This window comes from Mycobacterium gastri (assembly GCF_002102175.1).
GTDB lineage: Bacteria > Actinomycetota > Actinomycetes > Mycobacteriales > Mycobacteriaceae > Mycobacterium > Mycobacterium gastri.
Genome location: NZ_LQOX01000121.1, coordinates 57,672 through 106,585 on the forward strand (window position 1 = coordinate 57,672; position 48,914 = coordinate 106,585).

The 48,914-nt window shown below is 64.0% G+C and carries 41 protein-coding genes, 1 tRNA gene, 3 rRNA genes and 5 pseudogenes (1 of these 50 only partly in view); 14 read left to right on the forward strand and 36 right to left on the reverse strand.

All coding sequences use genetic code 11. The features are described 5' to 3' along the window. Window positions 1–673, forward strand: partial view of an alpha-1,4-glucan--maltose-1-phosphate maltosyltransferase gene (locus AWC07_RS18095; RefSeq protein WP_036409877.1) — the end only. 1,415 nt of this gene lie to the left of the window's left edge; the window shows 673 of its 2,088 coding nt (coding positions 1,416–2,088); its start codon lies off the left edge, out of view; it ends in the stop codon at window positions 671–673. A 5-nt stretch (window positions 674–678) separates the two neighbouring features. Beyond that, complete coding sequence (gene glgB / locus AWC07_RS18100) at window positions 679–2,886, forward strand: 1,4-alpha-glucan branching protein GlgB (RefSeq protein WP_036409881.1); 2,208 nt, start codon at window positions 679–681, stop codon at window positions 2,884–2,886. A gap of 11 nt (window positions 2,887–2,897) precedes the next feature. Here the strand turns inward: glgB and AWC07_RS18105 are convergent, their stop codons facing one another. Beyond that, complete coding sequence (locus AWC07_RS18105) at window positions 2,898–3,812, reverse strand: thioredoxin family protein (protein WP_085105178.1); 915 nt, start codon at window positions 3,810–3,812, stop codon at window positions 2,898–2,900. 176 nt (window positions 3,813–3,988) lie between these two features. Then, window positions 3,989–5,182, reverse strand: coding sequence for an acetyl-CoA C-acetyltransferase (locus AWC07_RS18110; RefSeq protein ID WP_036415784.1), 1,194 nt, complete (start codon window positions 5,180–5,182; stop codon window positions 3,989–3,991). An 83-nt stretch (window positions 5,183–5,265) separates the two neighbouring features. Between AWC07_RS18110 and mce the strand changes: the two genes are divergently transcribed. After that, the gene (gene mce, locus AWC07_RS18115; RefSeq protein ID WP_036415787.1) at window positions 5,266–5,727 is read left to right on the forward strand and encodes a methylmalonyl-CoA epimerase; all 462 of its coding nucleotides are present in this window, start codon (window positions 5,266–5,268) and stop codon (window positions 5,725–5,727) included. Window positions 5,728–5,741: 14 nt separating this feature from the next. Here the strand turns inward: mce and AWC07_RS18120 are convergent, their stop codons facing one another. Together AWC07_RS18120 and nucS are read right to left on the reverse strand one after the other, a co-directional pair. After that, a complete protein-coding gene (locus AWC07_RS18120; protein ID WP_084293612.1) occupies window positions 5,742–6,035 on the reverse strand; it encodes a hypothetical protein in 294 nt (97 codons plus the stop codon). A 22-nt stretch (window positions 6,036–6,057) separates the two neighbouring features. Beyond that, on the reverse strand, window positions 6,058–6,729 hold the full coding sequence (nucS, locus tag AWC07_RS18125; protein WP_036415790.1) for an endonuclease NucS: 672 nt from the start codon (window positions 6,727–6,729) through the stop codon (window positions 6,058–6,060). A 560-nt stretch (window positions 6,730–7,289) separates the two neighbouring features. On the opposite strand from nucS, the pseudogene AWC07_RS18130 reads away from it, so the two are divergent. The 4 genes and pseudogenes from AWC07_RS18130 to AWC07_RS18145 form a co-directional block, all read left to right on the forward strand. Beyond that, a pseudogene (locus AWC07_RS18130) lies at window positions 7,290–7,502 on the forward strand (HAMP domain-containing protein); the annotation flags it as partial. A 360-nt stretch (window positions 7,503–7,862) separates the two neighbouring features. Beyond that, window positions 7,863–9,488, forward strand: a complete 1,626-nt coding sequence (locus tag AWC07_RS18135; RefSeq protein WP_085105179.1) for an adenylate/guanylate cyclase domain-containing protein — start codon at window positions 7,863–7,865, stop codon at window positions 9,486–9,488. 77 nt (window positions 9,489–9,565) lie between these two features. Further along, on the forward strand, window positions 9,566–11,083 hold the full coding sequence (locus AWC07_RS18140) for a DNA-3-methyladenine glycosylase 2 family protein (protein WP_036410714.1): 1,518 nt from the start codon (window positions 9,566–9,568) through the stop codon (window positions 11,081–11,083). Next, window positions 11,080–11,577 (forward strand): methylated-DNA--[protein]-cysteine S-methyltransferase, encoded by a 498-nt coding sequence (locus AWC07_RS18145; RefSeq protein ID WP_036410713.1) that lies wholly within the window; start codon window positions 11,080–11,082, stop codon window positions 11,575–11,577. Before AWC07_RS18140 ends, AWC07_RS18145 begins: the two co-directional genes overlap by 4 nt. A gap of 52 nt (window positions 11,578–11,629) precedes the next feature. On the opposite strand, the gene rrf is transcribed toward AWC07_RS18145, so the two are convergent. From rrf to murA, 4 genes are all read right to left on the reverse strand, one after another. After that, window positions 11,630–11,743 (reverse strand): 5S ribosomal RNA (gene rrf / locus AWC07_RS18150). 82 nt (window positions 11,744–11,825) lie between these two features. Further along, a 23S ribosomal RNA gene (locus AWC07_RS18155) occupies window positions 11,826–14,930 on the reverse strand. 287 nt (window positions 14,931–15,217) lie between these two features. Next, window positions 15,218–16,748: ribosomal RNA gene (locus AWC07_RS18160) — 16S ribosomal RNA — on the reverse strand. The 16S, 23S and 5S rRNA genes sit together here, the layout of an rRNA operon. Before the next feature lie 293 nt (window positions 16,749–17,041). Continuing rightward, window positions 17,042–18,298: a UDP-N-acetylglucosamine 1-carboxyvinyltransferase gene (gene murA / locus AWC07_RS18165; protein ID WP_036410712.1), complete on the reverse strand. Its 1,257-nt coding sequence runs from the start codon at window positions 18,296–18,298 to the stop codon at window positions 17,042–17,044. Window positions 18,299–18,369: 71 nt separating this feature from the next. Here murA and AWC07_RS18170 point away from each other — a divergent pair, with 71 nt between their 5' ends. Next, a complete protein-coding gene (locus tag AWC07_RS18170; RefSeq protein ID WP_036410711.1) occupies window positions 18,370–18,972 on the forward strand; it encodes a cob(I)yrinic acid a,c-diamide adenosyltransferase in 603 nt (200 codons plus the stop codon). Between the two features lie 85 nt (window positions 18,973–19,057). Here AWC07_RS18170 and AWC07_RS18175 read toward each other — a convergent pair whose 3' ends face one another. The 21 genes and pseudogenes from AWC07_RS18175 to argS all read right to left on the reverse strand — a co-directional run bounded on the left by AWC07_RS18175 (window position 19,058) and on the right by argS (window position 40,861). Further along, complete coding sequence (locus AWC07_RS18175) at window positions 19,058–19,501, reverse strand: DUF2550 domain-containing protein (protein WP_036410710.1); 444 nt, start codon at window positions 19,499–19,501, stop codon at window positions 19,058–19,060. 7 nt (window positions 19,502–19,508) lie between these two features. After that, window positions 19,509–19,874, reverse strand: a complete 366-nt coding sequence (locus AWC07_RS18180; RefSeq protein WP_036410709.1) for a F0F1 ATP synthase subunit epsilon — start codon at window positions 19,872–19,874, stop codon at window positions 19,509–19,511. Window positions 19,875–19,907: 33 nt separating this feature from the next. Further along, on the reverse strand, window positions 19,908–21,359 hold the full coding sequence (gene atpD, locus AWC07_RS18185; RefSeq protein ID WP_036410708.1) for a F0F1 ATP synthase subunit beta: 1,452 nt from the start codon (window positions 21,357–21,359) through the stop codon (window positions 19,908–19,910). A 28-nt stretch (window positions 21,360–21,387) separates the two neighbouring features. After that, complete coding sequence (locus tag AWC07_RS18190) at window positions 21,388–22,305, reverse strand: F0F1 ATP synthase subunit gamma (RefSeq protein ID WP_036413682.1); 918 nt, start codon at window positions 22,303–22,305, stop codon at window positions 21,388–21,390. Between the two features lie 6 nt (window positions 22,306–22,311). Further along, window positions 22,312–23,976, reverse strand: a complete 1,665-nt coding sequence (gene atpA / locus AWC07_RS18195; RefSeq protein ID WP_036413681.1) for a F0F1 ATP synthase subunit alpha — start codon at window positions 23,974–23,976, stop codon at window positions 22,312–22,314. Between the two features lie 71 nt (window positions 23,977–24,047). Next, window positions 24,048–25,388, reverse strand: a complete 1,341-nt coding sequence (locus AWC07_RS18200) for a F0F1 ATP synthase subunit B/delta (RefSeq protein ID WP_036413679.1) — start codon at window positions 25,386–25,388, stop codon at window positions 24,048–24,050. Between the two features lie 6 nt (window positions 25,389–25,394). Then, the gene (locus tag AWC07_RS18205; RefSeq protein ID WP_036413676.1) at window positions 25,395–25,919 is read right to left on the reverse strand and encodes a F0F1 ATP synthase subunit B; all 525 of its coding nucleotides are present in this window, start codon (window positions 25,917–25,919) and stop codon (window positions 25,395–25,397) included. 10 nt (window positions 25,920–25,929) lie between these two features. After that, complete coding sequence (locus AWC07_RS18210) at window positions 25,930–26,175, reverse strand: F0F1 ATP synthase subunit C (RefSeq protein ID WP_003406686.1); 246 nt, start codon at window positions 26,173–26,175, stop codon at window positions 25,930–25,932. Window positions 26,176–26,234: 59 nt separating this feature from the next. Beyond that, window positions 26,235–26,984 carry a F0F1 ATP synthase subunit A gene (gene atpB / locus AWC07_RS18215; protein ID WP_036413673.1) on the reverse strand — a complete coding sequence of 250 codons (750 nt, stop codon included), beginning with the start codon at window positions 26,982–26,984 and terminating at the stop codon, window positions 26,235–26,237. After that, window positions 26,977–27,453, reverse strand: a complete 477-nt coding sequence (locus AWC07_RS18220) for an ATP synthase subunit I (RefSeq protein WP_036413671.1) — start codon at window positions 27,451–27,453, stop codon at window positions 26,977–26,979. Before AWC07_RS18220 ends, atpB begins: the two co-directional genes overlap by 8 nt. A gap of 227 nt (window positions 27,454–27,680) precedes the next feature. Further along, window positions 27,681–28,905, reverse strand: a pseudogene (locus tag AWC07_RS18225) (glycosyltransferase family 4 protein). A 9-nt stretch (window positions 28,906–28,914) separates the two neighbouring features. Beyond that, window positions 28,915–29,574, reverse strand: coding sequence for an L-threonylcarbamoyladenylate synthase (locus AWC07_RS18230; RefSeq protein ID WP_036413666.1), 660 nt, complete (start codon window positions 29,572–29,574; stop codon window positions 28,915–28,917). Then, entirely contained in the window at window positions 29,571–30,419 is an 849-nt protein-coding gene (prmC, locus tag AWC07_RS18235; RefSeq protein ID WP_036413663.1) for a peptide chain release factor N(5)-glutamine methyltransferase, read from the reverse strand. Before prmC ends, AWC07_RS18230 begins: the two co-directional genes overlap by 4 nt. After that, complete coding sequence (prfA, locus tag AWC07_RS18240; RefSeq protein WP_036413661.1) at window positions 30,416–31,489, reverse strand: peptide chain release factor 1; 1,074 nt, start codon at window positions 31,487–31,489, stop codon at window positions 30,416–30,418. The genes prmC and prfA overlap by 4 nt, the downstream gene beginning before the upstream one ends. Before the next feature lie 192 nt (window positions 31,490–31,681). Further along, on the reverse strand, window positions 31,682–31,927 hold the full coding sequence (gene rpmE / locus AWC07_RS18245; RefSeq protein ID WP_036411890.1) for a 50S ribosomal protein L31: 246 nt from the start codon (window positions 31,925–31,927) through the stop codon (window positions 31,682–31,684). 182 nt (window positions 31,928–32,109) lie between these two features. Continuing rightward, window positions 32,110–33,948: a transcription termination factor Rho gene (gene rho, locus AWC07_RS18250; protein WP_036411892.1), complete on the reverse strand. Its 1,839-nt coding sequence runs from the start codon at window positions 33,946–33,948 to the stop codon at window positions 32,110–32,112. 278 nt (window positions 33,949–34,226) lie between these two features. After that, window positions 34,227–35,174 (reverse strand): homoserine kinase, encoded by a 948-nt coding sequence (thrB, locus tag AWC07_RS18255; RefSeq protein WP_085105181.1) that lies wholly within the window; start codon window positions 35,172–35,174, stop codon window positions 34,227–34,229. Between the two features lie 223 nt (window positions 35,175–35,397). After that, entirely contained in the window at window positions 35,398–36,480 is a 1,083-nt protein-coding gene (gene thrC / locus AWC07_RS18260; RefSeq protein ID WP_036411300.1) for a threonine synthase, read from the reverse strand. After that, window positions 36,477–37,802, reverse strand: a complete 1,326-nt coding sequence (locus AWC07_RS18265) for a homoserine dehydrogenase (protein WP_036411299.1) — start codon at window positions 37,800–37,802, stop codon at window positions 36,477–36,479. The genes thrC and AWC07_RS18265 overlap by 4 nt, the downstream gene beginning before the upstream one ends. A gap of 3 nt (window positions 37,803–37,805) precedes the next feature. Then, window positions 37,806–39,140 carry a diaminopimelate decarboxylase gene (lysA, locus tag AWC07_RS18270; protein ID WP_244187628.1) on the reverse strand — a complete coding sequence of 445 codons (1,335 nt, stop codon included), beginning with the start codon at window positions 39,138–39,140 and terminating at the stop codon, window positions 37,806–37,808. A gap of 68 nt (window positions 39,141–39,208) precedes the next feature. Then, window positions 39,209–40,861, reverse strand: a complete 1,653-nt coding sequence (argS, locus tag AWC07_RS18275) for an arginine--tRNA ligase (RefSeq protein ID WP_036411310.1) — start codon at window positions 40,859–40,861, stop codon at window positions 39,209–39,211. 124 nt (window positions 40,862–40,985) lie between these two features. Here argS and AWC07_RS18280 point away from each other — a divergent pair. Further along, window positions 40,986–41,058, forward strand: a tRNA-Arg gene (locus tag AWC07_RS18280). A gap of 81 nt (window positions 41,059–41,139) precedes the next feature. Next, window positions 41,140–41,589 (forward strand): SRPBCC family protein, encoded by a 450-nt coding sequence (locus AWC07_RS18285; protein WP_036411296.1) that lies wholly within the window; start codon window positions 41,140–41,142, stop codon window positions 41,587–41,589. Here the strand turns inward: AWC07_RS18285 and AWC07_RS18290 are convergent. From AWC07_RS18290 to AWC07_RS18300, 3 genes are all read right to left on the reverse strand, one after another. After that, window positions 41,576–42,211: a hypothetical protein gene (locus tag AWC07_RS18290; RefSeq protein WP_036411294.1), complete on the reverse strand. Its 636-nt coding sequence runs from the start codon at window positions 42,209–42,211 to the stop codon at window positions 41,576–41,578. The genes AWC07_RS18285 and AWC07_RS18290 overlap by 14 nt on opposite strands. Window positions 42,212–42,261: 50 nt before the next feature. After that, on the reverse strand, window positions 42,262–42,783 hold the full coding sequence (locus AWC07_RS18295) for an Rv2253 family sensor-like surface protein (RefSeq protein ID WP_244187625.1): 522 nt from the start codon (window positions 42,781–42,783) through the stop codon (window positions 42,262–42,264). A gap of 105 nt (window positions 42,784–42,888) precedes the next feature. Beyond that, window positions 42,889–43,374 (reverse strand): NUDIX domain-containing protein, encoded by a 486-nt coding sequence (locus AWC07_RS18300; protein WP_084293416.1) that lies wholly within the window; start codon window positions 43,372–43,374, stop codon window positions 42,889–42,891. A 202-nt stretch (window positions 43,375–43,576) separates the two neighbouring features. On the opposite strand from AWC07_RS18300, the gene AWC07_RS18305 reads away from it, so the two are divergent. Beyond that, a complete protein-coding gene (locus tag AWC07_RS18305; RefSeq protein WP_167380100.1) occupies window positions 43,577–44,440 on the forward strand; it encodes a DUF2971 domain-containing protein in 864 nt (287 codons plus the stop codon). An 11-nt stretch (window positions 44,441–44,451) separates the two neighbouring features. Here AWC07_RS18305 and AWC07_RS18310 read toward each other — a convergent pair whose 3' ends face one another. Beyond that, entirely contained in the window at window positions 44,452–44,919 is a 468-nt protein-coding gene (locus tag AWC07_RS18310; protein ID WP_036411285.1) for an SRPBCC family protein, read from the reverse strand. A 144-nt stretch (window positions 44,920–45,063) separates the two neighbouring features. Between AWC07_RS18310 and AWC07_RS18315 the strand changes: the two genes are divergently transcribed. Further along, a complete protein-coding gene (locus AWC07_RS18315) occupies window positions 45,064–46,785 on the forward strand; it encodes an NAD-binding protein (protein ID WP_139829766.1) in 1,722 nt (573 codons plus the stop codon). Window position 46,786: 1 nt separating this feature from the next. Here AWC07_RS18315 and AWC07_RS18320 read toward each other — a convergent pair. Beyond that, a pseudogene (locus tag AWC07_RS18320) lies at window positions 46,787–47,002 on the reverse strand (LLM class flavin-dependent oxidoreductase); the annotation flags it as partial. A gap of 83 nt (window positions 47,003–47,085) precedes the next feature. On the opposite strand from AWC07_RS18320, the gene AWC07_RS18325 reads away from it, so the two are divergent. Together AWC07_RS18325 and AWC07_RS18330 are read left to right on the forward strand one after the other, a co-directional pair. Beyond that, window positions 47,086–47,499 (forward strand): VOC family protein, encoded by a 414-nt coding sequence (locus AWC07_RS18325; protein ID WP_036411280.1) that lies wholly within the window; start codon window positions 47,086–47,088, stop codon window positions 47,497–47,499. Between the two features lie 28 nt (window positions 47,500–47,527). Next, entirely contained in the window at window positions 47,528–47,917 is a 390-nt protein-coding gene (locus tag AWC07_RS18330; protein WP_036411305.1) for a VOC family protein, read from the forward strand. Here the strand turns inward: AWC07_RS18330 and AWC07_RS18335 are convergent. Next, window positions 47,914–48,175 (reverse strand): annotated as a pseudogene (locus tag AWC07_RS18335) (transcriptional regulator); the annotation flags it as partial. The gene AWC07_RS18330 and the pseudogene AWC07_RS18335 overlap by 4 nt on opposite strands. Before the next feature lie 56 nt (window positions 48,176–48,231). Further along, window positions 48,232–48,914, reverse strand: a pseudogene (locus AWC07_RS27715) (PE family protein); the annotation flags it as partial.

Sequence of the window (48,914 nt, forward strand, 5' to 3'; positions counted from 1 at the left end):
GCTCACCGAATTCGGTAACGAGATAGCCGAATTCGCCGACTTCCGCCGGCCCAACCTCTTCGTCAACACCCCGGACATCCTGCACGCCGTCCTGCAACACAATGGCCCCGGCATGTTCGCCATCCGCGCGGCGCTGGCGGCCACCATGGGTCCGGCCTGGGGCATGTACTCCGGTTACGAGCTTTTCGAGCACCGGGCGGTGCGGGAAGGCAGCGAGGAATACCTGGACTCGGAAAAATACGAGCTGCGTCCCCGTGACTTCGCGGGTGCGCTCGCCGAAGGCAGGTCATTGGAGCCGTTCATTACCCAGCTCAACGCAATTCGGCGACTGCATCCCGCACTGCAGCAGCTACGCACCATTCATTTCCATCACGTCGACAACGAGGCGTTGCTGGCCTACAGCAAGTTCGACCCGGCATCCGGCGACTGCGTCCTGGTGGTGGTCACGCTCAACGCCCTCGGACCCGAGGAAGCAACCCTGTGGCTGGACATGGCGGCGCTGGGTATGGAGCCCTACGAGCGGTTTTGGGTCCGCGACGAGATAACCGGCCAGGAATTCAATTGGGGGCAAGCAAATTATGTCCGCATCGACCCGGCGCAAGCAGTCGCTCACGTCATCAACATGCCACTTATGCCGGAGGAATCCCGAGTCGCACTGCTGTGTAGGAGGTGAGCGACTTGAGCAGATCCAAGAGCCGAACCGATCAACTGTCCGGGACACATTTGGCGCCTGACCCCGCCGAGCTGGCGCGCCTGGTGGCCGGCTCCCATCACAACCCGCACAGCATCCTGGGCGCCCACGAATACGGCGACCACACGGTTATCCGGGCATTTCGTCCACACGCGGTCAGCGTCGTCGCGCTCGTCGGTGACGACCAGTTGCCGATGCAGCACATCGACGCCGGGCTGTTCGCGGTGGCCCTGCCCTTCGTCAACTTGATCGATTACCGGTTGCAGGTCAGCTACGAGGGTGCTGACCCCTATACGGTCGCCGACGCTTACCGCTTTCTGCCCACCCTGGGTGAAGTCGACCTCCATCTGTTCGCCGAAGGCCGCCACGAGCGACTCTGGGAAGTCCTTGGCGCTCATCCCCGCTCGTTCACCACGGCCGACGGTGTCGTTGGGGGCGTGTCGTTTGCGGTGTGGGCGCCCAACGCCAAGGGCGTCAGCCTGATCGGTGATTTCAACGGCTGGACCGGAAACGACGCCCCCATGCGGGTGCTGGGCTCCTCGGGAGTGTGGGAGTTGTTCTGGCCCGGTTTCCCGGACGACGGCCTCTACAAGTTCCGGGTGCACGGCGCCGACGGCGTCGTGACCGATCGGGCCGACCCGTTCGCGTTCGGCGCCGAAGTGCCGCCGCAGACGGCATCGCGGGTGACGGTGAGCGACTACACCTGGGCCGACGCCGACTGGATGACCCGGCGCGCCCAGCGCAATCCGGTGTTCGAGCCGATGAGCACCTACGAAGTCCACCTGGGCTCCTGGCGTCCCGGACTGAGCTACCGCCAGCTTGCCCGGGAGCTGACCGATTACGTGGTGGCACACGGGTTTACCCATGTGGAACTACTGCCCGTGGCCGAGCACCCCTTCGCCGGATCATGGGGATACCAGGTCACGTCGTATTACGCGCCGACATCGCGCTTCGGCACCCCCGACGATTTCCGGGTGTTGGTCGACGCCCTCCACCAAGCGGGCATCGGCGTCATCGTGGACTGGGTGCCGGCCCACTTCCCCAAGGACGCATGGGCGCTCGGACGGTTCGACGGCACTCCGCTCTACGAGCATTCCGATCCCAAACGTGGCGAGCAACTAGACTGGGGCACTTACGTTTTCGACTTCGGTCGGCCAGAGGTACGAAACTTCCTGGTGGCCAACGCGTTATTTTGGCTCCAGGAATTCCACGTCGACGGCCTGCGGGTGGACGCGGTGGCATCGATGCTCTACCTGGATTACTCGCGCCCCGAGGGCGGCTGGACCCCCAACATCTACGGCGGGCGGGAGAACTTGGAGGCGGTGCAGTTCCTGCAGGAGATGAACGCCACCGCGCACCGGTTGGCACCCGGCATCGTCACCATCGCCGAGGAGTCGACGTCGTGGCCAGGGGTAACGAGGCCGACGAGCCTTGGCGGCCTTGGCTTTTCGATGAAATGGAATATGGGCTGGATGCACGACACTCTCGACTACATCAGTCGAGACCCGGTCTATCGCAGCTTTCATCACCATGAGATGACGTTCTCGATGCTGTATGCGTTCAGTGAGAATTACGTGCTGCCCCTCAGCCACGACGAGGTGGTGCACGGCAAAGGGACGCTGTGGGGACGGATGCCGGGTAGCAATCACGTGAAGGCCGCCGGGCTGCGCAGCCTGCTCGCCTACCAGTGGGCACACCCGGGCAAACAACTGCTGTTCATGGGCCAGGAATTCGGCCAGCGTGCCGAGTGGTCCGAGCAACACGGTCTGGACTGGTTCCAACTCGACGAACAAGGCTTCTCGAACGGCATTTTGCGTCTGGTGCGCGACATCAACGAGATCTACCGCAGCCACCCGGCGCTGTGGAGCCAAGACACCGTTCCGGCAGGCTATTCGTGGATCGACGCCAACGATTCGGCCAACAACGTGTTGAGCTTCCTGCGCTACGGCAACGACGGCTCGGTGATGGCGTGCGTGTTCAATTTCGCCGGCACCGAGCACGGCGGCTACCGCCTGGGTCTGCCTTCGGCCGGCCGGTGGCGCGAAGTCCTCAACACCGACGCGACCTCCTACAACGGGTCCGGGATCGGTAACCTCGGCGGCGTCGACGCCACCGAGGACCCGTGGCACGGCCGCCCCGCATCAGCGGTGCTGGTGCTGCCGCCGACGTCGGCGTTGTGGCTGGAGCCGGCTTAGCGGGAGCAGTTTCAGTACAGGGCGTTGGCGAGATTGCGCCGGCCCGCGATGACCTCGGGATCGGCGGGGTCGAAGAGTTCGAAGAGCTCGATCAGCCTAGTGCGCACCCGGGTGCGCTCATCCCCCGATGTACGGCGCACCAATGCGACCAGACGTTCGAATGCCCCGCTGACATCCTGATTAAGGATTTGAACATCGGCGGCCGCGAACGCAGCCTCGATGTCATCCGGTGCGGCGTCGGCGACCAGGACGGCATCCGGCCGCTGCGCGGTTGCGCGAGTGAGGAAGTCGATCTGCCGGATCGCCGCCTTCGCTTCGACATTGCCCGGCTCGGTATCCAGAATCGATTGGTACGACTTCTTTGCGGCGTCGAAGTCACCGGCCTCGAGTTCCGCACGGGCCTGCGCCACCGCCGGATCGACTTCCGCGAACTCTCCCGAATCCGTTGGGCCCCTGAGCTTTCCCGCAGTCGCCGACAGCAACGAGTCCAGCCAGCGTCGTAGCTCACCGGCAGGCTGGGGGCCCTGGAAGCTCGAGATCGGCTGCGCCGCAGCCAAAGCCACCACGGTCGGGACCGCCTGGACGCCGAATATCTGAGCCACTCTGGGTGCAACGTCGACGTTGACCGTCGCCAGCTGCCAGGTGCCCTGGTCGGTGGCGGCCAGGCCGGACAACGTGTCGAGCAGGTCGACGCACACGTCGCTGCGCGGCGACCACAGCAACACCACCACGGGCACCTCGTCGGAGCGGGCGATCACCTCGTCTTCGAAGTTCGTCTCACTGATCTCGACCACACCCGGCTGAGCAGACGGTGCCCGCCCGGCAGCACCGCCTGTTGCGGCGCTTTGTTGAGCTCGTTGCTTGAGACCGGAAAGGTCGACCGCACCGGCCATGGCAGGCCCGATCGAAGGTCGGGGACGTGTCACGTCATCAAGTCTGTCACGCCGGGCCCGCCCGCCATCCACCCGGTGGCGCCGACCGTCGCATGCTGACGGAAATCGCCGCCGGAAACCCGCGGCAACAGCCGTGAGGGGCGGATATGACGAAAATCACATCAGCATCCGACGGGCCGATCCCAGCAACGTCATCACGCCAGCTGGCGCTAGCCGGCCCGCAAGATCAACGCGTCGCCCTGGCCGCCCGCGCCGCACAGGGCCGCAACCCCGTAACCCGAGCCGCGGCGGGCCAACTCGAGCGCCGCATGCAAAGTGATGCGCGCTCCCGACATCCCGATGGGATGGCCGACGGCGATCGCTCCACCGTTGACATTGACCTTCTCGGGATCCACCCCCAGTTCCCTCGTCGAGGCCAGCCCGACCGCGGCGAATGCCTCGTTGATCTCGATGACATCGAGCTGGTCCACCGAGATGCCCTCACGCTTGAGCGCCTTCTTGATCGCGTTGGCCGGCTGCGACTGCAGTGTCGAATCCGGGCCGGCCACGACTCCATGCGCACCGATCTCGACCAACCACGAAAGTCCCAGCTCCCGGGCTTTTTCTTGGCTCATCACCACGACCGCGCAGGCGCCGTCGGAGATCTGCGACGCCGAGCCGGCGGTAATGGTGCCGTCCTTGCGAAACGCCGGCTTGAGGCCGGCCAATGAATCGGCGGTCGTGTTGGCCCGGATGCCTTCGTCTTCGCTGAACTGCAGCGGATCACCTTTACGCTGCGGAATACTCACCGGCACCACTTCGTCGGCGAACACGCCGTCCTTCCATGCGGCAGCCGCTTTCTGGTGCGACTGAGCCGCGTACTCGTCCTGCTCCTGCCGCGTGAACTGGTCGACGTCGTTGCGTTGCTCGGTGAGTGCGCCCATCGGCTGGTCGGTGAACACGTCGTACAGCCCGTCGTAAGCCATGTGGTCCAGAACCGTGACGTCGCCATACTTGTAGCCGGCCCGGCTGTCCATCAGCAGATGCGGAGCCTTCGTCATGGACTCCTGGCCCCCGGCGACCACCACGTCGAATTCTCCGGCCCGAATCAGCTGGTCAGCCAGCGCAATGGCGTCGATACCCGACAAACACATCTTGTTGATGGTCAGCGAGGGCACATCCCAGCCGATACCGGCCGCGACCGCCGCCTGCCGTGCGGGCATCTGTCCCGCGCCAGCTGTGAGCACCTGGCCCATGATCACGTACCCGACCAGAGATGCCGGGTTTTCTACGTTCGGAAAGGCCTTTTCCAGGGCGCCTCTGATGGCGATGCCGCCCAGGTCACTGGCACTGAAGTCTTTCAGAGAACCCATCAGCTTGCCGATGGGTGTCCGGGCTCCAGCAACGATCACCGACGTCGTCATGGCTACCTCCTAAGAGCACGGGAACGGCCGATCCAGCCAACCCGGAGAAGCAGGTTCTTCTCCACAGAGGTTACCGTTGTGTTATGACCACCGATCAAGTGGACGCCCGTCAGGTTGTAGCCACCTCGTTGGTGACCGGGCTCGATCACGTCGGCATCGCCGTCGCCGACTTGGACGCGGCGATCGAGTGGTACCACGACCACCTCGGCATGATCCTCGTTCACGAGGAGGTCAACGACGACCAGGGGATCCGCGAGGCGATGCTCGCGGCCCCGGGTGCCCCACAGGCGGCCCAGATCCAATTGATGGCCCCGATCGACGGCTCATCGGTGATCGCAAAGTTTCTGGAAAAGCGCGGGCCGGGCATCCAGCAGTTCGCCTGTCGGGTAGCTGATCTCGACGCCCTGAGCCGACGGCTGCGCTCGCAGGGTGTCCGTCTCGTCTACGAGGCTCCCCGGCGTGGCACGGCGAATTCCCGAATCAACTTCATCCACCCCAAGGATGCCGGCGGCGTTCTGATCGAGTTGGTCGAGCCGGCTCGCTAAGCTAAGAGCCGCAGCTACGACCACTTTCGCGTCGGGCCACGAGTCCCCCGGCTGGCCCAACACGGAGTATGCCAGTGGCGCCGGTCCTCGACAGCTTCCGGTCGATCAGCGGGCCACACCACCACATGTGAAGTCCCGGTACGGATTTCGTGATCACACCCTGGACATCGATAGTTCTTGACGGCTCGTGCCGCGGCAATCGCCCGGACTTCGTACTCGTAGCCATCCGGCCCGGCCTCGACCCGGCGCGGCGTCGGCGATGGCGCAACCGGCCGCTGCCGGCTTGGCGGTTTACGACGCCGAGCCACCTGACAAGTTTAGCCGCGACCTTCAGAACAGCCGGTACTCGTCGCTGTCCATGCCGCGCATCCTGTCGTAATCCAGTGTGAGGCAACGGATGCCGCGGTCGGTGGCCAAGGTGCGGGCCTGCGGCTTGATCTGTTGAGCGGCGAACACGCCCTTGACCGGCGCGAGAACGCTGTCGCGATTGAGCAACTCGAGATAGCGGGTGAGCTGCTCGACCCCGTCGATCTCGCCGCGCCGCTTGATCTCCACTGCGACACAGCCACCGTGTTCGTCGCGGCACAGCAGGTCGACCGGCCCGATCGCGGTCATGTACTCCCGACGGATCAGCGTGTACCCCTCACCCAAGACTTGAACGTGTTCGGCGAGCAACGCCTGCAAGTGGGCCTCGACGCCGTCCTTCACCAGTCCGGGGTCAACGCCCAGCTCGTGGCTCGAGTCATGCTCGATCTCTTCGACGGTGATGCGCAATTGTTCGCCGGATTTGTTGGTGACCACCCACACCGGCGATTCGGTGCCGGTCTCCTCGGTCAGCCAGCACGGCGGACTCATCCAGTTCAACGGTTTGTAGGCGCGGTCGTCGGCGTGCACGCTGACCGACCCGTCGGCCTTGAACAACAGCAACCGGCGCGCGGACGGCAGATGCGCGGTAAGCCGGCCGACATAGTCGACCGTGCATTGGGCAATGACGAGACGCACCCGACTCACCTTAGAAAAGACTTAGCCTCGGCCTTGCATCGGGTCACGGATTGACCTGTGTGGATGCTGTTTTCGAAGATGCGACTTGTCTGGTCGGCGTCGGAGGGTTAGACGGGGCCGTCCTGGATGGCGATGGTCCAGCGCAACGTCGCGATCTCGCAGCGGGCGTTTTCGGGGTTGCTCTGCCGGCAAAATGCCGATCCTGCAGGTGCGCAGCGAACCTTAGACAATTCGATCCTGCACCGCGGGACAGGATCTTTCGCCTATCGACAGCCGTTACCAACACACTTCCGCGAAAAAAATTCAGTTAGCGCCGGTCCGACAACTTAGGCTGTTACCCCAATGTCGTCCCAGAAGGCCGTGGCGCAGCGCTTGGATCGGGTGCTTGATAAAGTGACCCGCCGATACCGCTGGCCGTCGGAAACCCCTGCCGCATGGGGATTCGGGATGGCGTTGTGGACCACCCTCTACGGCATTGTCAACCCATTATTTATCCCACGGTTCCTGTTTTCGATGAGCGTGGTCGGCCATCTGGTGGCCACCAGCTGTACGCGGGGCGCCTCAAGCGCGTCGAGCAGGGCGACTTGGCTGGCGATCTGGTGGTGTTCGACGGCACCGAACTCGGTGAGCTGCAGCGTGGATTCAACTCGATGGTCCACGGCCGGCACGTCGGCCGCGACGTCGCCCTTGCCGCCGAACGCCAGCCGCCGAACCCGGGCGGTGAACAGCGTCACGTCGCCGTGGTGTTCATCGATACCGTCGGCTCAACCAGGGCGCCCTTTGGTCCCCAGGCGAGGTCGTGACACTTCGCGGACACGACCAGCACACCCGGCTCGCATCGCCGGTGCAAGCCGGGTAGCAAAGCCCAGTCCACAACCACCGCCCGGAGCGACCACAGTTGCCAACCAACACCGCTAGCGGGCAATTGCCGGATTCGGAGCTTCGAGATCGCCGCCGCGCCCGATCACCACATGCATTGCCGGGAACCGGAACGCCAACGGCTGCACCTGTTTTCGACCCACACCATGAGGCCCTGACCAGGGTCGACACCTCGCCCGTATCCGGGCCGACCCGAACCCAGTCGGGGCAGCACCTCAGCCACGCGAAAGGTGCGAGATTAGACTGACGCCACAATGGTGGCCGAGGAAAGTATGGCGCAACGTTTGGGCCGGGTACTTGAGGCGGTGACCCGTCAGAGCGGCCGGCTATCAGAGACCCCCGCATACGGCTCCTGGCTGCTCGGGCGAGTATCGGAAGACCAACGGCGCCGGCGGATACGCATCCAGGTCATCTTGACGGTGATGGTGGTGGCGGCAAACCTGATCGGGATAGCGGTCTCCATCCTGTTGGTAACAGTCGCGATTCCCGAACCGCGTGTCTTTTCCGATGCGCCGTTGTGGGTGTCGTTCGCCGTCGTACCGGCCTACATCGTGGTCGCCTTGGCGCTCGGAACGTATTGGATCACCCGACGAACGGTGATCGCACTGCGCTGGGCAATCGAGGAGCACCCACCCACCCACAACGACGAGCGCAACACCTTCCTGACTCCCTGGCGGGTCGCCATTGTCGACCTGATTCTCTGGGGAGGCGGCGCGGCGCTGCTGACGACGCTCTACGGCATGGCCAACACCATGTTCATCCCCCGCTTCCTCTTCGCTGTGACCTTTTGCGGACTCCTGGTCGCCACCGGCAGCTACCTGCTCACCGAGTTCGCATTGCGTCCGGTCGCAGCCCAGGCGCTCGAGGCGGGACCGCCGCCCCGGCGACTGGCATCGGGGATCATGGGGCGAACCATGATGGTGTGGCTGCTGGGGTCGGGTGTTCCGATTGTCGGCATTGCCCTGATCGCGATCTTCCAGATCGCGATGCGGAACCTCACGGCGACCCAGTTCGCGGTCGGTGTGCTCATCGTGTCGATGGCGACACTGGTCTTCGGATTTCTCCTGATGTGGATCTTGGCCTGGCTCACGGCGACACCGGTACGCGTTGTCCGAGCGGCACTCCAGCGCGTGGAACGTGGGGATCTCCGCGGCGACCTGGTGGTGTTCGACGGGACCGAGCTCGGTGAGCTGCAGCGTGGTTTCAACGCGATGGTCGACGGCCTGCGGGAGCGCGAGCGGGTGCGCGACCTGTTCGGCCGCCATGTCGGACGTGAGGTCGCCCTTGCCGCCGAGCGGGAGCGGCCGAAACTGGGCGGGGAGGAACGCCACGTCGCCGTGGTGTTCCTTGACATCATCGGCTCGACCAAGTTGGTGACCAGCCAACCCCCGGCCGAGGTCGTGCAGTTGCTCAACCGCTTCTTCGCGATCGTGGTCGAAGAGGTCGATCGCCATTGCGGACTGGTCAACAAGTTCGAGGGCGACGCCTCGCTGGCCATCTTCGGTGCCCCCAACCATCTCGACCGACCCGAAGACCAGGCGTTGGCCTGTGCGCGGATCCTGGCTGAGCGGCTGGCCGAGGAAATGCGGGAGTGCCAGGCAGGCATCGGGGTGGCGTCCGGACAGGTGGTAGCCGGCAATGTGGGCTCCAAGGAGCGGTTCGAATACACCGTGATCGGCGAGCCGGTGAACGAAGCGGCCCGACTGTGCGAACGCGCGAAATCACGCCCGGGCAAGTTACTGGCTTCGGCGCAGACCGTCGAGGCAGCGAGCGAAAGTGAGCATGCCCATTGGACTTTGGGAAGACACGTGAAGCTTCGTGGGCACAAGCAGCCGACTCGATTGGCATTGCCCGTGGAACCGGCCAAGCCGGGGAAGTGAGCTCCGGCCACTCGCCCGGCGACTACGATGTCGCTTTCCCGCCAGCCATGTCGGTGATCAGGTGTAATTGTCGAACTGTGCACGACGATTTCGAACGCTGCTACCGAGCGGTCCAGGCCAAAGACGCCCGGTTCGACGGCTGGTTCGTGATCGCGGTCTTGACGACCCGGATCTACTGTCGGCCCAGTTGCCCGGTACGGCCGCCGTTCACGCGCAACGTGCGGTTCCTGCCGACGGCGGCGGCGGCCCAACAGGAGGGCTTCCGGGCTTGCAAACGGTGCCGTCCTGACGCGTCTCCCGGTTCTCCGGAATGGAACGTCCGCGGTGATGTGGTGGCCCGAGCCATGCGGCTGATCGCCGACGGCACGGTGGACCGCGAAGGCGTCACCGGGCTGTCCGCACGTCTCGGTTACACCACTCGTCAGCTGCAGCGGCTGCTGCGGGCGGAGGTGGGCGCCGGCCCGCTGGCGCTGGCCCGCGCACAACGAATGCAGACGGCCCGGGTGCTGATCGAGACCACCGATCTGCCGTTCAGTGAGGTGGCTTTTGCGGCCGGGTTTTCCAGCATCCGGCAATTCAACGACACCGTGCGCCTGGTCTGCGACAGCACGCCGACAGCGTTGCGCAAGCGCGCGGCCAGCCGGTCGGGATTCGCCGAACCCGGGGCCACCGCGCACCACGGTGGCCCCGGAGCGATATCCCTGCGGCTGCCCGCCCGTACGCCATTCGCCTATGAGGGCGTCTTCGGCCATCTGGCCGCCGGCGCGGTCAACGGTTGCGAGGAGGTGCGCAATGGCGCGTACCGACGCACACTGCGGCTTTCCTCGGGCACCGGACTGGCCACCCTGACACCGGCGCTCGATCATGTTCGCTGTCTGCTGGTGCTCGACGACTTGGGCGATCTCGCGGCCGCCACCGCCCGGTGCCGTCGATTGCTGGACCTTGATGCTGATCCCGAGGCGGTGGTCGAGGCACTCAGCGGGGATCCGGCGTTGGCCGCACTGGTCGCCAAGGCACCCGGACAGCGGATTCCGCGTACCGTCGATGAGACTGAACTCGCCGTGCGGGCGGTGCTGGCTCAACAAGTTTCGACCAAAGCCGCGCGGACCCACGCGGGCCGACTTGTGGCCGCCTACGGGCAACCGGTGCACGATGCCGCGGGCGGCCTGACCCACACCTTCCCGTCGGTGGAGCAGCTGTCGCAGATCGACCCCGTCCATCTGGCCGTCCCCAGGGCGCGTCGGCGAACGCTCAGCGCGCTCGTCAGCGGCCTTGCTGACGGCAGGATCAACCTGGATGCCGGTTGCGACTGGACGGAGGCGCGCAGCCAGTTGCTGGCCTTGCCGGGAGTGGGCCCTTGGACGGCCGAGGTCGTCGCGATGCGCGGCCTGGGTGACCCGGACGCATTTCCTGCCGGTGATCTCGGTGTCCGGTTGGCCGCCAGACAACTGGGCCTGCCCGAACAACGACGCGCACTTTCCGAGCGAAGTGCCCGGTGGCGGCCCTGGCGGTCATATGCCACACAGCATTTGTGGACCACGCTCGAGCACCCGGTAAACCATTGGCCACTAAAGCCGCCCAAGGAAGTCGCATGATTCATTACCGCACCATCGATAGCCCGATCGGACCGTTGACTCTAGCCGGGCGCGGCGCCGTATTAACCAGCCTGCGGATGGTCGATCAAACCCATGAACCGAATCGATCCGGTTGGTCCCCGAATCACTGTGCCTTTCCAGCCGCGGTCGAACAGCTTGACGCCTATTTCGCCGACGGCCTCCGCGATTTCGATGTCGAGCTGGACCTGCACGGCACAGAATTCCAGCAGCGGGTATGGAAGGCTCTGCTGACGATTCCCTACGGGGAAACTCGATCCTATGGAGAAATCGCGGAACAGATCGGTGCCCCGGGCGCGGCGCGTGCCGTCGGCTTGGCCAACGGGCGGAATCCCATCGCCATCATCGTCCCCTGCCATCGGGTCATTGGGGCCAGCGGAAAGCTTACCGGGTACGGCGGCGGGCTTGACCGCAAGCAAACATTGCTCGAATTGGAGAAAGAGCGTGTGCCGGTCAATTTGAGTTTGTTCGACTGACACGGATCCTGTAAATGCAAAAACACCCCCGATGCCGGGGGTGTTTTTGTATGTTCGGCGGTGTCCTACTTTTCCACCCGAGAAGGGCAGTATCATCGGCGCTGACAGGCTTAGCTTCCGGGTTCGGGATGGGACCGGGCGTTTCCCTGTCGCTGTGGCCGCCGTAACTCTATGTAAATTTGTATTGGTGGGGGGTGTGGACCCACGGCTGCCGCCGTGAGAGTGGAAAGTGGTTGCGATTTTTGTGTGTTGGTAAGTTTTCGGCCGGTTAGTGCCAGTTCCCTTCACTCATTACTGAGCTTCCAGGTCTGACCTATCGAACCCGTGTTCTGCGGGGGGCCTTATCCCACCAAGTGGGTGAGAAGCCTGATCTTGGAGAAGGTTTCCCGCTTAGATGCTTTCAGCGGTTATCCTGTCCGAACGTAGCTATCCAGCGGTGCCCCTGGTGGGACAACTGGTGCACTAGAGGTTCGTCCGTCCCGGTCCTCTCGTACTAGGGACAGGTTTCCTCAAGCTTCTGACGCGCGCGGCGGATAGAGACCGAACTGTCTCACGACGTTCTAAACCCAGCTCGCGTGCCGCTTTAATGGGCGAACAGCCCAACCCTTGGGACCTGCTCCAGCCCCAGGATGCGACGAGCCGACATCGAGGTGCCAAACCATCCCGTCGATATGGACTCTTGGGGAAGATCAGCCTGTTATCCCCGGGGTACCTTTTATCCGTTGAGCGACACCCCTTCCACTCAGAGGTGCCGGATCACTAGTCCCGACTTTCGTCCCTGCTTGACTTGTAGGTCTCGCAGTCAAGCTCCCTTGTGCACTTACACTCGCCACCTGATTGCCGTCCAGGTTGAGGGAACCTTTGGGCGCCTCCGTTACATTTTAGGAGGCAACCGCCCCAGTTAAACTACCCGCCAGGCACTGTCCGTGAACCCGATTCAGGGTTCGACGTTAGGTGTCCAATACGATCAGAGTGGTATTTCAACAACGACTCCGCCCCAACTGGCGTTGAGGTTTCACAGTCTCCCACCTATCCTACACAAACCGTACCGAACACCAATACCAAGTTGTAGTGAAGGTCCCGGGGTCTTTTCGTCCTGCCGCGCGTAACGAGCATCTTTACTCGTAGTGCAATTTCGCCGAGTCTATGGTTGAGACAGTTGAGAAGTCGTTACGCCATTCGTGCAGGTCGGAACTTACCCGACAAGGAATTTCGCTACCTTAGGATGGTTATAGTTACCACCGCCGTTTACTGGGGCTTAAATTCTCCGCTTCACCTTACGGTTAACGGGTCCTCTTAACCTTCCAGCACCGGGCAGGCGTCAGTCCGTATACATCGTCTTGCGACTTCGCACGGACCTGTGTTTTTAGTAAACAGTCGCTTCTCACTGGTTTCTGCGACCGAATCCCGCTCCCACCGCAAGGGTGTTCACGGTATTTCGGTCCCCCTTCTCCCGAAGTTACGGGGGCATTTTGCCGAGTTCCTTAACCATAGTTATCTCGTACGCCTTGGTATTCTCTACCTGACCACCTGTGTCGGTTTGGGGTACGGGCCGTGTGTGTGCTCGCTAGAGGCTTTTCTTGGCAGCAGAGGATCACCGAATTCGCCTCAATCGGCTATGCGTCACCTCTCAGGATTTGTGAGCGACGGATTTGCCTATCGCTCTCCCTACTGGCTTGCCCCAGTATTACCACTGACTGGTACGGCTGCCTTCCTGCGTCACCCCATCGCTTGACTACTACCAGCGAAGGCTCCACGCAGCCCCAGACCTCCACTCCCCCGAAGGGGAGTGATCGATCCGGTTTTGGGTGGTTAGTACCGCTGATTCATCACGGGCGCCCACACACGGGTACGGGAATATCAACCCGTTGTCCATCGACTACGCCTGTCGGCCTCGCCTTAGGTCCCGACTCACCCTGGGCGGACTGGCCTGGCCCAGGAACCCTTGGTCTTTCGGCGGGCAAGGTTCTCACTTGCCTTATCGCTACTCATGCCTGCATTCTCACTCCCCCATCCTCCACCACCGGTCACCCGGCGGCTTCGCTGAATGAGGGACGCTCCCCTACCCAACCTTGCGGTTGTCGCGGCTTCGGCGGTGTGCTTGAGCCCCGCTACATTATCGGCGCACAATCACTTGACCAGTGAGCTATTACGCACTCTTTCAAGGGTGGCTGCTTCTAAGCCAACCTCCTGGTTGTCTCTGCGACTGCACATCCTTTCCCACTTAGCACACGCTTTGGGGCCTTAGCCGGCGATCTGGGCTGTTTCCCTTTCGACGTACGGAGCTTATCCCCCGCCGTCTCACTGCCACGCTATACACCACGGCATTCGGAGTTTGGCTGACGTCAGTAACCTAGTGGGGCCCATCGGCCATCCAGTAGCTCTACCTCCGTGGTGAAACACGCAACGCTGCACCTAAATGCATTTCGGGGAGAACCAGCTATCACGGAGTTTGATTGGCCTTTCACCCCTACCCACAGCTCATCCCCTCAGTCTTCAACCTAAGTGGGTTCGGGCCTCCACGCGGTCTTACCCGCGCTTCACCCTGGCCATGGGTAGATCACTCCGCTTCGGGTCCAGAACACGCCACTACACACGCTTACGCGTGATACGCCCTATTCAGACTCGCTTTCGCTGCGGCTACCCCGCTCGGGTTAACCTCGCGACATGTCCCTGACTCGCAGGCTCATTCTTCAAAAGGCACGCCATCACCCCACAAAGGGGCTCTGACGGATTGTAGGCACACGGTTTCAGGTACTCTTTCACTCCCCTCCCGGGGTACTTTTCACCATTCCCTCACGGTACTAATCCGCTATCGGTCATCGAGGAGTATTTAGGCTTACCGGGTGGTCCCGGCAGATTCACAGCAGATTCCACGGGCCCGCTGCTACTCGGGAATTGATACAAGGCAGGTGCCGGGTTTTCACGTACCGGGCTCTCACCGTCTACGGCAGACCATCCCAGGCCACTTCCGTTAACCACGACACTTTCTGACTGCCCCTCAGCCGGGTAGAGCTGAGACGTATCGATCCCACAACCCCGCACACACAACCCCTACCCGGTCACCCATGCGTGCGGTTTAGCCATGTTCCGCGTTCGCTCGCCACTACTGACGGAATCACTTTTGTTTTCTTCTCCTACGGGTACTGAGATGTTTCACTTCCCCGCGTTCCCTCCCGCACCCTATATATTCAGATACGGGTAACACGACATTACTCGTGCTGGGTTTCCCCATTCGGAAATCCTCGGATCCACGCTCGGTTGACAGCTCCCCGAGGCTTATCGCAGCCTCCCACGTCCTTCATCGGCTCTCGATGCCAAGGCATCCACCATGCGCCCTTAGACACTTACAAACACAAAAACCAAAGAATAAAATTGCACAAAAGAACACGCTACCCTGCGGGCAACGCATCCATTTGATGCTCGCAACCACTATCCAATTCTCAAACACCACACCCCACCACCAAGATGGTGGGACAACACTCTTGGACGAGTCCAAGACAAGCCCGAGTGTTGCCTCAGGACCCAATAGTGTGTCTGGCTTGCTTGCTGTTGCGCACCCGGCCCCCGCCCACTACAGACGGGAGCCCCTCACGGCTTACACCCCACCAGTTGGGGTGTTTTTCGTGGTGCTCCTTAGAAAGGAGGTGATCCAGCCGCACCTTCCGGTACGGCTACCTTGTTACGACTTCGTCCCAATCGCCGATCCCACCTTCGACAGCTCCCTCCCGAGGGTTAGGCCACTGGCTTCGGGTGTTACCGACTTTCATGACGTGACGGGCGGTGTGTACAAGGCCCGGGAACGTATTCACCGCAGCGTTGCTGATCTGCGATTACTAGCGACTCCGACTTCACGGGGTCGAGTTGCAGACCCCGATCCGAACTGAGACCGGCTTTAAAAGGATTCGCTTAACCTCGCGGCATCGCAGCCCTTTGTACCGGCCATTGTAGCATGTGTGAAGCCCTGGACATAAGGGGCATGATGACTTGACGTCATCCCCACCTTCCTCCGAGTTGACCCCGGCAGTCTCTCACGAGTCCCCGGCATTACCCGCTGGCAACATGAGACAAGGGTTGCGCTCGTTGCGGGACTTAACCCAACATCTCACGACACGAGCTGACGACAGCCATGCACCACCTGCACACAGGCCACAAGGGAACGCCTATCTCTAGACGCGTCCTGTGCATGTCAAACCCAGGTAAGGTTCTTCGCGTTGCATCGAATTAATCCACATGCTCCGCCGCTTGTGCGGGCCCCCGTCAATTCCTTTGAGTTTTAGCCTTGCGGCCGTACTCCCCAGGCGGGGTACTTAATGCGTTAGCTACGGCACGGATCCCAAGGAAGGAAACCCACACCTAGTACCCACCGTTTACGGCGTGGACTACCAGGGTATCTAATCCTGTTCGCTCCCCACGCTTTCGCTCCTCAGCGTCAGTTACTGCCCAGAGACCCGCCTTCGCCACCGGTGTTCCTCCTGATATCTGCGCATTCCACCGCTACACCAGGAATTCCAGTCTCCCCTGCAGTACTCTAGTCTGCCCGTATCGCCCGCACGCTCACAGTTAAGCCGTGAGATTTCACGAACAACGCGACAAACCACCTACGAGCTCTTTACGCCCAGTAATTCCGGACAACGCTCGCACCCTACGTATTACCGCGGCTGCTGGCACGTAGTTGGCCGGTGCTTCTTCTCCACCTACCGTCAATCCGAGAGAACCCGGACCTTCGTCGATGGTGAAAGAGGTTTACAACCCGAAGGCCGTCATCCCCCACGCGGCGTCGCTGCATCAGGCTTGCGCCCATTGTGCAATATTCCCCACTGCTGCCTCCCGTAGGAGTCTGGGCCGTATCTCAGTCCCAGTGTGGCCGGACACCCTCTCAGGCCGGCTACCCGTCGTCGCCTTGGTAGGCCGTCACCCCACCAACAAGCTGATAGGCCGCGGGCCCATCCCACACCGCAAAAGCTTTCCACCACAAGGCATGCGCCAAGTGGTCCTATCCGGTATTAGACCCAGTTTCCCAGGCTTATCCCGGTGTGCAGGGCAGATTGCCCACGTGTTACTCACCCGTTCGCCACTCGAGTGTCTCCGAAGAGACCTTTCCGTTCGACTTGCATGTGTTAAGCACGCCGCCAGCGTTCGTCCTGAGCCAGGATCAAACTCTCCAAACAAAAACCCCTCGATAACGAGGCGAATTTACAATCAGAGATACCTGACAAGACGCCAATAACTGGCATCTGAATATACGACTACGCCTCACACGGGGAGTGAACGGCGTAGTCAAAAAAACAACAACAAACAATTACACCAAACACACTATTGAGTTCTCAAACAACACGCTCACTTGTCTTCGCCCGCTTCGGGGCAACCCTGCCAGCTTAATACGATTCTGGCGGCCTGGTCAAGCCCCGTTTCCGACCAACTTCGAGAGGTGACCGGGGCTGCCGGGGCTGCCGGGGCGCATCTAGGAGCATACCCTCTCGACCTCAGCTCCCAGACTGACCAGGTTCTCGACGAACAGCGGATAGCCGCGGTCGATGTGGAACACGTCGTGGACCTCGGTATCACCATCTGCGACGAGACCGGCCAGGACCAAGCCGGCCCCCGCCCGGATGTCCGAGCACCAGACGGGTGCGCTGGATAGTTGTGGCAGGCCACGTACAACCGCGTGGTGGCCGTCGGTGCGAGCGTCAGCCCCCAACCGGATCATCTCTTCGACGAACCGGAACCTCGCCTCGAACACATTCTCGGTGATCATGGAGGTGCCGTCGGCGATCGATGCCAACGCGATCGCCATCGGCTGCAGGTCGGTCGGAAAACCGGGGAACGGCAAGGTCGCAACGTTGACGGCCTTAGGGCGCTCGTACTGCACGATGCGGAAGCTGTCATCGGTTTGGGTGACGGTAGCGCCCGCGTCGTGCAACTTGTGGAGTACCAGTTGCAGGTGCGACGGGTCGATGCCGGTCACGGTGATGTCGCCACGTGTCATGGCCGCGGCGATGCCCCAGGTGGCAGCGACGATGCGGTCCCCGATCACGCGATGCTCAGTGGGGTACAGCCGCGGGACGCCGGTGATGGTCATCGTCGGCGAACCGGCACCTTCCACCTGTGCGCCCATCTGATTCAGCATCGTGCACAGGTCGACAACATCGGGTTCACGCGCGGCGTTGTGAATGGTGGTCACACCCTCGGCCAATACGGCGGCCATCAAGATGTTCTCGGTAGCTCCCACCGAGGGAAACTCCAGCTGAATCTCCGCGCCGCGCAACGTTTCTGCCTGGGCCACCACACACCCGTGCTCGATATTGCACCGCGCACCCAGTTGCCGAAGGCCTGCCTGATGCATATCCAGCGGCCTCGAGCCGATCGCATCGCCACCGGGGAGCGCGACCCTGGCCCGTTTGCATCGCCCGACCAAGGGTCCCAGTACGCAGACCGAGGCCCGAAACTGGCGTACGGCAGCGAAGTCGGCGTCGTACTTGGGTTCGTCCGGTGAGGTGATCCGCGCAACGTCGCCGTCGAGCTCGACGGTGGCACCCAGTCCACGCAGTACTTCCGCCATCAGCGGCACATCGAGGATGTCCGGGCAGTTGGTGATTGTGCTGGTGCCCTCGGCCAGCAGTGTCGCGGCCATAAGCTTGAGAACGCTGTTTTTCGCGCCTCCGACGGCGACTTCGCCCGACAACCGGTTGCCACCAGTCACCATGAATCGCTCCGCCACCCGGGTCAGTCTAGTGAAGCGCTATCGGCTTGTCAGTCGGCCAACCAAGTCGGCCCGGTACCGTTTTTGCTATGGCTGTACACCTGACCCGCATCTATACCCGTACCGGCGACGACGGAACCACCGGGTTGAGCGATTTCTCACGGGTTGCGAAAACCGACGCTCGCCTAGTGGCGTACGCGGATTGCGACGAGGCCAACTCCGCGATCGGTGTCGCCGTGGCACTGGGAAACCCGGACCGCCAGCTGACCGACGTGCTGCGACAGATCCAAAACGATCTGTTCGACGTCGGCGCGGATCTGTCCACCCCCTTGAAAGAGCCGGTGGAAAACTCCGCCCACCGCCCGCTGCGGATCACCCAGACCTATATCGACCGGCTCGAAGGATGGTGCGACACATATAACGAGGCCCTGCCGGCACTGAATTCCTTTGTGCTTCCGGGCGGTTCACCGCTATCGGCCCTGCTGCACGTCGCCCGGACGGTAGTGCGCCGAGCCGAGCGGTCGGCATGGGCCGCTGTCAGCGCCCATCAGGAAGGGGTCAGCGTCTTGCCGGCGAAGTACCTGAACCGGCTTTCTGATCTGCTCTTCATTCTGTCCAGGGTGGCCAACCCGGGAGGTGATCTGATGTGGCGGCCGGGCGGTGCCTCCGGAGAAGACAAGCCCGAAAAGTAGGCAGCACAGCTATTCCAGCGCCCCCCAGGTCGCCATGACCACTGGCAGATAGCTTCGGGCGCTTGGATTTTCGAGGCCGACGAAGCTAGACACTGCGACGTCGTGCGCGCGGTGAAGGACGCGACTCCAGCCACGACAGGAACGCGGTCAACGCCCCCTTGTCCAACGCGATCTCGTACCCCGACCTACGATCCTGGGTCGTGTCACGCAGTTCCAGAACGACGATCTCGTCGGTCATGATGTCGAACTCGTCGCCGCGTGGCGCCCGCCGGGCCACGATCTCGACGCCTCGCCTACTGAGCCGGCGATCCGGCCACAAGCGCAGGCTGGACAGCCGGTAGAAAGCGGCTTCGGCACCACGGTAGCGGATGACGCCGTGATGCCAACCGTGACCTCCGACCGCGGGGATATCTCGCATGATTCCCGCCGTGCCGCCACGACGTAGCTTCCACAGCCGATAGCTTAGGGCGAGCACGGCAACACCCAACAGGACAACGAGCACGACCATGCCGACCATGGGCACGCTCATCGACGTATCAGTCGATCGCGCCGATAGCGCGCAATCTCGCACGTCCCTTGGCGGCGACCCGGGGATCCTCTGACTCGGCGTCCTGCTTGGCAGCGCTCTCGTCGATTTCCGACTCGAATGCCGCGGATTCGGCGAGAATGGTGACTCCGTCTTCGGTTACCGACAGGAACCCGCCGTCGACGGCGACGCGGAGATCCTTATCGTCCTCCCGCTCTAGACGAACCATTGCGTCGTCGACCAACTGGGCCACCAGCGGAATGTGGTGCGGCAGGATGCCGATCTCACCGACCGTGGTGCGGGTGAAAAGGAACGTTGCCTTGCCGGACCAGATCTTGCGGTCGACGGCAACAAATTCAACGTTCAATTCCGCCATGGCACACCACCTTTCGGCTCGGTCGGATGCTCGTTACAGCTTTGCACCGAGACTTTCCGCCTTCTTCGCCAGGTCGTCGAGGCCACCGATCAGGAAAAAGGCCTGTTCGGGAACGTGGTCGAATTCGCCCTTGGTCAACCGGTCGAACGCCTCGATAGTTTCCTTCACCGGCACCGTCGAACCCGGCTGACCGGTGAATTGCTCGGCCGCCATCATGTTCTGCGAGAGGAAGCGCTCGATCCGCCGCGCGCGTCCCACCAGCTGCTTGTCCTCTTCGGACAGCTCGTCGATACCCAGAATGGCGATGATGTCCTGAAGGTCCTTGTAGCGCTGCAGGATTCGAATGACCTCCTGAGCCACCCGGTAGTGCTCGTCACCGACGACGCCGGGGTCTAGGATGGTGGAGCTCGACGCCAGCGGGTCGACCGCCGGGAAGATGCCCTTGGAGAACACCGCACGCGACAGCTCGGTGGTGGCATCCAGATGGGCGAACGTCGTCGCCGGCGCCGGGTCGGTGTAGTCGTCGGCGGGCACGTAGACCGCCTGCATCGACGTAATGGATCGCCCCCGCGTGGAGGTGATGCGCTCCTGCAGCTCACCCATCTCGTCGGCCAGGGTCGGTTGGTATCCCACCGCAGACGGCATCCGGCCGAGCAGCGTGGAGACCTCCGAACCGGCCTGGGTGAACCGGAAGATGTTGTCGATGAACAACAGCACGTCCTGGCCGGCCTCGTCGCGGAACCACTCCGCCATTGTCAACGCGGACAGCGCGACCCGCATACGGGTGCCGGGCGGCTCATCCATCTGGCCGAAAACCAGTGCGGTGTCCTTCAGCACGTTGGCTTCCTGAAGCTCGACCCACAGGTCGTTGCCCTCGCGGGTGCGCTCCCCGACACCGGCGAACACCGACGTACCACCGAAGTTGCGGGCGATGCGGTTGATCATCTCCTGGATCAGCACCGTCTTGCCGACGCCGGCGCCACCGAACAGCGCGATCTTGCCGCCGCGCACGTACGGGGTCAGCAGGTCGACAACCTTCAGACCGGTCTCGAGCATTTCGGTCCGGGGCTCCAAATCCTCGAAAGCCGGCGGCTTGCGGTGAATCGACCAGTGTTCGAATTCTTCTCCGTAGCCGGGCTCGTCCAGACAGTTTCCCAGCGCGTTGAAGACGTGGCCCTTTACGGCCTCACCGACCGGCACCGAGATCGGCTTGCCGGTGTCGGTCACCTCGACACCGCGGACCAGTCCGTCGGTGGGCTGCAGCGAGATGGTACGCACCAGGTTGTCGCCGAGGTGCTGGGCCACCTCCAACGTCAGCGTCTTGGCGAGTGATTCGAAGTCGATCTCGGCATGGAGAGCGTTGAACAGCTCCGGGATGGAGCCGCGCGGAAACTCGACGTCGACGACGGGGCCGGTGACCCGCACCACGCGGCCGCTGGTCTCTGAGCGCTCCGGCTTGTCAGTCTTTTCGGCTGTAGCAGTCATATCTTTCTTCGCTTCCTCGTGGGGCTACCTAGCGGGCGTCTGCGAGCGCATTTGCGCCACCGACGATTTCGCTGATCTCCTGGGTGATTTGGGCCTGCCGCTCGCGGTTCGCCATCAGCGTCAGGGCCTTGATCAGGTCGTCGGCGTTGTCGGTGGCCGACTTCATCGCTCGTTGCCGCGATGCCAACTCCGATGCCGCGGATTCCAGCAGGGCGGCATACACCCGAGTGGTCAGGTATCGCGGCAGCAAGGATTCGAACAGCGTCGTCGCGTCCGGTTCGAAGGAGTACAGCGTGCGCGGGGTGGGCTCTTCCTCGACGTATTCGACCACCATCGGGGCCATCCGGCGGGCCTCGGTCGACTGCGACAACATTGACTTGAACTCGGTGAAGACGATGTGCAGTTCGTCCACACCTTGGTCGCTATCAGTTTGCTGGTCTTCGCCGTACCCGGTGCCCATCATGAACGCTTCGACTAGGGTCGAGGCGATCTCCGCGGCATTTTCGTACTTGGGTTGCTCGGAGAAGCCCGACCACGATTCGGTGATATTCCAGTGCCGAAAGGTGTAGTAGGCCAGCGCTTTACGGCCGACAACGTAGAGGACCGGCTGCTTGCCTTCCTCCCTCAGCAGGGAGAACAGCTCCTCCGCGCGGCGAAAGACGTTAGCGTTGTACGCGCCGCACAGCCCTCGGTCGGAGGACACCACCAAAACCCCGGCCCGTTTCGGCTCGGGATGCTCGACGAGCAGCGGATGGTCGAGGGCGGCGTCTGTGGCCAAGGTAGTGAGCATCTGGGTGATCTGCTCGGCGTAAGGCCGAGCTGACCCCAGCCGAGCCTGTGCCCTGGCGATACGCGACGTTGCGATCAGCTCCTGGGCCTTGGTGATCTTCTTGATCGAGCCGGCCGAGCGGATCCGTCCGCGCAGTTCGCGAAGTGTGGCAGCCATTGCGCGCTACTTCTTCTCTTTCTTTTCCCTCTTCTCGGCCTTGGGCTTCTTGACCTTCACCGATTCCTTTTCCAGCTCTTCCTCATCCATGGCCTCGACGTGCTCGTCAGGGACCACCGATTCACCGGTCGAGGCCGCGAAACCCTTCTTGAAGTGGTTGATGACGTCGGTCAGCGCCTTTTCGGTCTCCTCGGTCAGCTTCTGGGTGTCACGGATTGTGCTCAACAACTTCTCTTCGGACGCCCGAATGTGGTCCAGCAGTTCGGTTTCGAAGCGCCGGACGTCTTCGACCGGAACCGAGTCCAGATGACCTCCCGTGCCCAGGAAGATCGAGACGACCTGCTCCTCCACCGGCATCGGCTGGTACTGAGGCTGCTTGAGCAGCTCGACCAGCCGGGCGCCACGGTCCAGCTGCGCCTTCGAGGTGGCGTCCAGGTCCGAGGCAAAAGCAGCGAAGGCTTCCAACTCGCGGTACTGCGAAAGGTCCAGCCGCAACGAACCGGCCACTTCTTTCATCGCCTTGATCTGTGCGGCGCCGCCGACGCGGGACACCGACACACCGACGTTGATGGCCGGCCGGACACCCTGGTTGAACAGGTCGGTCTCCAGGAAGCACTGCCCGTCGGTGATCGAGATGACGTTCGTCGGGATGTAGGCCGAAATGTCGTTGGCCTTGGTCTCGATGATCGGCAGACCGGTCAGCGAGCCACCACCGAGGTCGTCGGACAGTTTCGCGCAGCGCTCCAGGAGCCGCGAGTGCAGGTAGAACACGTCACCCGGATAGGCTTCGCGGCCGGGCGGGCGCCGCAGCAGCAGCGAGATCGCCCGATATGCCTCGGCCTGCTTGGTCAGGTCGTCGAAGACGATCAGCACGTGCTTGCCGTCGTACATCCAGTGCTGGGCGATGGCCGAACCCGTATAGGGCGCAAGCCATTTGAAGCCTGCCGAATCCGACGCCGGCGCCGCGACAATGGTGGTGTAATCCATGGCCCCGCCCTCTTCCAATGCGCGCCGGACGGCGGCGATGGTGGTGCCTTTCTGCCCGATGGCCACGTAGACGCAGCGCACCTGCTTCTTCTCGTCGCCGGACTCCCAGTTCTGCCGCTGATTGAGGATGGTGTCGACGCACACCGCGGTCTTGCCCGTCTTGCGGTCGCCGATGATCAGCTGGCGCTGTCCACGGCCGATCGGGGTCATCGCGTCGATGGCCTTGATACCGGTCTGCAGCGGCTCCTTGACGCCTTGCCGCTGCACCACCGAGGGGGCCTGAAGCTCCAGCGCCCGCCGAGTCTCGGCATCGATGTCTCCGCGCCCGTCGATCGGCTGGCCGAGCGGGTTGACCACTCGACCCAAGAACGCGTCGCCGACGGGGACCGACAGGACTTCGCCGGTGCGCTTGACCTGTTGGCCTTCCTCGATGTTCTCGAAGTCACCGAGGATCACCGCGCCGACGTTGTGTTCGTCGAGGTTGAGGGCCACGCCGAGGACCCCGCCCGGGAACTCGAGTAGCTCCTGCGTCATGACCGAAGGCAAACCTTCGACGTGTGCGATACCGTCGCCGGCGTCTATGACGGTGCCGACCTCCTCACGGGCGGTATCCGAGGTGAAGGAGCCTACGTACTCTTCGATCGCGCTCTGAATGTCATCAGCGGAGATTGTCAACTCGGCCATGGCTTTTCGTCTTCCTGCTTCGGATTGTGCTGACTAGTTCGGGTTTTCAATCGGGCTTCGTCTTTAGGTCTTTAGTCGGGTAATTGAGCCTCGGCGGCGGCCAAACGAGACGAGAGCGTACCGTCGATCACCTCGTCACCGACCGCGATGGACAGACCTCCGAGCAGTTCGGGGTCGATCTGCAGCTGCACGGTGACGGGGTGACCGTAGATGCGGCTCAGCACGTCGGTCACCCGGGTGCGCTGCGCGTCGGTGAGATCGGCCGCCGCACTGACTTGCGCGACGACTTCACCGCGCCGGGCCACCGCAACTTCGGCGAGCAGCAGTACCGCGTCTTCGGCCGGCTGACCTCTCAAGAGTTCGACCGTCTGGGACAGCAACGAGAGCGCGATCGGATTCACACTGCTGCCTGCGCGGTCAAGCACGTTGCGCAACAACCGGATACGGCCTTCGGGCGCGACGGCGTAGTCGCCGAGCAGGATGGAAAGTCGCGGCTGCGCATCGAGGATGCGCGAGAATCGGAACAGCTGGTCTTCGACTTCGTCGACCTGACCCTCACGCTCGGCGATCTCCAACAGGGCTTGCCGCGACACGTGCTCGATGGCGTCGATCAAATCGGAGTTCGCCGACCACCGCTCCGAAACGGCTGCCCGCAAGACATCGAGAGCGGCATTACCGACCTTGCCGGAGACCAGCCGCTCCAGCAGCCGGACCCTGGGTGTCGCGTCTTCGGCCGGCACGGTGAGATAGCGCGTGACGACGATTTCCCGATCCAGCAACTTGGCAACCGACACCAGCTCGTCGGCGAGGGTTGACAACCCATCATTGTCGAGGCCCTTGGCGAGCGTGCCGAATTTGTCGACCAGGCTTTGCAGTGCCCGTCGGCTAGCCGATCGCATCTTCGCGGCGACCGGATATTCGACTTCGGCAGCCGCCGGCGCCATAGCGTCGAGCTCGTCGAGGAAGCGGTCGACCGTGGCGGACCGCTGGGCCGGCTCGGCAACGTAGTTGCGAACCAGCTCGCCTGCCTGGCGCACGGATTCGTGGCCGAGCTCCAGGCGCAGCTGACGGGTCAACTGGGTGCGGAGCAACTCGACCTGACGAGCGCCCTGGACCTTGATGCGTTCGGCCTCGACCTCGGCCTGGGCCTGCATTTGTTCGGTGATGCGCGTGGCGTCCGTCGTGGCCTCTTCGACCACCCGTTCGGCCTCCGCGGTAGCGGCTTTCACTGCTTTGCTGTGCGCCGTCGTCGATTCGGTCAGCCGGTCGGCCGCGGCGGCCGAATCAGCCAACTGCTGGCGCACGGTCTGCTGCCGGGCACTCATCAGACGCCGCACGGGCGGCACAACATAACGCCACACCAGAAACACGATGGCCGCGAACCCGACCAGCTGTCCGATGAATGTCGACATGATTGACTACCTCGTTGCGGCCGAGGCGGTGACGTCGACGCCCAGGATCCGACTGGCCAGCGTCGCCGACATCGTGCCCACATTGGCGCGTAGATCCAATTCCACGGCGTCCCTCTCGCGCTTCAATTGCTCGTTGGCCGTTTGCAACGTCGATGCCACTTCTTGTTCGGCACGGGCGCGCGCGTCTTCGACGGCCTTACGACCTTCGGCCCGCGCATTGTCGCGATAGGACGACGCCTGGACTCGGGCTTCCCTCATGGCCTCTTCGTAATCGGCCTGGGCCGCGGCGAACTGCTCGGCCGCCTTCTTGCTGTCGGCCAATGTCTTGGCCACCATGGCGTCACGTTCCCGCAAAACCTTGAGGATCGGCGGCACGACGAAAGTGCCGATGACGCCGAGCACCACCAGGAAGATGGCCAGCACGAAGAAAAAGGTGCCGTTGGGAACGAGGAAGTTTTGGTTCTTGCCGCCTTCTTCCGCCCCCGACGCTGCCTGGCCGGCGGCCAGAACAATCGAGTTCAGGTCACCCATCACAGCCGAATTACTTGACGGGCGTGGCGAAAACGAACAGCGCCATGAACGCCAGGTTGATGAAGTAGGCCGCCTCGACCAAACCGACGGTGATGAAGAACGGCGTGAACAGCCGTCCTTGCGCCTCGGGCTGACGGGCGACACCGGAGATCAGGGCGTTACCGGCGACGCCGTCACCGATACCGGCGCCGATCGCGCCACCGGCCATGATCAGTCCACCGCCGATGAGGGCGCCGGCAGCGATAGTGGGGTCCATTCTCTTATCCTCCTTGGTGACTCTGGTAGCGGTTGACCAGGATTCGGTAGCGGTACGTCTTAGTGGTGTTCCTCAAGCTCCATTGCTTGGCTGAAGTACAAGATCGTCAGCAGGGCGAAAATGAACGCCTGGATGGCGCCGACGAACAAGTCGAATGATTTCCAGATCGCATTAGGCAACCACATGACATACGGCGGAAACAGTGCGATCAGCGCGACCAGGATGCCGCCGGCGAAGATGTTGCCGAAAAGACGGAGCGACAACGAGATCGGCTTGGCGAGCTCTTCGACGACGTTGATCGGCGCGAGGATCGCCACGTGCCCTTTGAGCAGCTTGATCGGGTGCCCGACGATACCCCGGCGCCAGATGCCGGCCGCGTGATAGCAGAAGAACACGAACAGGGCCAGCGCCAGCACATAGTTGATGTCGGCAGCGGCCGGTTTGAGCAACTCGGTGGTCTGCCCGTGCTTGTCGGTGTACTGCAACGGGAGGACGGAGAGCCAGTTGGAGATCAGGATGAACACGAAGATGGTCACCGCCAGCGGCAACACGAACGGTGCGATCCGCATACCGATGGCGCCTTCGACCTGATTGCGCATCTGGATGGTGATGGCCTCGAAGAACAACTGCACACCGCCCGGCACATCCGTCGACGTGACTTTGGAGCGCAGGTAGAACGCCAGCGCGATGACGATCACCGCGGCGATGGCCGTCGAAAGAACGGTGTCGGTGTTCACTGTCATACCGAGCCAGGTGGCGGTGTGGTGCTCGCCGACCTCGATCTGAGCGGCCAGGATCGACTCAGTCATCGCTGGGGCTCCTCACTTCCGTCCCTTCAGATGCCGTCAATACGCCGCTGTCTGAGCCCGCTCCGGTGCGGAGCTTCTTCCAGACCGGCAGTGCGGTCGCTGCCACCAGCAACACCTGGAAGAGCGCGAGTCCGAACACCACCCCCAACCCAGCGGGCCGGAAAATGTAGGCCACGATCAGCCCGAGAACGGTGATGATCGCCAGCCTCGACGCGGAGTTAAGGGCCATCGAGCTCTTCAGCGGATGCTCTCTTGCCGTGATCGACTCGACCGAGCGCCGGACCAAGAGGGCGTTGAGCAAACCCAGCAGCAGGCCGACACCCAAGAACACCCCGACCATCAGGTGCCCGCCCAGGCCGGCGACGAGCATTGCCGCCGCGGTCAGTGCAACGCTGATGACCAACAAGCGAACCGGGCGGAAAGCAACAGAGGGAAACACCAACGGCGCGTCCTGCGCTGGTGTCGTCACTGCAGCACCTCAATCCCGGGTAGACGGAGCGGAAACCGACCGATCGACTGAGCGATGGCCCGCCGAGCGTATCGCAAGGGTCGCGGTGGAATCACCCAAGGGGTAGCTCCCTGTGTCGGTCGTCGATCGGCGTGGTCGGATACGCATCCGACAGGCCGGGTGGCCGGCAGCCCGCGAGATTCTTTGCGGGGTTCTAGCTGCACCGTACCACAAGGTCAACGGCACTACTACTCATCGTCGTAGAAGTCGTCGCGGCGGCGCAGCAGCGGGATCGCCGTCGCGATGCCGGCGATGACAATCGCGCCCAGCATCACCGCCGCGGTGTGGCGTGGGTCGAAGAAGATCGTGCTCGCCGCGCCGAACGCAACGATGCCCACCCATAGGTAGATCAGCAGCACCACCCGGCGATGAGAATGACCGATCTGCAGCAGGCGGTGGTGCAGGTGCATCTTGTCCGGGCTGAAGGCGCTGCGGCCCGCACGGGTACGCCGAACGATTGCCAGCAGCAGGTCCAGCATCGGCACGAACATGACGGCCACCACGAGCAGAAACGGTGACAGCAGAGCAAACACGTCGCGAGCGCCGTAGGCGTTCTGCGAGATCGGGCCGGCCGCGGTGGTGGAGGCGGCAGCCAGCATCAGCCCGATCAGCATGGAACCGGAATCACCCATGAAGATCTTGGCCCGGTGAAAGTTGTGCGGCAGAAAGCCGAGGCACGCCCCGGCAAGCACCACCGAGATCACCGCCGGCGGGTAGAACAGCACGTCACCGCCGTGGTCGCGGAGCAGGCCCACCGAGAACATACAGATCGCCAGCGCCGTGATGAGGCCAAGCCCGGCCGCCAGCCCGTCGAGGCCGTCGACAAAGTTCATCGCGTTGACGATCGACACGGTCAACGCCAGGGTGAGCAGGATCGAGGACGCTTGGTCCAGCACAATGGTTCCGACGCCACCCAGCGGGATGTAGAGGACACTCCACGCCACTCCCATGGTGACCAGCACACTGGCGGCGGTGATCTGACCGGCGAACTTGGTCAACGCGTCAAGTCCCCAACGGTCGTCGATCAGGCCGATCCCCATGATGACGGCACCTGCGACGAGCACCGCGGGCATGCCGGTGGAATAGACGAACCCCCGGGTAAGGGCGGGAAGCTGGGAAGCGAGGAAAACGGCGGCGACGACGCCGAGGAACATCGCCAGTCCCCCCATCCTGGGGGTCGGCGTCACGTGCACGTCCCGTTCGCGCGGATAGGCGACGGCGCCCAGCCGAGTCGCCAGCACCCGAACCGGCCCCGTCGCGAAATAGGTGACGATCGCTGCGGTCAGTCCCACCAGGGCGAGCTCACGCAGCGGCACACCGGCGCTGCGTACAGAAAGTGCGAGCAAACCACCGGCAAGGCTGGCCACATCGCTGGACACCATCGAGACCGTACTTGACCTGAGACCTGAACAACCAGCGGGCCTAGGCGGTCAGCGTCGCCACGTCCACCCCGAGAACGTCGGCGATCCGTTCCGCGGTCACCGGGCCCGGCCGCAGAATGCGCGGGGAGGCTCCGGTCAGGTCGACGATCGTCGAGGCGGCCTGCTGTGCGGACGGGCCCCCGTCGAGATAGACGTCGACGCGGTCGCCGAGCTGGCGGCGCGCGTCGTCGGCGTCCACCGCCGCCGGTTGGCCCGAGACGTTGGCGCTGGACACCGCCAACGGCCCCACCGCACGCAACAATTCGATGGCGACCGGGTGTAACGGCATCCGCAGCATCACGGTGCCGCGCGCATCGCCGAGATCCCACTGCAGCGATGGTGCTTGCACCACGACCAGGCTCAGCGCTCCGGGCCAGAAAGCGCGAATCAGCTCGCGCGCTCCGGGCGGCACGGAATAGACCAGTCCCTCGATCGTATGCCAGGAGCCGACCAGTACCCCCACCGGCATATCGCTTCCCCGCCCTTTCGCCGCGAGCAGCGCGTCGACTGCGGTGCGGTCGAAGGCGTCGGCGGCGACTCCGTAGACCGTGTCCGTCGGCATGACAACCAGCCGGCCCGCCTTGAGCGCCGCGACGGCAGCGCTGATTCCGTCGGAGCGCTGGCCGGGGCCGGCACAGTTGAACAGCTCGGCGGGCGTCATGACGCATCCCGCATGCCGGCCGTCACGAACCGGGGCCGTCCGGCCAGGTCTTTGTGTGCCTTTATGTTCTCGAAACGGCCTGTGGTGCTGATGAATTCGACGGTCAATCCGGAAGTGGTGTCGTCATGCTCGACAGCCAACAGGCCGCCGGGACGCAGCCACCGTCCGGCCAACCGTACGACGTGGGCAATCACCGCCATCCCATCCGGGCCGCCGAACACGGCGTGCTGCGGATCATGTTGGGCTACTTCGGGTTCCACACTGGCATTGTCGGGAACATAGGGCGGGTTGGCGATGACCAGGTCGACCCGGCGGTCGAGGTCGGGCCGCAAGCCGGGTGTGCTGATGTCGGCTCGGATCAGTTCGACGTTGCTGCCCTTGGTGTTACGGCGGGCGTATTCCAAAGCCGCCGCGGAGTCGTCGACACCGATGATTCGCGCGGCCGGCCGGTGCCGGGCCAGTGCGACCGCCAGTGCGCCGGAACCGGTGCACAGGTCGATGATGACCGCTCGCTGCGGAAGCGGTTGCGCGGTGGCCCACTCCAACATCGCCTCGGTCTCGGGACGCGGTATGAATACACCCGGGCCGACATGCAGCTCCACCGGGCCGAACGACACCGTCCCGAGGAGATGCTGCAGCGGCACCCGCCGCGACCGCGCGGCGACGATGTCGTGGTATTGCGCGAAGAACTCGGCACCGGGGGCGTGGTCGAGCAGGGCAAGCAAACCGCGCTCGGTGCCAGTCAGATGAGCGGCCAACTGCTCGGCATCCCAACGCGCGGAGTCGATCCCGGCTTCGGCCAGCAGGGCCGCAGCCGAGTCGATCGCGTGGCGCAGCGAGGTCATGACTGTTGTAACCGAGCCTGCTTGTCTGCCGCAGCCAGTGCGTCGAACAACGCATCCAGGTCGCCGTCCAGAACCTGATCGAGATTGTATGCCTTGTAACCGATTCGGTGATCGGTGATCCGGTTCTCCGGGAAGTTGTAGGTGCGGATGCGTTCGCTGCGGTCCACCGTGCGGATCTGGCTGGCCCGATCCGCCGACGCGTCGGCCAGCGCCTGCTCCTCGGCCATCGCCTGCAGCCGGGCGGCCAGCACCTGCAACGCCCGGGTTTTGTTCTGCAGCTGAGATCGTTCGTTTTGGCAGGTGACGACGATTCCCGTGGGTAGGTGGGTGATCCGCACCGCGGAGTCGGTGGTATTGACCCCTTGGCCACCCTTGCCCGAGGATCGGTAGACGTCGACGCGCAAATCCGACTCGTCGATCTGGACTTCGCCCACTTCTTCAGGTTCCGGGTAGACCAGCACACCGGCCGCCGAAGTATGCACGCGCCCTTGGGATTCGGTCACCGGGACCCGTTGTACCCGGTGTACTCCACCCTCGAACTTCATTCGCGACCACACGCCGTCGGCTGAATCCCCCTTGCTCGCGATGGCGAGCGTGGCGTCCTTGTAACCGCCCAGATCCGAGGTGGTCTCATCCAATACGGTCACGGTCCAACCGTGCCGCTCCGCGTAGCGGATGTACATCCTGGCCAGGTCGGCGGCGAACAGCGCCGACTCCTCGCCTCCCTCACCGGATTTGACTTCGAGCACGATGTCGTCGGAATCGTGCGGGTCGCGCGGCGCCAGCATGTCGGTGAGTTGGGCATCCAGTTCGGCTACCCGAGCCTCCAATTCGGCGGCCTCTGCTACGAACGAGTCGTCGGAGGCGGCCAGCTCGCGCGCGGTTTCCAGGTCTTCGCGGGCGGCTATCAGTTTGCGGTGAGCGGCGACGATCGGTGCGAGCAACGCAAATCGGCGTCCGGCTTTGCGTGCCGCACCGGGGTTGCTGTGCAATTCCGGATCGGACAGCGCACGCTCGAGGTCGGCGTGCTCGGCCAGCAGGACGTCGATCGTGTGCACCGGTTGCGTCATGTCACACCTCCTGCCAGCTGTCACCGTGCACCCGGCGACGATTGCGGGCCGGGTAGTTCGCGGGGAGTCTTCCCGCTTTGCCGGACCTGGCGTGTACCCGCATGAGCTTGCGGGAAGAACCGGCCAGTCAGCTACACGAACCGACGCCCGGCCTGTGCACCGGCTCGCACAGTTCGGGCGTCGGTGATCCGGCTACTTCTTGGCTGCGGCTTCGTCCGTGTCCGCCCCGACCTTGCGCTTGCCATAACGCCTTTCGAAGCGGGCCACCCGACCACCGCTGTCGAGGATCTTCTGCTTGCCGGTGTAGAACGGGTGGCACTGCGAGCAAACCTCAACCACAATGCGGCCGCCCAACTTGGTGCTGCGAGTCTGAAACGTGTTCCCGCATCCACACACCACGGTGGTCTCCTCGTAGGCGGGATGAATGTCAGATTTCATGCTGTCCTCTTCGATCGTTGCCGCTCGTCGTGCCCCCGGCGTTCGGCTGTGGCTGGTCAGGCCGAACTCGAGAACCCGAAGTGGTTCTGGTGGTCAAGCGACGATTATGCCAGCTCAATCACCATCAGCCCAAACACCGGGATGCGCCCGCGCATTCCCCGCGACGGCCCGAAATCAGCCGGCTAGTCGTTGTCCATGTTGCCCGGTGTGGTCTTCGACACCTGGACGAGGAATTCGTAATTGTTCTTCGTCTTGCGCAGCTGCGACATCAACAGGTCGATGGCCTGGTGGGCGTCCAGGCCCGACAGCACGCGGCGCAGCTTGTGCACGATGGCGAACTCGTCTGGCGAGAGCAAGAGCTCGTCCTTGCGAGTGCCCGAGGGGTTCACATCGACGGCCGGGAAAACTCGGCGCTCTGAGATCTTGCGGTCCAGCTTGAGCTCGGCGTTGCCGGTGCCCTTGAACTCCTCGAAGATGACCGTGTCACCGGTGGACCCGGTCTCGACCATCGCGGTGGCGATGATGGTGAGCGAGCCGCCTTCCTCGATGTTGCGGGCCGCGCCTAGGAAGCGCTTGGGTGGGTACAGCGCGGTGGAGTCGACACCGCCGGACAGGATCCGGCCCGACGCGGGCGACGCGTTGTTGTAGGCACGGCCCAACCGGGTGATCGAGTCGAGTAGCACCACGACGTCTTTGCCCTGTTCCACGAGCCGCTTGGCACGCTCGATCGCCAGCTCGGCGACCGAGGTGTGGTCCGACGGCGGCCGGTCGAACGTCGAGGCGATGACTTCGCCCTTGACCGATCGCTGCATGTCGGTGACCTCCTCGGGCCGCTCGTCGACGAGCACGACCATGAGGTGGCATTCCGGGTTGTTCCTGGTGATGGCGTTGGCGATGTCCTGCAGGATGGTGGTCTTACCGGCCTTGGGCGGCGAGACGATCAACGCGCGCTGGCCCTTGCCGATCGGCATGATCAGATCGATGACCCGGGTGGTCAGCCGGTCGGGCGTGGTTTCCAGGCGCAGCCGCTGGTTGGGGTACAGCGGCGTCAGTTTGGAGAAATCAGGACGCTTCTTGGCGTCTTCCACCGATCCGCCGTTGACGCTGTCCAGGCGTACCAGCGGGTTGAACTTCTGCCGCGGATTTTTGTCGCCCGCTTCTCCTTCTCGGGGCACCCGGACGGCACCGGTCACCGCGTCACCACGGCGTAACCCGTTCTTGCGCACCATGTTCATCGACACGTAGACGTCATGCTGGCCGGCCAGATAGCCGGACGTGCGCACGAATGCGTAATTGTCAAGCACGTCGAGGATGCCGGCCACCGGCTGAAGGACATCGTCCTCCCGCACCTCGGCTTCGGCGCCTTCACCCGACCGTTCACCACGACGCCTGCGGTCGCGGAACCGGCGGCCCCGGCGACCCTGCCGTCCTTCGCCGTCCTCCTCGCCGCGGGGCTGCTGGCCACCTGAGCCTTGCGGCTCGCCGCCCGACTCTTCCCGCTCGTCGGTTCTGTCGCCTCGCTCGCCGACCTTGGCGGTTCCTTGGCCCCGCCGGCCCTCGGCGTCCTCGTCAGTGGTGGCCGCATCCTCCCCGGCAGCAGCTTCGTCACCCGATTCGGCCGCGGATGTGCCCGCCTCACGCGAAGACTTGCGCCGTTCGCGTCGCTGGGTCTCACCCGAGTCGCTCTGGCCCGCTACGTCGGCCTCTTCAGCAGCGGCTGCCTTCGCGGTCACGGTCGGCTCCGATCGATCGGAGTCTTGGGTTGACGTCGAGCCGGCCGAGGCACCGTTGGCCTGCGCGGTGATCTCCTGAATTGCGGCGATCAGTTCGTTCTTGCGCATACCCGACGTCCCTTTGACGCCGGCTCGGTTAGCCAGGGCACGCAGCTCGGGCAACACCATGGTGGACAATGAGCCCCCCGGCGCCATGGTATTGACGTCTGAAGTGTCTTTGGTCACGGATTCCGGCTGCTTATCAGCGCCGGTGCTTTCGTCAGCCGTGATGAGGTCCGTATCAGTCACGGATTTCCTTTCTTCCCCCGCTGATCACGTCATACGGGGGTTCTTGCATTAGGCCGAGCATTCAGCCAAATCGCCGAGTGCGCCCAATAATCGACTCTGCAACGGTGATCGCCAGGATCGGCGGCGAATAAGGCGAACCTCGTTCACGAGAAGAATTGGTGGTTGTCCTAGCGGCAAGGCAGTATGTGTGCAGATGCAGATGCTGCGATTGCTGGACGGCTCCGAGGATAACCCGCTTCCTGGCGGGAAGCAAGCAAACGCTCGCGTGGCGCTATGGATCAATCAATGGTGGCGACTCCCTCGCTCCAGCGAACTCTGTCTCCGGCAGTCATCGCAGTGACGGTGAATCCATGTGCGGCGCCGTACTCCACCGCTTCTGAGGGCAGTTCCGGCTCCGTCGTCATGGTGATGAGCGCTGGACCAGCCCCCGAGATCGTCGCTGCGACATTATGACGCCGCAGCAGCCGCAAATATTCCGCCGATGCCGGCATCGCCGGCGCACGTTGGGGTTGGTGGAGCGCATCTTCCGTGGCCGGCATCAGTAGATCGGGCCGTTGGGTCAGGGCGACCACCAGCAACGCGACGCGGCTGATGTTGAAACGTGCCTCGTCGTGGCTGACCTGAGCCGGAAGCAGCACTCGAGTCTCGGCGGTCGACGACTGCTCCTCGGGAATCGCCGAAAAGAGATGGATATCGGGATGAAGGCGCAGCGGCACGGCCGCGTAGTCGGGGCGATCACCCGTGCCGTCGATCCAGGAGACCACCGCACCCCCGAGCACCGCGGCCGCAGCGTTGTCGGGATGACCCTCGAACTCCGAGGAAAGCTGGATCAGTTGAGCCTCGCTTAAGGGCTTCGAATCAACCTGTTCCACAAGGCCATTGACAATTGCGAGGCCACCGACGACAGCTGCTGCGGAAGAGCCGAGACCGCGGGAGTGCGGGATGGCGTTGCGGCAGCGAACCACCAGGCCCCCGGCTTGGGCGCCAACGGCCCGCAACCCGTGCCGGATAGCGCGCACCACCAGGTGCTCGGGACCCAGTGGTACCTGATCGGCACCTTCCCCCTCGACCATCACCGTCAAGCCGGAATCCGTTGTTTCGACAGCGATCTCGTCATAGAGGCTCAATGCCAGACCGATACTGTCGAATCCCGGGCCGAGGTTGGCGCTGGATGCCGCCACCACGGCACTCGCCGCCAGCCCGGCAGGCAGTGACTGGGTCACCAACAGGCCTTCATCGGGCCCGCTGCCCGCGGCTGCGCCGCGCTTGCGATCACCACGGGGCCTGATCGATGGCGACCCGCTGCCCGCGGCTGCGCCGCGCTTGCGATCACCACGGGGTCTGATCGATGGCGACCCGCTGCCCGCGGCTGCGCCGCGCTTGCGATCGCCACGGGGCCTGATCGATGGCGACCCGCTGCCCGCGGCTGCGCCGCGCTTGCGATCGCCATTAGGCCAGGCCCAGCTGCTCGACAACGGCGACCGGGTCAACCGGCAGCGGAGACACCACCGGCATGTCCTTGAGCGCCGTGTCGGGATCCTTCAAACCGTTGCCCGTCACCGTGCACACCACCGTCGACCCGCGGGCCACCCAACCGTCGTCAATGGCTTTGAGCAAGCCGGCGACGCTGGCCGCGGACGCGGGCTCGACGAAGACGCCTTCGGTGCGAGCGATCAGGTGATATGCGGCCAAGATCTCCTCGTCGGTAGCGGCCAGGAAGCGCCCGTTCGATTGCTGCTGTGCCTCGACGGCTTGCGTCCACGACGCCGGAGCGCCAATGCGGATGGCGGTGGCGATGGTCTCCGGGTGGCTCACCGGCTTGCCGAGTACCAGAGGCGCTGCGCCGGCCGCCTGCGTGCCGAGCATGCGGGGCAGCTTGTCGATCACTCCCTCGCGGTGGTACTCGGTGTAGCCCTTCCAGTACGCGGTGATGTTGCCGGCATTGCCGACCGGAAGCGCGTGCACGTCGGGCGCGGCGCCCAGCACGTCGACGACCTCGAAAGCCGCCGTTTTCTGGCCCTCGATGCGGACCGGGTTGACCGAGTTGACCAACGAGATCGTCGGGAAATCGGTGGCCATCTTTCGGGCCAGCTCCAGGCAGTCGTCGAAGTTGCCGTCGATCTGAATGATCTTGGCGCCGTGCATAACCGCCTGGGCCAGCTTGCCCATCGCGATCTTGCCCTGCGGTATCAGCACCGCGCAGGTGATGCCGGCGCGGGCAGCGTAGGCCGCCGCCGACGCCGAGGTATTTCCGGTCGACGCGCACAATACGGCCTGCTGTCCGCGGGCCAGCGCATCGGTGACCGCCATCGTCATGCCGCGGTCCTTGAAGGAGCCGGTGGGGTTGAGTCCCTCGACCTTGAGATGAATTGTGCAACCGGTCTGTTCGGAGATCCTGGTCGCCGCGATCAGCGGGGTGCCGCCCTCGAGAAGGGTGACCGGGGTCCAGTCGTCGCCCACCGGCAACCGATCGCGATAGGCTGCGATCACGCCCGGCCAGGGCTGGTGGGTGGCAGTTCGCGGGGTGGTCACAGGCCGGTTCCTTCCAGTCGCAGCACGCTCGTCACATCCTGTACGACATCCAAATCGGCTAGCGCCGCAACGGTTTCCGAAAGCGCGGCGTCGGTAGCCAGGTGGGTGACGACCACGATTCGGGCACCCACCCGTTTGCCGCCTTCGCCCGCTACGCCTTCCTGGCGAACCTCGGCGATGCTCACATCGTGTTTGGCGAATTCCGCTGCAACCGAGGCCAATACACCTGGCTTGTCGGCGACGTTCATGCTGACGTAATAGCGGGTTGAGATCAAACCCATTGGTGCGATGGGCAGTTGGGCATACTTGGATTCGCGTGGCCCACGGCTGCCGAGCACCCGGTTGCGCGCCGCCATCACCAGGTCGCCGGTCACCGCCGACGCGGTGGGCGCACCGCCGGCGCCCTGACCGTAGAACATCAGCCGGCCCGCGGCCTCGGCTTCGACCACCACGGCGTTGAATGCGCCGTTGACGGTGGCGAGCGGATGCGTCAGCGGTACCAGAGCCGGATAAACGCGAGCCGAGACTCGTTGTTGTCCATCGTCATCGGTGATCCGTTCGCAGATGGACAGCAGCTTGATGGTGCAGCCCAGGGCGTGGGCGGTCTCGAAGTCGGCCGGCGTGACCTTGGTGATGCCTTCGCGATAGACGTCGTCGGCGTGCACCCGGGTGTGGAACGCGATGGACGCCAGGATCGCGGCTTTGGCCGCGGCGTCGTAGCCTTCGACGTCGGCGGTGGGGTCGGCTTCGGCGTAGCCCAGCGCGCTCGCGTCGGCCAGGGCGCTCTCGTAGTCGGCGCCGGTGCTGTCCATTGCCGAGAGGATGTAGTTGGTGGTGCCGTTGACGATGCCGGCCACCCGCAGCACCGTGTCACCGGCAAGCGACTGCGTCAACGGGCGAATCACCGGGATGGCTCCGGCGACGGCCGCCTCGAAATAGAGGTCGACATGCGCGCTTTCGGCGGCCTGGGCCAGTTCACCGGTGGACGTGGACAACAGGGCCTTGTTCGCGGTGACGATGGATTTCCCGTGCTCGAGTGCGGTCAGGATCGCCTTGCGAGACGGTTCCACCGGTCCCATTACTTCGACGACGATGTCGACGTCCTCGCGCGAGACGAGTTCTTCGATGTTGTCGGTCAGCAATTCGACCGGTACTCCGCGGCCGGGTGCCACCCGGCGGACACCGACGCCACGCAGTACCAGAGGTGCCCCCACTCGGGCAGCGAGATCGTCAGCGCTCTCCTCAATGATGCGGACCACTTCGCCGCCGACATTGCCCAGCCCGAGAACTGCTACGCCGACCGGCTTTTCCTCACCCGGCACAGGTCACCTCACCTCCAGACTCAGCAAATCGTCGACCGTCTCCCGGCGCAAGACCAGGCGGGCCTTGCCCTGTCGTACGGCTACCACGGCGGGACGGCCGATCAGGTTGTAGCGGCTCGACAACGAATAGCAGTAGGCGCCGGTCGCGGCGACCGCGACCAGGTCGCCGGGCCGTATGTCGTCGGGAACCCAGGTATCGCGGACGATGATATCGCCGCTCTCACAATGCTTTCCGACGAGGCGAGCCGGCACGGCCGGCGCGTCGCTGCCTCTCGATACCAGGCGGACGTCATACTCCGCGTCGTACAGCGCTGTGCGGATGTTGTCGCTCATGCCGCCGTCGACGCTAACGTAGCGCCGGTTTGCCGTGGCGCTCACGTCGACATCCTTGACGGTGCCGACCTCGTACAGCGTGATGGTGCCCGGTCCAGCGATGGCACGCCCGGGCTCGACCACCAGCCTGGGGGTAGGCAGCCCGACCGCCGCGGATTCGTTGCTCAAGATGGCGTTCAGCTTGGCCGCCAGGTCGCTGATCGGCGGCGGATCGTCAGAGGGCACATAGGAGATGCCCAAACCGCCGCCGAGGTCGACTATCGACAGCTGCGCCGTCTTCTCGGCACCGAATTCGCCGACGACATCGCGCAGCAGGCCGATGACACGGTGGGCGGCGATTTCGAAGCCGGCGACATCGAAGATCTGCGAACCGATGTGGCTGTGCAGGCCAACCAGTCGCAGGTGGTCGGCGGCGAAAACCCGTCGAACCGCTGCCATCGCGGCTCCGCTGGCCACCGACAGGCCGAACTTCTGGTCTTCGTGTGCGGTGGAGATGAATTCGTGGGTGTGCGCCTCGACTCCGACGGTGACCCGGACCAGGACCTCCTGAATGATGCCCGCCTGCGCCGCGATGGCATCAAGGCGTTCGATTTCAATCATCGAATCCAAAACGATGTGGCCGACACCGGCTTTGACCGCAGCAGTCAACTCGGCGACAGATTTGTTGTTGCCGTGCAGGGTGATTCGTTCCGGCGGAAAATCGGCGTGCAGTGCGACGGCCAGCTCCCCGCCGGTGGCCACATCGAGCGAGAGGCCTTCCTCGTCGACCCAGCGCGCGATTTCGCTGCACAGGAACGCCTTGGCGGCGTAGTTCACGTTGTGCCCGCCGCCGAATGCCTCGGCAATCTCTTGGCAGCGGGAGCGGAAGTCGTCCTCGTCGATGACGAACAGCGGAGTCCCGTATTCCTGAGCGAGGTCGGTCAGCGGTACCCCGGCAATGCAGGCAACACCTGATGGGTCGCGAATCGTGTTGCGCGGCCACACATTCGGGGCCAACCGCAGCAGCTCGTGCGTCGACTGCGGGCGCGCTGGTCGGTTGTCTTCGGCGTGGCGGGCGCCGGCGGAATGGGTGGTCACATTCGCTCCGGGGCGGTGACTCCGAGTATTGCCAGCCCGTTGGCAATGACCTGACGAGTGGCCTGGCACAGGGCCAGACGCGCGGTGTGCAGGTCGGTGGGCTGTTCATCACCTTGCGGCAACACCCGGCAGGAGTCGTAGAAGCGGTGATAGTCGCCGGCCAGGTCCTCCAGGTAGCGGCACACTCGATGGGGCTCGCGGAGCGTCGCCGCGGTTTCGAGCACCCGTGGGAATTCGCCGATCGTCCTCAGCAGCTTGCCCTCTTTGTCGTGGCTGAGCAGCTCCAGGTGCGAGGTGTCGGGAATCAGCCCGAGCTCGGCGGCGTTGCGCGCCAGAGCCGACAGCCGGGCATGCGCGTATTGGACGTAGTAGACCGGGTTTTCATTCGACGCCGACGACCACAGCGCCAGGTCGATGTCGATGGCCGTGTCCACCGACGAGCGGATCAGGCTGTAGCGCGCGGCATCCACGCCGAGCGCATCGACCAGGTCGTCGAGGGTGATGACGGTGCCCGCGCGCTTGCTCATCCGGACCGGCTGGCCGTCGCGCACCAGGTTGACCATCTGGCCGATGAGCACCTCGACGGTCGCGGGATCCTCACCGAATGCGGCCGCTGCTGCCTTGAGCCGGGCGATGTAACCGTGATGGTCGGCACCGAGCATGTAGATGCACAGGTCGAAACCGCGTTGCCGCTTGTCCAGGTAGTAGGCGAGATCACCCGCGATATAAGCGGGCTTCCCGTCGCTCTTGATCACCACACGGTCCTTGTCGTCGCCAAAAGCGCTGGTGCGCAACCATGTTGCGCCGTCCTTCTGGTACACGTTGCCGCTCTCGCGAAGCCTCGCGATGGCCTGGTCAACCCGGCCGCTGGTATGCATCGAGTCTTCGTGGGTATAGACGTCGAAGTCGGTGCCGAACTCGTGCAACGACTCCTTGATATGGGCGAACATCAGATCGACGCCGATCTCGCGGAAGGTCTCCCGCATCTCGGGTTCAGGCAGGCTCAGCGCGTCGGGAGCCTTCTGCATGACCTGCGCGGCGATGTCGGTGATGTAGCTGCCCGCGTAGCCGTCGGCCGGGACGGGTTCACCTTTGGCGGCGGCGATCAACGAGTTGGCGAATCGGTCGATCTGGGCGCCGTGGTCGTTGAAATAGTATTCGCGCACCACCTCGGCGCCCTGGGTGGTGAGTAAGCGACCCAGCGCGTCGCCGACGGCGGCCCAGCGGGTGCCGCCGATGTGAATCGGCCCGGTCGGGTTGGCCGAGACGAACTCCAGGTTGATTTTCTGCCCGGCCAACAGATCGGAGTGCCCGAAACGGTCGCCGGCGTCGATGACGCTCTTGACGATTTGGGCCTGCGCCGAGGTCTTGAGCCGCATGTTGATGAATCCCGGTCCGGCCACCTCCGCGGCGGCGATACCGTCGGCCGTCGTCAACGCCTGGGCGAGCCATCCGGCCAGTTCGCGCGGGTTGGCACCAACCTTCTTGGCCAGCTGTAATGCCAGGTTGCTGGCGTAGTCGCCGTGTTCGGGATTGCGTGGCCGCTCCACGAGGACCGTCTGGGGCAACGCAGACGTGTCGAGGCCATGCTCGGCCAGCACCGCGGCAGCGGTGGCTTTGAGCAGCTCAGCCAGGTCGGCGGGGGTCACGAACGTCCATCCTATGGTCTGGGCTGCCCGGGGCTCGAACCCATAGCGATGGCGGCGCAGTCGCCGCAATGCGCTAATCTGGCGGAGCTTGTTCATGCCCTATGGCGCAACCTGGTGTTGGTGCGCCCCCGTAGCTCAGGGGATAGAGCGTCTGCCTCCGGAGCAGAAGGCCGCAGGTTCGAATCCTGCCGGGGGCACGTATTCGGTCAACGAGCCGCATGACGTTCGGACTGGCCCGGCCTCACCGCGCAGTGCATCATAAGCGGCATCATAAGCGCATGAGTAAGGTTGCCCTAACTACCGAACTGCCGATGTCCGCCGAAGCGGCTGCCGCGCTGGCGCGCAAGCCAGCGACGACGACCTACGTCCTCAGTCCGATCCTGCGCTTCTATCATCTCCAATTCCCCGAACACTTCGAGGTGGGCACTCAGGCATCGGGGCGCCTGTGGTGGTTCGGCGTGATACCCACGTGGACCCACCATCTGACGATCAAGCAACTCGATGCCACCGAGATCTACACCAACGAACACGGCGGACCCGTCCGCACCTGGAACCACCGCTTGACGTTCGAACCCATCGACGAGCACCACTGTCGTTACACCGACGAGATCGAAACCGACGACGGGCTACGCGGGGCTCCGACGAGGTTGTTCATCAAACTGGTGTTTCGCCATCGTCACCGCCGCTGGCACCGACTCGCACAACAACTCTCGACTACGCCGGGCTAGCCGACACTGGTGTCCACCGATCCCATGAGTCGCCGAAGCTGAGCGTGACCAGCGACGCCGGATCGACGTTGACGATTTCGCGGAAGTGGTCTTGCCAGCCCCACCAGACACTGATGTAGAACACATGGTCAAACCAGCTCAGCTGGTAGTCGGACGGGATGGACTCGCCCTTGTTCTCCGGCGCAAACACCGCCACGGCCAGCACTCCCAGGATCGCGAACTTGGTCAACTGGATCTTGCCGTCATTGGCAGTACGCAGTACCGCACCGGCGTTGACGTATGGGGTTACTTCGAAGCCAACCGGACTTTCGTCGATGTGACCGTGCAACCACCGGTGAATCCCGAACAGAACGTCGGCAATGTCGGGGCGCTTGTCCGGTAGATCGGATCGCACCGCCACCGGAAAGCGCGTTTCTTCCAGGTTGACGCCGGGGGTGGCCATCACACCGAAGATGTCGAGCGAATCCCGGATGACTCTGCGGAAGCGGGTGCCGACTCCCAACGCCGGATAGCGTTTTCGGGCGGTGCCGTCGACGGCGTTGCATGCGTGCAGCATGGCCACGTCCCACAGTTTTCGATCCCACTGTTGCAGCGACTGCGCAACGGACTCGCCCACGGTCATGCGATGAGGCTATCGGCCAGTAGCTCGGTCGTGTCGCAACCACCCCATATCTATTGCGGTCGAGCAGGAAACGCCGCCACCGGCATTTCGACGCTGCCGCGGCACGGGCCGCTGGCAATGTCGGTGTGCCAGGTGCCGCGCAGCGACCCGTCCGCCTGAGGCGCGTAGAACGCCCACGACCGCGCGGGTGCCCACACTTTGGCGACCCCTTCTCCCAGGTAGCAGTCCCATTGAAAGTCGAAGTGCTCGACCCACCTGGTTCCATCCCAGGCGTAGTGCGAAGGCTGGGGCAACGTCGGGTTCTTCGGCGTAGGTCCGTTGCTGGCAGTGGCAACGCACTGGGCAGCCGAACACGTCGTCGTGAAGACGTAGTCCGCGCTGAAAGTGGGTTCGGCCTGGCCGGCAGCCATGCTGGTGCCGGACTTGCCGGCGGCGTAGCGCACCAGCGAGTACTCCCCGTTCCACGATGGCGTCGCCGCGTGCACCGGAACGGCGAGGCTGCTGCATAGCGCGATCGCGGCGGCACCCAGCAAGCCGGCCACCTGGGCTGCGAACCCCGGAAACAGATGCATCGGGTATATGGTGCGGGTTCGACGACGCAAACAGGTCTCAGCGCGGACACGATCGCGTTCGCCAGCACAAGCGACGAAACTGCGAGCAACACAAGGCAATCCGCGTCAGCGGCCAAGCACCAGGAACAGGCCGTAGCCGGCGACCGACTGCGAGTCGACGATCACTCCGCAGCGGATCATCTGCTCGACCTCGTCACGCGGAAACCATGCGCTGCGCAGGTCCTGCTCCTCGTGCTCAGGATCGGATTCACCCTCGGTGATGCCGGTGGCCAGATACACCCACCCACGCTGACTCGTCATTCCCGGAGCGGTGTCGAGCCGACCGAGCAACTCGAACGACGCCGCACACAATCCGGTCTCCTCACGCAGCTCACGCGCGGCCAGCTCGGCGGGCTCTAGGTCCGCCAAATCGGGCGCGGTGCCCTGCGGAAACTCCCAGCGTCGGGCGCCGACGGGATACCGGAATTGCTCGACCAGCCGGAATCGGCGCCCGTCATACGGCATCACGAGCGCGTAGGTCGGCTTGTCGACCACGCCGTATATCCCGGGGCTCCCGTCCGGGTGGCGGATGTCGTCTTCGCGGAGCACCATCCAGCGATTGCGATAGATCTCGCGGGACGCGACGGGTTCGATGTGGGGCACCCGGCCAGTATCACGACCGCCGCCGCGGGGCGCGCCGCACAGGCCGCTTATGCAGGTTTCGCTGAGTTCGCCGACGCGACATGCTTCACTAGGCGACGTGTCCGATGACGCCGCTGCGGGCCACTCAGCAGAACACGTAACCGGTCGGTCGGTGCATGAGAGCGACGGCAGCGTCTACCACTACACAGACATCAAGGGCCTCAAGGGAATTCTCGACTCGGGACACATCTGGGGAACTCATGTCGCGTACCTGAACGACTCCCAGGAGTTCTCCTATGGCGTGGAAGCCATCTGCGCGATGATTGCGCGGTACGGGGAGCACATTAAAGCGTCCGGACAAGCGGAACCCGAATTGCGATCGTCCGCGATTCTGAGCGTCTGCAACAATGTGCTGCGCGCTCAAGAGCTCATCGAAGACGATTTCGGACCGTTTGTCGCCTGCTTTTCCATGTCCAGAGACGACCTGTCCCAGTGGCGCGGTTACGCTAACGGCGGCTACGCGATCGAGTTCGATAGCCAGATATTGAAAGAAACCGTCAAGCAAACGACGCTTCCCACCGAATTACCGATCGCAGAATCCGCACCGGTTCCCGAATTGCTCCCGGTGGAATATCTGCCCGAGCGGCAGTCCGCGCGAGTGGCCCGGCTGGTCGACGACCACATCGACGAGTTGATCGACGCCGTGGGCGACGACACGGTTTCCGGCATTCATCCGGCCCAGCAGCGCCTGGTCCGGCGAATAATTCCGTTGGCGGCTTCGATGAAACACAAGAAGTTCGTCGGCGAAGCAGAACAGCGGCTGATATCGCATACGTCAGAGACGTTCTATTCGACGTCTCGCATCGGCCTGATACCGCGGGTGAGGTTCGAATTCGACCGAAGCGCAGTCACGGGTGTGCTGGTGGGGCCGAGCGAACACTGCGACGCCAAAACGCTGTCGCTGTACCGTTACCTGCGGCGTTGGTACCCCAAAGCCGACGTCGTCCGGTCCAGCGTGCCGTATCGCGATATCTGACATAGCCGCCGTCAGGCCGCAGTTTCGGCGGCTTTCTTGATGCGCCGCAGTGTTTCCTGGATGCCTCGGTCCATTTGCCGCCCCCGCGGGATAGCCGCTTCGGCCAACCTGTTGACCACCGAGCACCAGAGAAACTCGAAAGATTCGGTCAGCAGTGTTCCCGACGGTGTCGGCTCCATGGTGTAGCGCCAGCGTGTTTCTTCACGCCCGGCACCGTCGTTGACGGTGGTAAAGCTGAATTCGCGGCCCGGCTCGGCCGTGCCCACCACCGCGGTCCGTTCCCAGCGCATGAGACCGAGCCGGTTGTACCCGCGGAACCGCGCGCCCGCGGCCGCGGTGGAAACCCCGTCGAGCCACTCGCACCGATAGCACTCCGGGCTCCAGCCCCCCATTCGGGTGACGTCGGCAATAAGGTCGTACACCAGTTCCGGAGATGCTGAAATGTCGATACTGCCGTGTCCGCGCCGGGCTGTGGGCATGGCCCGAGTATCCCACCTGACTGTGCGCCGGGTTGCGACACATGTTCGGCCGGCAAACCGTTACGGTGCCAGATAACCCTAGATAGTGATATCAGCCAGCGGAGGGGTTGAGATGCCAGACGACCCGGTGCCACGGTGGTATCGGTGAGAGCGCGCCGGCACATCATCGTCAGCGGTGACGACGCGCTGGCGAACACGATTGTCGAGGAGCTGAACAGCGCCGGCGTCCACATTGTCAAGCTTGCCGCCGACGAGCTCAAAGATGCCGAGCTCGCCCACGCGATCGCCGTCATCTGCGCCGGCGACGACGACGCCCGAAATCTCGAAATCGCGCTGCTGGCAAGGAAAGCCGACCCGCACGTGCGGGTGGTGGCGAGGCTGGCCAACGACGTCCTGCGCGAGGCGATGACTGCCGCCAACGAGCCCGGCGCGATCCTTGACGTCGCCGATCTGGCGGCGCCTTCGGTCGTCGAGGCCTGTTTGGCGCGCACCGCTCACCCGTTCGAGGTGGCGGGCGTGAGGTTCGTCGTCTGGCGGGCCGTGGCACCGCGGGAGGCGACCCTGCGGGAAATCTACGGCGACCTTGCGCCGGTGGCGGTGGTCCGCGGAAAGGACTCGTCCAACCCCGGCGAGCTGGTGGCCTGTCCGGGCCGGGATCTGCGCGTCCACGCCGGCGACCAGACCGCGATGATCGGCACCGCGGACGAGCTGGCCGTCCGCGGCATCAAGGTCCCCCGGCCCACCGCGACCCGCTTTCGAATGGTGTGGCTTCGTCAGATGTCCGACGCGGTGCGCGCGTTTCGAAACGACGTAAACCCGATGTTCTATCGGGCTTTGGCCGCGATGGCGGTCCTGCTCATCGGATCGACGATTTTGTTGCGCTTTGCCTACCTGCGTCCACCGGGCATGACGTGGCTCGATGCGCTGTATTTCAGCACCGAGACGATCGCGACCGTGGGCTACGGTGACTTCAGCTTCGCCCACCAGCCCACGTGGCTACGAGTGTTCAGCATCTCGTTGATGTTCGCCGGCGTGACCCTGACCGCGATCCTGGTCGCGTTCCTCGCCGACCTGCTGTTGTCGCGCCGCTTCACCCGTTCGGCCGGGCGGATGCGGGTACGCCATCTGCGCAACCATGTCATCGTTGTCGGTCTCGGCTCGTTCGGCATCCGGGTGGTCAGGGACTTGACCGTCGCCGGGTACGACGTCGCGGTCATCGAGCTCGACGAAAATAGCCGATACCTGTCATCGGCGGCTGAGCTGGACGTGCCAGTTATCTTTGGTGACGCGACGTTGCCGCAGACACTGGAATCGGCCTGCGTCGCCCACGCCCGCGCGGTGGCGGTGCTCACCCAGGACGACATGGTCAACGTCGAAGCCGGGATCGTGCTGCGGGAAATGCTGGGCGGCCTCAAGGCCAAGGGACGCAGCGTTCCGCTGGTGCTGCGGATATACGACCGCACGCTGGGCAGCGCGGTGGCCCAGCGGTTCGGCTTCGAAAGTGTGCGCTCGACTGTGGAATTGGCGGCACCGTGGTTCATCGGCGCCGCGATGGGCCTGCAGGTGCTGGGCACCTTTTCGGTGGGGCAAAGCTCCTTCATGGTGGGCGGAATGCAAGTGGGCGCCGGCAGCGAACTCGACGGGCTGCCGATGTACGAGTTGTCGACGAACACCCGGGTTATCGCGATCACCAGGCCCGACGAGCCGGTCACGCTGCATCCGCGCCGGGAGGCCCGGCTGCGGGCCGGCGACACCGTCTATCTCGTCGGCCCCTACCGCGAGCTGCTGGCAACGCTGCGTAAGGGCCAACCCGTGGCGCAACGCGCGGTCGGTGACGGGCGGCGGCCAGAAGCGGCGACCGGTTGATCTACAGCGCGGCGACCACGTCAGCGGCGCGACGAAGCTGCTCGAGGTCAGCACTGGTCGGGATCAGCTGAACCTCGTCGGTACCGACCTCGTCGAACTTTCGCAGCACCGCCAGCAGTTGTTCCTCGCTGCCGGCCCAGCCTGTCATCGGCGCCATGGCATCGACGTATTCGGCCGGGATCCAGTTCAGGTAGCGCCGCAGGTGACGATGCACCTGAGCACCGCCGCGTCGAGGTCGGGCTCCACCACGGGCATGGTCATGGCTATCTGCACGAAGGCGATTCTGGCAGCATGGAGTAGATGGGGTTCGCCAGCACGTCGATTGCACATGTCAGGCTCACCGTCACCGATATCGAACTGTCGCGGCGGTTTTACGAAAGCGTGTTCGGCTGGCCGGTGCTGATCGAGGTTCCCGACAATGCCGACGATGCGACGCGCCAGCAGCTGGGCTTTCTGTTCGGCGGGGTCATCTACGACCTCGGCGGCGCGCTGCTGGGCCTGCGGCCAGTTGCCGACGACCGCTTCGACGAGGATCGCACCGGCCTGGACCACATCGCGTTCCGGGTCGGCAGCAGAGCCGAATTAGACGTTGCTGCCACACATCTCGACGATCTCGGTATCCGGCACGAGCCGATCAAAGACATCGGGCCGGCGTACATCCTCGAGTTCCGCGACCCCGACAACATTGCATTGGAACTCACCGCGCCCAAGTAGCGGGCCCGATGCCGTGGGAGGCCAGAACGTGGGCATCAGCTTCAACCACACCATTGTCGCGTCACACGACAAGCGGGAGTCCGCGGAGTTCCTCACCGACCTGTTCGGCTTGCCCAAGCCGGTTGCGTTCGGTCACTTCATGGTTGTCGCACTCGAACACGGTGCCTCCCTCGATTACGCCGACGTCCCAGCAGACGAGGAAATCCGTCGTCAGCACTACGCCTTCCTGGTCTCCGAGCAGGAATTCGACGCAATCTACGGCAGGATCCGATCCCGCGGATTAGCGCACTGGGCCGACCCCGGGGCCACGAAGCCCGGCGAGGTCAATCACCGCGACGGCGGGCGCGGGGTATATTTCCGGGATCCTGCTGGGCATTTCATGGAGATCCTCACCCGGCCGTACGGTTCGGGCAGCTAGCCGCTGCGAGTCGACCCGTGCCGTTTGCTCTTCTGGTCGCGGTAGTCGTCGGCGAATTGTGCGACATGCTCGGGCAGCGTGCCGGCGGCGACGTCGGCCGAGCTGGTTTCTTCGAGCACCGACCGCGTGGCTGCGCACCAGGCGGTCGGTGCGCAGGTGGGTCAGGATGTCGACGAGAAATTGCGGGGGTATGCCCTGAGCCTGGCCCAAATCGTCGGTCTTGACCAGGCTGCCGGTGGGAGCGGCAGCGAGATGAACCGTATCGGGTCGACGTCAGGGTCGATACTTGTTGGCCGCGGGTACGCCCAGGCGCGTTAGCTTGATGCGCCGGGCGAGCCGTCCATACCGTCGCGGCCGAAGAGTGAGCCGCCGACACCCGCGCTGCCGGCGACACCGCCGACGCCGGGCTTCGCCCCGGGCGTACGACCGGCGTCGCCGCCGTCACCGCCGTCACCGCCCCCGTACTGCAGGAAGGTGGGGTTTCCGCCGAAGCCATAGGAAATCCCGCCAGATCCTGCATCGCCGCCGCTGCCGCCAGCGCCACCGTCTCCATTGCGGCCGATGAAGGTCTGGCCTTGGATCTGGACCAGGCGACCACTTCCGCCGCGGCCGCCCGGACCGCCGTCGCCGCCGAAACCACCGGGGCCGATAAGCCGAGTGCTGCCGCCGGGCCCGCCGTTGCCGCCAGGACCGCCATTACCGCCGTCAGGAGGACCGAAGAAGTACTCGCTGCCGCGGCCGCCCGCGCCCCCGCCGCCACCGGCCCCGCCGCCACCGATCAGCCCCCCCGTGCCGCCATAACCACCGTCACCGCCACGGCCGCCGGGGTTCACCGCGCCAGAACTGAGCACTTCGCCGACGCCTCCGGGGGCGCCGCCACCGCCCGCTCCGCCGGCGCCGCCGTTTCCATAGATGAAGGCATTACCACCGTCGCCCCCGCGTCCGCCGCTCAGGCCAGGGTCATTGGTGAAGTTTGCAAATGGAGCGGTCCCGCCCC

Excerpts from the sequence above, each read along its gene's own strand:
- atpB (WP_036413673.1), bottom strand. The coding sequence starts at position 26,984 with ATGACTGAGTCGATCCTGGCCGCTCAGATCGAGGTCGGCGAGCACCAC.
- AWC07_RS18285 (WP_036411296.1), top strand. The coding sequence starts at position 41,140 with ATGAGTAAGGTTGCCCTAACTACCGAACTGCCGATGTCCGCCGAAGCG.
- prfA (WP_036413661.1), bottom strand. The coding sequence starts at position 31,489 with ATGACGCAACCGGTGCACACGATCGACGTCCTGCTGGCCGAGCACGCC.
- AWC07_RS18170 (WP_036410711.1), top strand. The coding sequence starts at position 18,370 with ATGGCTGTACACCTGACCCGCATCTATACCCGTACCGGCGACGACGGA.
- AWC07_RS18180 (WP_036410709.1), bottom strand. The coding sequence starts at position 19,874 with ATGGCGGAATTGAACGTTGAATTTGTTGCCGTCGACCGCAAGATCTGG.
- AWC07_RS18325 (WP_036411280.1), top strand. The coding sequence starts at position 47,086 with ATGGGGTTCGCCAGCACGTCGATTGCACATGTCAGGCTCACCGTCACC.
- AWC07_RS18290 (WP_036411294.1), bottom strand. The coding sequence starts at position 42,211 with ATGACCGTGGGCGAGTCCGTTGCGCAGTCGCTGCAACAGTGGGATCGA.
- AWC07_RS18300 (WP_084293416.1), bottom strand. The coding sequence starts at position 43,374 with ATGGTGCTCCGCGAAGACGACATCCGCCACCCGGACGGGAGCCCCGGG.
- AWC07_RS18230 (WP_036413666.1), bottom strand. The coding sequence starts at position 29,574 with ATGACGCCCGCCGAGCTGTTCAACTGTGCCGGCCCCGGCCAGCGCTCC.
- mce (WP_036415787.1), top strand. The coding sequence starts at position 5,266 with ATGACCACCGATCAAGTGGACGCCCGTCAGGTTGTAGCCACCTCGTTG.
- AWC07_RS18210 (WP_003406686.1), bottom strand. The coding sequence starts at position 26,175 with ATGGACCCCACTATCGCTGCCGGCGCCCTCATCGGCGGTGGACTGATC.
- prmC (WP_036413663.1), bottom strand. The coding sequence starts at position 30,419 with ATGACCTCGCTGCGCCACGCGATCGACTCGGCTGCGGCCCTGCTGGCC.
- AWC07_RS18295 (WP_244187625.1), bottom strand. The coding sequence starts at position 42,783 with ATGCATCTGTTTCCGGGGTTCGCAGCCCAGGTGGCCGGCTTGCTGGGT.
- AWC07_RS18200 (WP_036413679.1), bottom strand. The coding sequence starts at position 25,388 with ATGTCGACATTCATCGGACAGCTGGTCGGGTTCGCGGCCATCGTGTTT.
- AWC07_RS18145 (WP_036410713.1), top strand. The coding sequence starts at position 11,080 with ATGATTCATTACCGCACCATCGATAGCCCGATCGGACCGTTGACTCTA.
- atpA (WP_036413681.1), bottom strand. The coding sequence starts at position 23,976 with ATGGCCGAGTTGACAATCTCCGCTGATGACATTCAGAGCGCGATCGAA.
- AWC07_RS18310 (WP_036411285.1), bottom strand. The coding sequence starts at position 44,919 with ATGCCCACAGCCCGGCGCGGACACGGCAGTATCGACATTTCAGCATCT.
- atpD (WP_036410708.1), bottom strand. The coding sequence starts at position 21,359 with ATGACTGCTACAGCCGAAAAGACTGACAAGCCGGAGCGCTCAGAGACC.
- AWC07_RS18110 (WP_036415784.1), bottom strand. The coding sequence starts at position 5,182 with ATGACGACGTCGGTGATCGTTGCTGGAGCCCGGACACCCATCGGCAAG.
- AWC07_RS18205 (WP_036413676.1), bottom strand. The coding sequence starts at position 25,919 with ATGGGTGACCTGAACTCGATTGTTCTGGCCGCCGGCCAGGCAGCGTCG.
- AWC07_RS18190 (WP_036413682.1), bottom strand. The coding sequence starts at position 22,305 with ATGGCTGCCACACTTCGCGAACTGCGCGGACGGATCCGCTCGGCCGGC.
- AWC07_RS18135 (WP_085105179.1), top strand. The coding sequence starts at position 7,863 with ATGGTGGCCGAGGAAAGTATGGCGCAACGTTTGGGCCGGGTACTTGAG.
- AWC07_RS18175 (WP_036410710.1), bottom strand. The coding sequence starts at position 19,501 with ATGAGCGTGCCCATGGTCGGCATGGTCGTGCTCGTTGTCCTGTTGGGT.
- rpmE (WP_036411890.1), bottom strand. The coding sequence starts at position 31,927 with ATGAAATCTGACATTCATCCCGCCTACGAGGAGACCACCGTGGTGTGT.